The sequence below is a fragment of the Streptomyces sp. DG2A-72 genome (assembly GCF_030499575.1).
Classification (GTDB): Bacteria; Actinomycetota; Actinomycetes; order Streptomycetales; family Streptomycetaceae; genus Streptomyces.
Map to the genome: position 1 here is coordinate 6503288 of NZ_JASTLC010000001.1, position 55833 is coordinate 6559120.

The window sequence follows — 55833 nt, forward strand, 5'->3', positions numbered from 1 at the left end:
GTTCGCGCAGTTCCCCGCGCGCCTTAGGCCAATCCCCGCAACGTCAGTTTCAGCAATCGGTCGGCCAAGTCCGGGTCCGTCGGTGTCTCTTCCGCTGCCAGCGCGATCGCGTGAGTCAGCTGGAGGAGGTCGCCGATGGCCACGTCGTCACGCACCGCGCCCGCCTCCTGGGCCCGAGTCAGCAAGGCCTGCCCTGCCTTCCGCATCGGGTCGCTGCACCGGGCCAGAGCCGAGGTGTGGTCGTGGGAGACGGACATCAACGCCTTTGCCAGGCCTCGGTACTCGCTGGCGTGGGTGACGATCTCGCGTAGCCAGGTGACCAGAGCCGTACACGGATCCGGGGCGCCCAGCAGCTCGCGGGCCTGCGCGAGCAGGTCGCTCACGCCGTCCTCGAAGACCGCGCTCAGCAGGGCGTGGCGGTTGGGGAAGTGGCGGTAGAGGGTGCCGATGCCTACGCCGGCGCGGCGGGCGACGTCTTCCAGGGAGGTGTCGGTGCCGTGGGCGGCGAAGGCGGAGCGGGCCTCGGTGAGCAGGCGGTCGTAGTTGCGGCGGGCGTCGGCGCGCATGGGGCGCTGCGGGGTCGTCTCCTGTGAGGTCGCGGCCGCCATGGCTTACACCTGTCCTCTCGTCCGCCCGGGTGTCTCTCCAGAATGCCATCGGGACATGAGCGCGCCCGGCGGGGCGACCGCTGTGGTCTCCGCCGGGCGCTTCAGGATGTCGTACGACTCAGTCCTTGATCTCGCAGATCACGGCGCCGGAGGTGATGGAGGCGCCGACCTCCGCGGACAGGCCCTTGATGGTGCCGGTCTTGTGGGCGTTGAGGGGCTGCTCCATCTTCATGGCCTCCAGGACGACGATCAGGTCGCCCTCCTTGACCTCCTGGCCCTCCTCGACGGCGATCTTGACGATGGTGCCCTGCATCGGGGAGGCGAGGGTGTCGCCGGAGGCGGCGGGGCCGGACTTCTTCGCCGCCCGGCGCTTGGGCTTGGCGCCCGCGGCGAGGCCGGTGCGGGCCAGCGACATGCCGAGCGAGACCGGGAGGGAGACCTCCAGGCGCTTGCCGCCGACCTCGACGACGACCGTCTCGCGGCCCGGCTCCTCGTCCGTGTCCACGTCGGCGGGGGCGGCGAAGGGCTTGATCTCGTTGACGAACTCGGTCTCGATCCAGCGGGTGTGGACCGTGAACGGGGCCTGGTCGCCGGTGAGTTCGGGGGCGAACGCCGGGTCCTGCACCACCGCGCGGTGGAACGGGATGGCGGTCGCCATGCCCTCGACCTGGAACTCCTCCAGCGCCCGGGAGGCCCGCTGCAGCGCCTGCCGGCGGGTGGCGCCGGTGACGATCAGCTTGGCGAGCAGCGAGTCCCAGGCCGGGCCGATGACCGAGCCGGACTCGACGCCCGCGTCCAGGCGGACGCCCGGACCGGCCGGCGGGTCGAACCTGGTGACCGTGCCCGGCGCCGGCAGGAAGCCCCGGCCCGGGTCCTCGCCGTTGATGCGGAACTCGAAGGAATGGCCGCGCAGCTGAGGGTCGTCGTAGCCGAGGGCTTCACCGTCGGCGATGCGGAACATCTCGCGCACCAGGTCGATGCCGGTGACCTCCTCGGTGACCGGGTGCTCGACCTGGAGCCGGGTGTTGACCTCCAGGAAGGAGATCGTGCCGTCCGTGCCGACGAGGAACTCCACGGTGCCCGCGCCGACGTAACCGGCCTCCTTCAGGATGGCCTTGGAGGCGCGGTACAGCTCGGCGTTCTGCGCCTCGGAGAGGAACGGCGCCGGGGCCTCCTCCACGAGCTTCTGGTGCCGGCGCTGCAGCGAGCAGTCACGGGTCGATACGACGACCACGTTGCCGTGGGTGTCGGCCAGGCACTGCGTCTCCACGTGCCGCGGCTTGTCCAGGTACCGCTCGACGAAGCACTCGCCGCGTCCGAACGCGGCGACGGCCTCACGGACCGCCGAGTCGTACAGCTCGGGCACCTCTTCGAGTGTCCGCGCGACCTTCAGACCGCGGCCGCCGCCACCGAAGGCGGCCTTGATCGCGATCGGCAGCCCGTGTTCCTGGGCGAAGGCGACGACCTCGTCGGCGCCGGAGACCGGGTCGGGCGTACCGGCGACCAGTGGGGCGCCGGCGCGCTGGGCGATGTGCCGGGCGGCGACCTTGTCGCCGAGGTCCCGGATGGCCTGCGGCGGCGGCCCGATCCAGATCAGGTCCGCGTCCAGGACCGCCTGTGCGAACTCGGCGTTCTCGGAAAGGAAGCCGTATCCGGGGTGGACCGCGTCCGCGCCGGACTCCCGGGCGGCGTTCAGGACCTTCTCGATGTCCAGGTAGCTGCTCGCCGGGGTGTCACCGCCCAGGGCGAACGCCTCATCCGCGGCGCGGACATGCAGAGCGTCCCGGTCCGGGTCGGCGTATACGGCCACGCTCGCGATACCGGCATCCCGGCAGGCCCGGGCCACGCGGACAGCGATTTCGCCACGGTTGGCGATGAGCACCTTGCGCACGATTGAGGCTCCCTCCTTGAAACAAGCCGAGTTTAGGGACTGCCGACACGGCACTTCGACCCGTCCTCAATGGTGAGCTTGCCCACACGGAGCGTGATTCGAGGCTCGCTCGACCTGTGAAATCCCTTGTCGCACCTCGGTACGCAGGACTCCTCCGGGAAACCCTAGCCCCCCGATGTGGCCAAGGTCTCTGTGAGAGCGTGCTGCGCCCCACTCTGTTTCTTTGTTGAGTCCCTACGAATGGCCCAATGATTCTTTGCCCTCCGTCGAACCCTTGTCCCGCGGTTTACCCGTTAGTAGCGTTCACGGTGTATCGAACGTACTTGAGGTAACAAGGGCTCGGCTTGAGAGTGGGTGGGGACCGGTGGTGCGCAGACCGGTGGCGTGGGTCGTGGCGGTCGTGCTCTTCGTTGAGGCGCTCTTCATCGCCGGGCTGAACTGGTTCCTGGGGATCGTGGTCGAACGTCAGGACATGTCGCTGGCGGGCCTCGACCCGGACATGATGTCGGTGTCCTCGAAGATCGGCGGCGTGGTCTTCGGCCTCTACTTCGCCTTCTGCGGCCTGGTCGCCCTGCTCGTGGCCCTGCGCGACCGCCGCCCCGCCGGCTTCGGCCGCGTCCTGCTCATCAGCGGCGCCGTGGTGCACGGCCTGCTGGGCGCCTTCGCCTGGGGCCTGGTGGGCTGGCCGGCGTTCCTGTTCATGGTGCTGGTGCTCGGCCTCATCGTGCTGCTGCTGATGACGTACGACGCGGAGGAGCGGCCCGCCGCCCAGGAGCCCGAGGACATTAGGCCCGGCAACGGCGGCTCCCCGGTCAGTCCTCCGCCGGCGCCCACAACTCCGTGATCTGCACGCCGAGTTCGGCCAGCAGGCGGCGTACGAGGGGCAGGCTGATGCCGATCACATTGCCGTGGTCGCCGTCGATGCCGTCGATGAACGGCGCGGACCGGCCGTCGAGCGTGAACGCCCCGGCGACGTAGAGGGGTTCGCCCGAGGCGACGTACGCGGCGATCTCCCTGTCGGTCGGCTCGCCGAAGCGGACGACGGTGGAGGCGACGCCGGAGACGTACCGGCCGGTGGCCGTGTCGTAGATGCAGTGCCCGGTCTGCAGGGTGCCCGCACGGCCGCGCATCGACTTCCAGCGGGCGGTGGCCTCCTCCGCGTCCGCGGGCTTGCCGAGCGCTTGTCCGTCCAGATCGAGGACCGAATCACAGCCGATCACCAGCGCGCCCTTGACCTCCGGTTTCGCGGCGACGACGGAGGCCTTGGCCTCGGCGAGGGCGAGGGCCAGCTCGGCGGGGGTGGGGGCGGTGACGGCGTCCTCGTCCACGCCGCTCACGATCACTTCGGGGTCCAGGCCTGCCTGCCGCAGGAGGTTCAGGCGGGCGGGGGACTGGGAGGCGAGTACGAGATGGCGGCGGCGCTGATCGGTCATACGGTCAGGGTATCGGCGGCGTTTCGCTCCGCTAGGACAGGCCGATCACGAGCATGGCCAGCAGCATGGCCAGGGCCATGAGAAAGCCGAGCCGCCGTAGCATTTGCTGCGTTTCGCGCAGTTCTTCGGGCGGCTCGTTCTCGGGGTCGGACCACAGCATGGCACCAGCGTGCGGCTGGGCGGTGGGGTGCGCCTGAGTACGGGTACTCAAGTTGTGGTCCGGCATCGGCGTACTGTGCGCCCACGCGGCGGAGCCGCAAATTGATACAGCCCCGCGCCCCTGGGTGGGTTGCCTCTAGCCCGGCCAGTAAGTGCGGGTCCATGCCGTGGGCCCGGGCTGCGGTACGTGTCGCGCCGCAAGCCTTGCCGGGTCCGACCAGGCGTCTCTGTTTCGCGTCGCGCCCGGCGGCTCTGTGGCTGCTGCCGCGGCGCGGGCCCGGACTACCGCCAGGGCGGCGGCGAGTTCTTCCGGGGTGGGGTTGCCCCGTACGACCTTGATCGTCATGGCGGCTCCTAGAGGGGGATGTTGCCGTGCTTCTTCGGGGGCAGGGATTCCCGCTTGGTGCGCAGCTGACGCAGGCCGCGTACGACGTGGCGGCGGGTCTCGGAGGGCATGATCACGGCGTCGACGTAGCCGCGCTCGGCCGCGATGTAGGGGTTGAGGAGGGCGTCCTCGTACTCCTGGATCACGCGGGCGCGGGTGGCCTCGCCATCTTCTGAGGCCTCCGCCTCGGCGATCGTGCGGCGGTGCAGGATGTTGACCGCGCCCTGGGCGCCCATGACGGCGATCTGGGCGGTCGGCCAGGCGAGGTTGAGGTCGGCACCCAGGTGCTTGGAGCCCATGACGTCGTAGGCGCCGCCGAAGGCCTTGCGGGTGATGACCGTGATGAGGGGGACGGTGGCCTCGGCGTAGGCATAGATCAGCTTGGCGCCGCGGCGGATGATGCCGTCGTGCTCCTGGTCGACGCCCGGGAGGAAGCCGGGGACGTCGACGAAGGTGATGACCGGGACGTTGAACGCGTCGCAGGTGCGGACGAAGCGGGCGGCCTTCTCGGAGGCCTTGATGTCCAGGCAACCCGCGAACTGCATCGGCTGGTTGGCCACGATGCCGACGGGGCGGCCCTCGACGCGGCCGTATCCGGTGAGGATGTTGGGGGCGTAGAGAGGCTGGGTCTCGAAGAACTCGGCGTCGTCCAGGATGTGCTCGATCACCGTGTGCATGTCGTACGGCTGGTTCGCGCTGTCGGGGACGAGCGTGTCCAGCTCGCGGTCCTCGTCGGTGAGGACGAGGTCCGCCTCCTCCGGGAAGGCCGGGGGTTCGCTGAGGTTGTTGGACGGCAGGTACGACAGCAGCTGCTTGATGTACTCGATCGCGTCCTTCTCGTCCCCGGCCATGTGGTGGGCCACGCCCGAGGTGGAGTTGTGGGTGCGGGCGCCGCCCAGCTCCTCGAAGCCGACGTCCTCGCCGGTGACCGTCTTGATGACGTCCGGGCCGGTGATGAACATGTGCGAGGTCTGGTCGACCATGATCGTGAAGTCGGTGATCGCGGGGGAGTAGACCGCGCCGCCCGCGCAGGGGCCCACGACCAGGCTGATCTGCGGGATCACGCCGGAGGCGTGCGTGTTCCGGCGGAAGATCTCGCCGTACGCCCCGAGGGAGGCCACGCCCTCCTGGATGCGGGCGCCGCCGGAGTCGTTGATGCCGATGACCGGGCAGCCGGTCTTCAGCGCGAAGTCCATGACCTTGACGATCTTCTGGCCGTAGACCTCGCCGAGGGCGCCGCCGAAGACGGTGAAGTCCTGCGAGAAGACGGCGACCGGGCGGCCGTCGACGGTGCCGTATCCGGTGACGACGCCGTCGCCGTACGGCCGGTTCTGGTCGAGGCCGAAGTTGGTGGAGCGGTGCCGGGCGAACTCGTCGAGTTCGACGAACGACCCCTCGTCGAGCAGGAGCTCGATCCGCTCACGGGCCGTCAACTTGCCCTTGGCGTGCTGCTTTTCGACGGCGCGTGCGGAGCCGGCGTGCGTCGCTTCCTCGATACGGCGCTGGAGATCCGCGAGCTTGCCCGCGGTGGTGTGGATGTCGATCCCTGAGGACTCTTGGATCTCGTGACGCTCTTCCGGCTCGGACATCGGGATGTGGCTCCCTGCCTGCTCAAAAGGGGGGACGGTTACTCATCCGTAGAGTAGTGGGGTGCCTACCAATCGGCAGTGCGGCGTTTACCACATCTAGGGTGGCTTGCATGACGCCGCGAGATGCAGCAGAGCCGAACGACAGCAGCAGGTGGTCCGACCTGGACCGGCCGCCCCTGAACGCCGCCGCGCTGCGGCGAGGACTTGTGCGGGACGGCGGACATGGTGGTTTGTACTGCGACGTGGAGGTGGTGCGCAGCACCGGCTCCACCAACTCCGACCTTGTGGCCCTGGCGAATGCTGGGAAGGCGGCCGAGGGCGCGGTCCTCGTGGCCGAGGAGCAGACAGCGGGGCGCGGGCGCCTCGACCGGCAGTGGACCGCTCCGGCCCGCTCCGGACTCTTCTTCTCCGTCCTGCTCACGCCCACAGAGGTGCCGGTGGGGCGGTGGGGGTGGGTGCCGCTGCTCACCGGCGTCGCGGTGGCGTCCGGGCTGTCGCGGGCCGCGGGCGTCGATACGGCACTCAAGTGGCCCAATGACCTGCTGCTGACTGTCGGCGGCGAGGAACGCAAGGCCGGCGGAATCCTGGCGGAGCGGGCGGGCGGTCACGGCGTGGTGGTCGGCGTCGGCATCAATGTCACCCTGCGCGAGGACGAGCTTCCCGTGCCGGGCGCGGGGTCGCTGGCGCTGGCGGGGGCCGTGACGACAGACCGGGATCCCTTGCTGCGGGCCGTGCTGCGGTCGCTGGAGGAGTGGTACGGGCGGTGGCGCTCGGCCGGGGGCGATCCGGGCGCGAGCGGGCTGCAGGAGACGTATGCGGCGGGCTGCGCAACGTTGGGGAGGAGGGTGCGGGCCGAGTTGCCGGGCGATCGGTCGATCATCGGAGAGGCGGTGGCGATCGACGGGGACGGGCGGCTGGTGCTGGCGACGGGGGAGGGTGTGCAGGAGCCGGTGGGGGCGGGGGACATCGTTCACTTGCGAACGGCGTGAACGCTTCAGTCTGTGCGGTGCTTCTCGATGCCGGTCTGGGCATTTCAGCCCGTCCGGCGTTTGAGGACGAGGCCGAAGGCCGAAGCGGGGTCTGGGGGCGGCGGCCCCCAGCGAGGCCGGCACCAGCGCCGGGTGCCTTCCGGCCGACGGTGCGAAAGCATCGGCGCCACGGAGTGACCTGCCGCACATCTGCCGTAAAGTTGACCGCGGTCGATACCTGACCGCGGCAGATCGGAAGGGCAGCAGGCGTGACCGTCGACGACACGGGCTCCGGCAGGGACCCGGACGGCCGGGTGGATGCTCTCTCGGCTTCGATCGAGCGGGGCGACCCCGACGACCGGCGGGACCCCGACGCCACCGACCCCGGCGAGGACCCCCTCGCCCTCCGCCTCGAACAGCTCATCCTCGGCGCGGAACGGCGTTACACCCCCTTCCAGGCGGCCCGCAGCGCGGGTGTCTCCATGGAGCTGGCCTCCCGTTTCTGGCGGGCGATGGGCTTCGCCGACATCGGCCAGGCCAAGGCGCTCACGGAGGCCGACGTACTGGCGCTGCGGCGGCTCGCCGGTCTCGTGGAGGCGGGGCTGCTGAGCGAGGCGATGGCCGTGCAGGTGGCGCGTTCCACCGGGCAGACCACCGCCCGGCTGGCCGAGTGGCAGATCGACTCCTTCCTGGAGGGTCTGACCGAGCCGCCCGAGCCCGGCATGACGCGCACCGAGGTGACGTACCCGATCATCGAGCTGCTCCTGCCGGAGCTGGAGGAGTTCCTCGTCTACGTCTGGCGGCGTCAGCTAGCCGCCTCGGCCGGCCGGGTCGTCCAGGCCGCCGACGACGAGGAGATGGTCGACCGGCGCCTTGCCGTGGGCTTCGCGGACCTCGTCGGGTTCACGCGGCTGACCCGCCGTATGGAGGAAGAGGAACTCGGCGAACTGGTCGAGGCCTTCGAGACCACCGCCGCCGACCTGGTGGCCGCGCACGGTGGACGGCTCGTCAAGACGCTCGGGGACGAGGTGCTGTACAGCGCCGACGATGCGGGTGTCGCCGCGGAGATCGCGCTGCGTCTGATCGAGACGATGGCGAACGACGAGACGATGCCGGAGCTCCGCGTGGGCATCGCGTTCGGCACGGTGACCACTCGTATGGGCGATGTCTTCGGTACGACCGTGAATCTGGCGTCCCGGCTGACGTCGATAGCTCCCCGTGATGCCGTGCTCGTCGACAGTGCCTTCGCGGAGGATCTGATCCGGACCGGGGACGCGCCCGCCTCCGAGGCGGAGGCTGCCGAGGCGGCTGCGGCTGCGGAGAAGGAGGGGGAGGAGCCGCCGACGTATCGCTTCGCGCTTCAGCCGATGTGGCAGCGGCCGGTGCGGGGGCTGGGTGTGGTGGAGCCGTGGTTGCTTACTCGGCGGGCGCCGTCGGGGTGACGGTTGTGTGTCGGCTGCGGGCTCGTTGTGGCTGGTCGCGCAGTTCCCCGCGCCCCTTCTCGGCGCTGCACTTCCGTCAGTCGTTGGTGATCAGTGGGTCTACGCACAGGCCGATGACCGGAACGCAGATGTCGGGCTGATCCGGAGTGGGGGCCGGGGAGTTGGTGGCCGTGGGCGTCGGCTGTGGGGCGGTGCTTGTCGGCGGTGAGCCGGGCGTCACGGGGATGGTGGTGGGCGCTTCTGTCGGCGCCGGGGTTGTCCTCGTGGACGGTGTGAAGGGCGTCTTCGTCGGGGTGGGTGGTGTGCTGGGGGCGCCCATCACGGAGGCGGCCGTGGGGAGCGCGGTGGGGGTGGAGGCGGTGGTGGCTGCCGTGTTCGTCGAGCGGTCGGTGCCCGGATCCGGGCGAGGCTCGGGCTCCACGGTTCCGAGATGGCTGACGTCGGAGTCGGGGGTCAGGCGTACGAGGCTCAGTACGCCGGCGGCCACGGCGAGGCCTCCGGCGGCGAGCAGCAGCTTGCGGGGGCGGGGTTTGCGGTGGCGGCCCCGCTGACGTGCTGGTGTGTTCTGGTTCGTCACCGCGGTCCCTCCCCGTTGCGCGTGGCGCAGCGCACGTTATGCGCTGGTGTGGGCGGTCGGGTGGGAGTCGGGCGGGATGTCACTCGAAGGGGGAGTTCGGGGGTGGGCCGGGAACCGGCGTCGGCCTTTTCCCGGCCCGGGATGGCTGCGATGATCGGGGCGCATGCTGTTGTTAACCCGCGTTAACCCGGAGGGTGTCATGAGCGAGGAACGGTTCGGGGAGTTCGTGCTGGTGCGGCGGCACGGGGAGGGGTATGTCACCGAGCTGGCCCTCGACCGGCCCAAGGCCATGAACGCCGTGTCGACGGAGATGGCTCGCTCCATCGCGGCGGCGTGTACGGCGCTGGGGGGCGACAAGGGCGTACGGGTGGTCGTGCTGACGTCGACCCATGAGCGGGCGTTCTGTGTGGGGGCGGACCTGAAGGAGCGGAACTCCTTCACCGATGCCGAGCTGGTGCGGCAGCGGCCGGTGGCGAGGGGGGCGTACACCGGGGTGCTGGAGCTGCCGGTGCCGGTGATCGCTGCGGTGCATGGGTTTGCGCTGGGGGGTGGGTTCGAGCTGGCGCTGTCGTGTGACGTGATCGTGGCCGACCGGACGGCGGTGGTGGGGCTGCCCGAGGTGTCGGTGGGGGTGATTCCGGGGGGCGGGGGGACGCAGTTGCTGCCGCGGCGGGTGGGGGCGGCGCGGGCGGCCGAGCTGATCTTCTCTGCGCGGCGGGTCGAGGCGGTTGAGGCGCGGGAGTTGGGGTTGGTCGATCAGCTGGTGGAGGCGGGGCGGGATCGGGAGGAGGCGCTGGCGTTGGCGTCCCGGATCGCGGCGAACTCTCCCGTGGGGCTGCGGGCGGCCAAGCGGGCGTTGCGAGTGGGGTTCGGGCTGGATCTGCGGGCCGGGCTGGAGGTCGAGGACTCGGCGTGGCGGGCGGTGGCGTTTTCGGGGGACCGGGCGGAGGGGGTGGCGGCGTTCAACGAGAAGCGGCGTGCTGAGTGGCCGGGCGAGTGACTCGCCCCCGCCGCCCCTACCCGTCCCATCCCAAAGGGGCTCCGCCCCTTCGACCCCGACCAGAGGCCTGCGCCCCCTGGACCCCGGCGGGGCTCCGCCCCTGCACCCCTGCGGGGCTGCGCCCTGGACCCCGGCGGGGCTTCGCCCCTGCACCCCTGCGGGGCTGCGCCCTGGCCCCCGGGCGGGGCTTCGCCCTGCACCCCTGCGGGGCTTCGCCCCTGCACCCCTGCGGGGCTGCGTCCCGGACCCCGGGCGGGGCTTCGCCCTGCACTCCATCGGGGCTGCGCCCTGGACCCCGGGCGGGGCTTCGCCCTGCACCCCTGCGGGGCTGCGCCGCGGACCCCGGCGGGGCTTCGCCCCTGCACCCCATCGGGCCTGCGCCCCGGACCCCGGCGGGGCTTCGCCCCTGCACCCCATCGAGCCTGCGCCCTGGACCCCACCGGGGCTGCACCCCCCACCCCCACCGGGGCTGCGTACCGGACCCCGGGCGGGCTTTTGCCCCTGCACCCCATCGAGCCTGCGCCCTGGACCCCACCGGGGTTGCACCCCCCCACCGCCACCGGGGCTGCGTCCCGGACCCCGGGCGGGCTTTTGCCCCTGCACCCCATCGGGGCTGCGTCCCGGACGCCGGCGGGGCTTCGCCCCTGCACCCCATCGAGCCTGCGCCCTGGACCCCACCGGGGCTGCACCCCCCACCGCCACCGGGGCTGCGCCCCGCCCCCCACCGGGCGTTCGCCCCCGCACCCCCACCAGGCCTTCGCCCCTGGACCCGATCGGACTGAACGGCCTCCTCCTCAAACGCCGGACGGGGTGAGTGTGGTGTGCCTTTCGAGATGCCGAGTCGGGTGGTGGGTGGGGATAGGCCCGGGGGGCTGGGGGCGGAGCCCCCAGGGGCCGTCACCCGCCACGACCCGCAGGGACCTCGTGCCCACCTGTTCGCCGCATCAATGTCCCGGTTCGCCTATTTCCTCCCTAGCCTGGAGTGATGGGTGAGGACATCCGGCTCGCGGCGGTCGTGGCGTTGGCGCAGGGTATGGCGGCTGCGCATGGGTCGCGGGATGCGTGGCGGGCGGCGGCTGTCGGGGCTTGTCGGGCCTTGGGGGGGAGTTTTGCGGCGCTGTCGGTGTGGGAGCGGGATCTGGGGCGGCTGCGGGTGCTGGTGAATGTGGGGGAGCGGGCGGCCGGGGAGGTGGAGTTCCCGGAAGATGAGGCTTACCCGGTGCATCAGTTCCCCGAGATCACCGAGTTTCTGCACGAGCGGTGGGCCGGGGGCGGTGAACCCGACGCCTGGGTCGAGACCGCTGATGGGCCTACGACAGGGCGGCCCGGTTATGTCCATCAGCGCGTTGCCGCCCTGCGCCGCCGTGGCCGCGGCTGCTGTGTCGTCGCCCCGATCGTGCTGCACGGGCGGGCCTGGGGGGAGCTGTATGTCGCCCGGGCTGTCGGAGAGCCCGTCTTCGACCGGGCCGACGCCGACTTCGCCACCGTCCTCGCTGCCGTCGTCGCCGCCGGGATCGCCCAGGCCGAGCGGCTGGAGGAGGCGAGGAGGCTGGCGTACACCGACGCGCTCACCGGACTCGCCAACCGCCGCGCCGTCGACGTACGTCTGGAGGAGGCCGTCGAGCGGCATCGCACTCAGGGGGTCGTCGTCAGTCTGGTCGTCTGTGATCTCAATGGGCTCAAGCGGGTCAACGACACGCGCGGGCATGCCGTCGGGGATCGGCTCCTCGAGCGGTTCGGGTCGGTGCTGTCCCTGTGCGGGGCCATGCTTCCGGGCGCGCTTGCCGCCCGGCTCGGCGGTGACGAGTTCTGTCTGCTCGCGGTCGGGCCGCCCGCCGACGAGGTCGTCCGGGCCGCCGGCGAACTGTGCCGCCGGGCCGCCGAGTTGGAGCTGGGGGAGGGCGTCGCCTGCGGGGTCGCGTCGACGGGCGATCAGATCGGGCCCGTTCGCTCTGCCCGGCGGCTGTTCCGGCTCGCGGACGCCGCCCAGTACCGCGCCAAGGCCGTACGGGCCACCAAACCCGTCGTCGCCGGACGCGAAGGGCCGGACGATCCCGTCGTACGGCTGGCCGACGAACCGTCCCGCGACACCGGTGCCGAGCGGCGCCGGTTCCGGGGGCGGCGCTGACGCCGGCGTGACGGTGTGACCAAATCGGTAAGGGGTGAAACCAGCACCCACTCGTGACATCTTCGAATTCACTCACTACTCTCCTGAATATGGATATGCACACTGTGGTGGTGGGGACGTCCGGGGCGACCGCGTCCGACGTTCTCGCCGTGGCGCGCGCCGGCGCCCGGGTCGAGCTCTCCCCGGAGGCCGTGGCCGCGCTTGCCGCGGCCCGCGAGATCGTGGAGGCGCTGGCGGCCAAGCCCGACCCCGTCTACGGCGTGAGCACCGGCTTCGGCGCCCTGGCGACCCGGCACATCAGCCAGGAGCTGCGGGCCCAGCTGCAGCGCAACATCGTCCGCTCGCACGCCGCCGGGATGGGGGCGAGGGTGGAGCGGGAGGTCGTACGAGGCCTGATGTTCCTGCGCCTGAAGACCCTCTGCTCGGGGCACACCGGTGTCCGGCCCGAGGTCGCGCAGACCATGGCCGACCTGCTCAACGCCGGAATCACCCCCGTCGTGCACGAGTACGGCTCCCTCGGCTGCTCCGGCGACCTGGCTCCGCTGTCCCACTGCGCCCTGACGCTGATGGGCGAGGGGGAGGCGGAGGGCCCGGACGGGACCCTGAGGCCCGCCGCCGAGCTTCTCGCCGAGCACGGGATCCGGCCCGTCGAACTCCGTGAGAAGGAAGGCCTCGCCCTCCTCAACGGCACCGACGGCATGCTCGGCATGCTGGTGATGGCCCTCGCCGACCTCGACACCCTCTACAAGTCCGCCGACGTCACCGCCGCCCTCAGCCTCGAAGCCCTCCTCGGGACGGACAAGGTGCTCGCGCCCGAGCTGCACGCCATCCGGCCGCACCCGGGCCAAGGCGCCTCCGCCGCCAACATGCTGGCCGTGCTGAAGGGCTCGGGCCTGACCGGGCATCACCAGGACGACGCGCCCCGCGTCCAGGACGCGTATTCCGTGCGGTGCGCTCCGCAGGTCGCCGGCGCCGGACGCGACACCATGGCCCACGCCCGGCTCGTCGCCGAGCGCGAACTCGCCTCCGCCGTCGACAATCCCGTCGTACTGCCCGCCGGACGCGTCGAGTCCAACGGCAACTTCCATGGCGCGCCCGTGGCTTATGTCCTCGACTTCCTCGCCATCGCCGCCGCCGACCTCGCGTCGATCGCCGAGCGCCGTACCGACCGGCTGCTCGACAAGAACCGCAGCCACGGGCTGCCCCCGTTCCTCGCGGACGACCCGGGGGTGGACAGCGGGCTGATGATCGCTCAGTACACGCAGGCCGCGCTGGTGAGCGAGATGAAGCGGCTGGCCGTACCGGCGTCGGCCGACTCGATTCCGTCCTCCGCGATGCAGGAGGACCATGTCTCCATGGGCTGGTCGGCGGCTCGTAAGCTGCGTACGGCCGTCGACAATCTGACCCGGGTCGTCGCCATCGAGCTGTACGCCGCCACGCGCGCCGTCGAGTTGCGCGAGGGGCTGACCCCGGCGCCCGCGTCGCGGGCCGTCATCGAGGCCGCACGTGCGGCGGGTGTGGCGGGTCCCGGTCCGGACCGGTTCCTGGCGCCCGATCTCGCGGCGGCGGACGCGTTCGTACGGGACGGGCGGCTGCTGGCGGCCGTGGAGTCAGTCACCGGGCCGCTCCAGTAGGACGGGTGAGGGGCCCTGCCGTACGACCGGAGCAGGGCCCCTCGGATCACTTGAGCTTGGCCGCCTGCGCGTCGACCACGGCCGAGGGGACCTCGGCCGCCTTGCCGGTGCCCATCTGCGCGAAGTCCACCGTGTAGTACGTCGAGACGGTGCCGCCGTGGCGTAGCACCCGCGTGTTGAAGGTGGCCGTGCCCTCGCCGTCCATGTCGGAGTCCACGGAGAACGCGACGGACTCGTCGCCGCCTGTGGGGGCCTGCTGGGAAGAGACCTTGGTGATCTTCTGGGTCTCGCCCTGGGCGGTGATGGTGAACCCGCCGGAGCAGGCCGCGATGCCGTCGGAGACGGCCTTGATCGCCTGCGCGGCGCCGTCGCCTTCGTATGAGGAGAGGCCCACGAAGGTCATGTTGACCGAGAAGGCGTTCTCGATGTCGGCCTCCGTGAGCTCCTCGGCGGACTTGGCGGCGGCGTCCGACGACGGGTCCGCGGTGACCGTGTTGCTCACGCTCGCGTCCGTGTCACCCGGCGCGAGACCGGCCATGGCCCAGGCGAGCGGCGCGCACGCGGCCTTGTCGGTCTTCACGACGCTCTTGGACTTCGGCAGGGTGTCGTCGCCGGTGGCGACCTTGTAGCCCTTGATCTCGCCCTCGGCGAGCAGCAGCTTCTCCAACTCGCCCGCGCTGCGCGCCTTGGCGGCCCGAGCCGGCGCGGCGGACTCGGAGCCGAGCGCCTTGGAGCCGCCCGACTCCTCGGTGGAACAACCGGTGACAAGGGCGAGCGCCAGCGTGCTCACGGCGACCGTGGCGGCTGTGCGCGCGCCCGATGATCTCTTCATGGGCGGACTATGCGGCCCAAGTCAAAGACACGTCAAGTGGGTTAAAAACCCAGTCGCTCACGCCGTACCGAATACACCACGAACCCGGCACCGAGGGCGAGGCAGAACGTCCCGCCGATGACATACGGGGTGGTGTCGAAGCTTCCGGTGTCGGCGAGTTGAGTGCCGTCGGCGGAAGCCTCAGTGGTGACCCGGGCCTGCGTGGTGACCTGCGACGTCGGGGGCGCCGAGGGCTCCGCTCTTGCCGGGCCGTCCATCGTCGCGTTGGCGGACGGAACGAACCACAGGGCACCCAGCAGGGTGCCCGCGGCGGCGGCGGTCAGCAACGGACGGCGAGCGGATGACACGGAATATCGATCCCCTTGTGGCGCTGGCGAATTGGCCGTGTGAGGCGATGTTAGTGAAAGGCGAGGGTCACGGGAAAGTCACGGGGGCTGTAGGCCGTACGCTCCGGGCATGAGCACTGCAGAGACATCACGATTTGTACGGCTTCGCGTGGAGCTCGTGATCGAGGTCGACGACGCCGACGACCTCACGAAAGCGGCACTTCAGCGCATCGCGGATCACGCTGATATGCCGCAGGACGAACGGGTACACGCACAGAGCGCTGTGACGGAAGACACGGCGGAGGCCCTCGCGTATCTCGTGGACCCGTTCGACCTGGTCAGCGAGGTGCCGGGAATCGAGCTCCAGCAGGCCTCCTGGAGCAGTGAGCAGATCGAATACGACCCGGAGTCGCCCGAGTGGGACCTCGACGAGGATGATGGCGACTACGGCGACGGTGACGAGGAAGACGCCGAGAAGGCGGTCGGCTGACGCTGCTTGGGAAATTCGTGACCCTGGGCGGCAACCGCCGTCCGGGGTTTCGTCGTCTCAGGGGGCGCACTGACCGACATGGACACCACCCGCCCCGCGAACGTGGTGTGCCCCACACATCCGACGGATGTGGAACGGGACGAACCGGTCTTGGCGTTTATGTTTCTTACGGATGTTGGTTAACGGGGACACTCGGGGTTTGGGGATTCGGCAGCGATGGAGAAGCGTGTGATGACGAACAGTAAGCGGCGCAGGGGCCTGATGGCCGCGTCCGCACTGCTCGGCGGTGTCCTGGTGCTCTCGGCCTGTTCCGGCGGCGACGGCGACGCCTCCGGCGGGGGCAACGACACCTCGCAGGCGAAGGTCGACGAGGCGGCGGCCAAGAAGACCTCCGAGGCCCAGATCAAGATCACGCCGAAGGACGGCTCGGACAACGCCTCCATCAACAAGGGCACCGCCGTCACCGTGAGCAAGGGCACGCTCACCGAGGTGAAGATGACCACGGACGACGGCACCGCCGTCGAGGGCGAGATATCCGCCGACAAGACCAGCTGGAAGCCCAGCGTCCAGCTGGAGCGGTCCACCACCTACAAGGTGACGGCGGAGGCCAAGGACTCCGAAGGCCGCGTCGCCCACGAGAACGCCTCGTTCTCCACGGTCTCCCCGGACAACAGCTTCCTCGGCTACTTCACGCCGGAGGACGGCTCCACGGTCGGTGTGGGCATGCCGGTGTCGCTCAACTTCGACAAGGCGATCACCAACAAGGCGGACGTCCAGAAGGGCGTCACCGTCACCTCCAGCAGCGGCCAGGAAGTCGTCTGCCACTGGTTCAACGACACCCGCATGGACTGCCGGCCGGACGAGTACTGGAAGGGCGGCTCCACCGTCACGCTGAAGCTCGCGCTCGACGGCGTCGAGGGCTCCGAGGGTGTCTACGGCGTCCAGCAGAAGACGGTCACCTTCAAGATCGGCCGCAACCAGGTCTCCTACGTCGACGCCAAGACCAAGCAGATGAAGGTCACGCAGGACGGCAAGACGATCAAGACCATTCCGATCTCCGCCGGTTCGCCCGAGAACAAGACGTACGAGGGCCAGATGGTGATCTCCGAGAAGTTCAAGGAGACCCGGATGAACGGCGCGACGGTCGGTTTCACCGACGATGACGGCAAGGGCGAGTACGACATCAAGGACGTCCCCCATGCCATGCGCCTGTCGACCTCCGGCACGTTCATCCACGGCAACTACTGGGGCGCCAACTCCATCTTCGGCAGCGTCAACACCAGCCACGGCTGCGTCGGCCTGAACGACACCAAGGGCGCCAACGACAAGGGCACGGCGGCCTACTGGTTCTACAACAACTCGATCGTCGGTGACGTCGTGGTCGTCCAGAACACCGGCGACAAGACCATCGCCCCGGACAACGGCCTGAACGGCTGGAACATGGACTGGGCGCAGTGGAAGGCGGGGTCGGAGGTCTGACGCCGACCTGTGCGCTGACGCGCTGACTTCAGTCGACTGAGGGCGGTCACCCGATCGGGTGGCCGCCCTCAAGTTTCGCTTCGAATAAGGGAGTTGCCGGTAATATCCGGCATGTGACGCGCCTCGGGTGCGCCTCCCTTGTTCGGTGGGACGTCACGCCAAGCCGAAACCGACTCTCATGTGTCGGCTCACCCGGTTGCTGCCGGAAGCGTGGGCCAAGCATGTGAGGAGGTGGTGGCTCACCAGGTAGCGGGAGATCCCCAGTAGTACTAGGGACCTCCCGCCGAGCTCCTGAGTGAGCTGGAGCCCCTGTCACGGTTTTTCTTCACCCGGCCGTGGCGGGGGCTTCGTGCTCCTAGGAAAGTACATCCCGGCCCTCCGCCGCAACCCCGACTCGGCCAGTCGGCGATCAGTTCGACTTGAGTGCCGCGATGATTCGGGCCCTTCGAGATTCACTCTCGAAGGGCCCGATCCTGTGGTCCGATCTCAGCTACTCACTTGCCGTAGTACGCGTTGTAGATCGAGATCGTCGACTTGTTGTTCTTCTTGTCGGTGATCTTGGCGTGGAAGGAGATCGCCTTCCCCTTCGCCGGGTTCTTCACGGTGATCTTGCCGCCCGAGACGGTGACCTTCTTCCAGGTCTGGCCGTAGTCGTACGACACGTACACCGTCAGCGACTTGAGGTTGCTGCCCTTGGCCGAGCCCTGGACGGTGACCGGGATCTTGACCGTCTTGTCGGCCTCGACGCGGCTGTCCGGGCCCGTGGCCGCGCTGAAGCGGACCGTGGACGCGGGGAGCTTGGCGAAGTCGGCGGACGGCTTCTTGGAGCGGAAGGTCCAGCTCGCGTCGATCCGCGTGGACGCGGCGGCGACCTTGACGCTCCGCTTGACCGACGTCGTCAGCTTGTACTCGGCGTCGCCGGACGGGACCTTGAACCTGTCCTCGCCGAGCAGCGGGTCGTCGTTGCTGCCGACCTTGGTGCCGTTGCGGTAGAGCGAGGTGTTCACCGAGGTGAACAGCGACGAGCCCGCGTGTCCCACGCTGTCCGCGAACAGCGGCAGGTACCCGTAGATGTCGTTGCCCTCGCGGAACAGCCCGAACTGGGAGTTCAGATGCGGGCCGAAGACCGCCCGGTTGAAGGTCTTCTTGTAGGTCTTGCCACCCTGGAACTTCTGGAAGTTGCCGAGCGTGTAGGACGCCTCCAGGATCGGGAAGCCGTCCGCGTCCGTGCCGCCGTACTGCTGGACGTCGTACGTCCACTCGATCTTGTCGGACGTCGACAGGTACAGCGTGCGTGTGCCGGGCAGCTTCTGCTCGACCGGGTTGCCGATGACGACGTCCTCGGGGAAGGCGCCGACCGTGAGGATGCCGCCGGTCTTTCCGGCGGTGGCGGCACCGATGTCGTTCTTCACCTTGGCGAGTTCGCCCGCCTTGAAGTGGCGGACCTTGTCGCCCTGGATCTTCTTGACCTTGGCGGTGGTGGCGACGTCGTACTCGGTGTCGTCGCCCTTGGTCCACTGGCCGTTCCAGGTCTGGGTGAGGCCGCTGACCTCCCCGCCGAGGTGGGCCATGCGCAGGTCGGCGAAGGAGTCGAGGCCAAAGCTGAAGCCGCCGCCCGCTGCCTCGTAGCCGTAGCCGATCATGCCGAACGTCTGCTTGGCCGCGGCGTCCGGCACCGTGATGTCGGCCGCCTTGGTCTTACGGGCGTCGATCGTCACCGAGGTGTCCTTGGTGACGGTCAGCCTCGGCTGCACCAGCCAGTCGAGGCCGCCCTCGAAGGTCACGAAGTCCTTCGCGATCCAGGCGTCCAGCAGATAGGTGCCCTTGGCCACGCGCATGGTGGTCGTGCCGGACTCGGAGGCCGGGACCGAGTAGTTGCGGTTCGCGCCCAGGCCCGCGTAGCCGAGCAGCACGGTGTTGTACTCGGACGGCTGCCCGTCCTTGCCGATGTGCTTGACCTTGAGGTCGTACGACTCGACCTCACGCTGCACCGCGGCCGCCGTACGGACGCTCTGGCCGCCGCCCGTCGCCGTCACATAAGCCGAGTACGCACCGTCGACGGTGCCGCCCAGCTTGGTGTTGACGGACATGTCGACGCTGGCCTTGCCGCCCGCCGGGACGGTCACCGTGGTGGCACCCAGCTTGAAGAAGCCGGCCGGAGCGGCCTGCCCCTTCGGGTTGGTCGCCGTGGAGGTCAGCTTGAGCGTGACGGCCGTCGTACCGAGGTTGCGGTACGTCAGCTTCTTGGTGACCGGTGTGTCGTCGGTGTGCGGCCACTGCTGCGTACCGAAGCTCACCGACACCGGGTCGGCGATCACGGTCTGCTTGATGGCCTTGTCGACCTGGATGCGGCCCGAACCCTGCTGGAACGGCGTGTACTTGCCGCCCTTGGTGGAACCGGTCAGCGCGCCCTTGATCTCGGCGTAGGTCCAGTCCGGGTGCTGCTGCTTCAGGATCGCCGCCGCGCCCGCGACATGCGGGGTCGCCATCGACGTACCGTCGATGGTCAGGTAGCCGGCCGGGTTCTCGCCGACTTCCTGCGCGATGACGCTGCCCTTGGCCGAGGCGGCCGTGATGGCCACGCCCGGCGCGGTGACGTCCGGCTTGATGGCGCCGTCACCGGTGCGCGGGCCGGTGCTGGAGAACGGGGCGAGGACGTCCTTGTCGTCGACGGCGCCGACGGTGAGCGCGGCGTCCGCGGAGCCGGGCGAACCGACCGACTCCGGGCCGGAGTTGCCCGCGGCGATGGCGAAGAGCGTGCCCGTCTCGGCGGAGATCTTGTTGACCGCCGCCTCCAGCGGGTCGATCTCCGGGGTGTCGCCGCCGCCCAGGCTCATGTTGATGACGTCGGCGCCCTGTGCGGCCGCCCACTCCATGCCGGCGAGGATGCCGGAGTCGTCACCGAAGCCGTTGTCGTCGAGGACCTTGCCGTTGAGGATCTTGGCGCCCGGAGCGACGCCCTTGTACTTGCCGCCCGACTTGGCGCCGGTGCCCGCCGCGATGGACGCGACGTGCGTGCCGTGGCCGTAGCGGTCGGTGGCGTCGGCGGCCGTGGTGAAGTTCTTGGACTCCACGACCTGGTTCTTCAGGTCGGCGTGGGTGGCGTCCACGCCGGTGTCCAGGACGGCGATCTTGACGCCCTTGCCGTCGTAACCGGCCGCCCATGCCTTGGGGGCGCCGATCTGCGGCACGGACTTGTCGAGGCTGGCCTTGCGGACCCCGTCGAGCCAGATGTGCGCGATGCCGGAGGCCGTCTTGTCGCCGTTGGTGACGGCGTCCCACAGCTCGGGCATGTCCTTCTGCGGCGTCTGTACGGCGTCCGCGTTGAGGGAGGTGAGGGTCCTGCGGAGCGTGCCCGCGTCCCGGACGTCGGACTTGGCGGCGGTGGCGGCGCCCTTGTAGCCGATGATGACCTTCAGGCCGTTCTTCTGGGACGAACGGGTCGCGGTCTTGTTCAGCTCGGTGATGTCGAACAGCCGCTGGTCGAGCTTGCCGGCGGCGACCAGTCGGGCCGCGTCGGCGGGTATGACGAGCGTGTGTCCGTCGGCTTCACGGACCTGCACGGGTATGTGCTTGCGCCCCTCCGCCCGCTCCAGGCCCACCACTTGGCCCTTCGCGTCCACGGCGATCCGGTCACCCGTGATGAGGGTGATGCGGTGGGGCGCGGCGAGCTTCGCGGAGCCGGTGGCACCGCTCTGCTCGGGTTCCGCCGACGCCGGGCTGGTCATGCCCGCTGCGAGGGCGACGGCGGCCGCTGTGGCGACAGTGGCCGCGCCTGCTCTTTTCACTTGTCTGCGCAAATTTCCCCCTACCTGAGGTACCGGGCGAATTCCCTGTTCACCCGGCGGGGGGTCGTCTCGTACGCATGTGCGTGCGCTCCCCCCGGATGACGCAGTATGCCGGGGGGTGATCAGGCCCTCAATAGAGATCTCAAGAGAGGTCTCAAGATGGATGTCGAATTCCGGCCACCGGTCTCGACGTACCCGGGAAAGACGTATCCGGGGAAAGGGGAGCGGACATGCTGCTGGAGAACAAGGTGGCCGTGCTGTACGGCGCCGGGGGGCCGATCGGAGGCGCGGTGGCGCACGCCTTCGCCCGCGAGGGCGCGCGGGTCCATCTCGCCGGACGCACCGCGAAGAAGCTCGACGAACTGGCCGACGAGATCCGTGCGGAGAACGGTGTGGCGGAGCCGGCCGTCGTCGACGCGCTCGACGAGCGGGCGGTGGACACGTACGTCGACGGCATCGCCGCGCGCGAGGGACGGATCGACATCTCGTTCAATGTCATCGGCTACGGCGACGTACAGCAGCCGCTGACCGAGATCACCGTCAGCGACTTCCTCCGGCCGATCACCAACGCGATGCGCAGCCAGTTCCTCACCACCAGGGCCGCGGCACGCCATATGACCCGGCGCGGGTCGGGCGTGATCCTCGCCTTCGGCGGCGGTGGTCCGCAGACCCTGCCCGGACTGGGCGGCTTCAAGATCGCCCTCGATGCGCTCGAAGGGCTGCGGAGGCAGTGGGCCGTCGAACTCGGTCCGCACGGCATTCGCGTCGTCACCCTCAAGACGGGCGGCGTGCCGGAAACGCTGCCCGCCGGGTTCGACGGCGCCCAGGAGATCATCGCCTCCATCGAGCGGGACACGCTGCTGGGGCGTGCGGCGACGCTGAGCGACGTCGGGGACGTGGCGGCGTTCGTGGCGTCGGACAAGGCACGGACGCTGACGTCGACGGACGTGAACATCTCGTGCGGGGCGATGGTGGATTGAGGGCGGTGACGCCGTGAGTGGACCGCCGGGTCCCGCCCTCCGGGAAACGGCGGTCACGCACAGTCGTCGGTGCCCTGGACCGCGTTCTCCTTGACCGTGATGCGGCCCTTCTCGATGGTGGCCAGGCGTGGGGCCTTCTTCGCGATCGCGGAGTCGTGGGTGACCATGATGAAGGTGAGCCCGAACTCCTTCCACATGGATTCGAGTACGTCCATGATCTCGTCGCGCATCGACTCGTCGAGGTTGCCGGTGGGTTCGTCGGCGAGCAGCACCTTCGGTTGCTTCACCAGCGCCCGGGCGATCGCCACGCGCTGCTGCTGGCCGCCGGACATCTCGCCGGGCAGATGCGTGCGGCGTTCGCCGAGGCCGACGGAGTTCAGTGCGTCCGCCGCTCGGTCGCGCCGCTCGGTCGCCTTCACGCCGAGGGGGACGAGGGCGGTCTCGACGTTCTCCTGTGCGGTGAGGGTGGAGATCAGGTTGAACGCCTGGAAGACGAAGCCGATGTTTTCGCTCCGGACCTTTGTGAGGCGGGTTTCGGGGAGTTTGGCCAAGTCGGTGCCGTCGAGCACGACTTCACCTGCGGTGGGCCGGTCGAGGGCGCCGAGCATCTGGAGGAGGGTGGACTTGCCGCCGCCGGTGGGGCCCTGGATGACGAGGCGGTCGCCGTCGGGGATGGTGAGGTCTACGGCGTCGAGGGCGTTGATGGATTCCTTGCCTCGGGTGTAGCGCTTGGTGACGTTTCTGAGTTCGTACATGTGGGTTGCTCCTGGGTTGGGTTCGGGGGTGGTTCGGGTTGTGTTCGGCTGCGGGTGAGTGAGGGCTGGTCGCGCAGTTCCCCGCGCCCCTAGGGGGTTGCAGTCCCGTTGGCCGCCGAAGCGGGCCTGCGCAGCTGCGGGCAGTCGTGCCGCCTGGGGCGGCACGGGTGGGCGCAGGCGGCACCCCGTCAGCGCCGGGCTGCGCGACCCACCCCCGGCCCAGCCACAGCCGGCGTCAGCTACTCGACGCGGCGCAGTGCGTCCGCCGGGCGGAGCCGTGACGCTCGCCAGCCGCCGAATGCTCCCGCGATCAGACCGCCCGTCACCGCAAGGGCAACCGCGAGGGCAACGGTCGTAAGACTGACGGGCGCGGTCAGCGCGACGTCGAGTGTCGTGGACGATGCCTGCCGCTCCGGACCGCCCCCCAATCCACCGCCGCCCAACTGCGCCTGCAACGTGGGGCTGATGGCCGTCACCACATACGCTCCCGCCAAGCCCAGCGCGATCCCCAGCGCACCGCCCAGCAGCCCGTTGACCATCGCCTCTCCGACGACCTGCCGGGTCACCCGCCCCGACTTCCACCCCAGCGCCTTGAGCGTGCCGAACTCCCGCACGCGCCGGGACACGGCCGACGACGTGAGCAGCCCGGCGACCAGGAACGCCGCCACCAGCACCGCGATCGACAGCCACTTGCCGACGCCGGCCGCGAGGTCGGACGCGGTGGAGAGGGAACCGGAGACGGTGTCCGCGAGATCGGCGGAGGTCGTCACCGTCGTACCGGAAATGTTCTTCTGGATCTCGGACTTGACGGAGTCGATCTGCTGGGAGTCGGTGGCCTGGACGTAGATCGTGGTGACCTTGTTCTTGGAGTCGCTGAGGGTCTGTGCCTGCTTCAGCGGGATGTAGAGGTTCGCCGCCGAGTCGCCGCTGTCGGCCGTGGCGATGCCGATGACCTCGAACTTGGTGCCCTTGATGGTGACCGTGGAGCCGGCCTTCAGCGACTTCTCCTTGGCGTAGGCGGAGTCGGCGATGACGACCTTGGCGTTGGTCTCCGACGACGTGAACGTACGACCGCTGGTGATCTTCGAGGAGGTCAGCGGACCGAGCGCCGGCTCGGTGACGTCCGTGCCGTAGACCGAGTAGCTGTCGACGTCGAAGTCGGCGCCGCCGCCCCGCACTTCGCCGCCCTGCGGCTGGCTGCCGCCGCCACTGCCACCACCGCCGCCACCACCGCCACCGTCCTGCTGGAACTGGCCGGGGGTGAAGTTGCCGTTCACCTTGATGACCTGGAGGCTGAGGCCGCCGACCGCGTCGGAGACGCCGTCCTGGTCGCCGACCTCGGCGATGGTGGAGTCGGCCAGGGTCTCGAAGCCCTGCACCATGACCCGGTCGCTGCTCTGCTCCTCCTCGCCGTTCTGCGCGTCGAACCGGAAGCGAGGACGCTGCCCTGAACCATCCGATGATGCCGGGGCCGCCTTGGTGACGGTCATGTCCGTGCCGAGCCCGTACAGCGACTCGAGGACCTTGTCCTGCGCCTTCCCCATGCCGGACGACACGGAGTTGACCACGATGACCAGCGCGATGCCCAGCGCAAGGCCGGAGGCGACGACGAGGGCCGCCTTTCTGCGGCTGCGCAGCTCGCGTCTCAGGTAGGTGAAGAACATGTGCCGCAAGCTAGGTACGCACCGTGATGAAGGAATAAGCCCGGCATAAGAGATGCATGAGAAGGCTGTATGTGACCCGGGAACCAACTTTCGCTGAGCGCTGAGCGGACGCCCCGCCGGAGGAGCAGCTTCCGGCGTACCGCCGTGCTTGTGTGGGTCCTATGACCGCGCACAGCGTCGAATACATCCGGTACCGCATCCCCGAGCAGCAGTCGGCGGAGTTCCTCGCCGCCTACACCCGAGCCGCGGCCCAGCTGGCGGCGGCCCCGCAGTGCGTCTACTACGAACTCGCGCGCTGTGAGGAGGATTTCGAGCACTTCATCCTGCGCATCACCTGGACCTCGACCGAGGACCACCTGGAAGGCTTCCGGAAGTCGGAGCTGTTCGCCGACTTCCTCGCCGAGATCCGCCCGTACATCGGCAGCATCGAGGAGATGCGCCACTACAAGCCGACGACGGTACGCGGCACGGGCGCGTCCGTCCCCACCCTGTACGCCTGGGCGGGCGGCACGGAGGCCTTCGCCCGGCTGACCGAGGTCTTCTACGACAAGGTCCTCAAGGACGACCTCCTCGCCCCGGTCTTCGCCGGTCTCGTGCCCGAGCACGCCGAGCACGTCGCCCGCTGGCTCGGCGAGGTCTTCGGCGGCCCGCCCGCCTACTCCGAGACCCAGGGCGGCCACGGCCACATGGTCGCCAAGCACTTCGGCCGGAACATCACCGAGCCGCAGCGCCGCCGCTGGGTGAACCTCATCCAGGACGCCGCGGACGAGGCGGGCCTGCCGACGGACGCCGAGTTCCGCTCGGCGTTCCTGGCGTATGTGGAGTGGGGGACGCGGCTGGCCGTGTACTTCTCCGGCCCGGACGCGAAGCCGCCCGCGGAACAGCCGGTGCCGAGGTGGACCTGGGGGGCGGCGCCGCCGTATCAGGGGTGAGCGGTCAGCCGGTCGCCGACCGGCCCGTACCCGCCTTCGTCGCGTCGGCTCCCCAGCTGGCCAGCAGCCGCAGCGCCTCCGCCGACGGTGACCCCGGCTCCGCGTGGTACGTGTTCAGGGTCTGTTCCGTGCCGTCGGAGAGGCGGAACGACTCGAAGTTCAAGGTCAGCTCGCCGACCAGGGGATGCCGCAGGCGCTTGACGCCGTAGCCCTTCTCCTTGACGTCATGGGTGGCCCACAGCCGCCGGAACTCCTCGCTCTTGACAGAGAGTTCGCCGACCAGCGCGGACAGCCGCGGGTCGTCCGGGTGACAGCCCGCGTCCATGCGCAGATAGGCGACCACGTCGGACGCCTTCTGGTCCCACTCCACGAACAGATCGCGGTACTCCGGCCGCAGGAACACCAGCCGTGCCCAGTTCCGCTCCTGCACCGGCAGCTCCGCCCAGTTGCCGAAGACCGCCGCCGCCATCCGGTTCCAGGCGAGGATGTCCGAACGCCGGCCCGAGGTGTACGCGGGCACCCCGTCGATCGAGTCCAGCAGCTGCGCCAGCGCGGGCCGTACCTGCTCCGTCCGCGTGGCCTGCTTCTTCTTGTGCTGCTTGGGCTTCGCCAGGTGGGTCAGATGCGCATGCTCGGCGTCGCTCAGCCGCAGCGCCCGCGCGATCGCGTCCAGCACCTCCGCCGACACGTTCCGCCCGTTGCCCTGCTCCAGGCGCGTGTAGTACGCCACGGACACCCCGGCCAGCTGTGCCAGCTCCTCGCGGCGCAGCCCCGGCACCCGGCGGTGCCGCCCGAAGTCCGGCAGCCCGACGTCCTCCGGCTTCAGCCGGGCACGCCGGGTGCGTAGGAACTCACTGAGCTCGGCACGCCGGTCCAGGGACCCGCCGGTCTCGTGCACGGGTTCGGGCTGTTCGTCCATGCCTCAAGTATTCACGGTCGTACGCACCGGAGCCTGACTCCAGCAGTAGTAGGAACAGTGAACGTACACAGAACTGTGGCCTGGGTGAATGTCGCCGCGTTCCGCACGCTGGACGTCGTGCCCGGTCAGAAGGCAGCCGGGCGCACATACCCCGCTAGGAGAACCCCGGCATGACCACTGTTGCTGCATACGCCGCACCCGCCGCCAAGGCTCCGCTCGAGCGCACGACGATCGAGCGGCGCGCGGTCCGCGAATTCGATGTGCTGATCGACATCAAGTTCGCCGGAATCTGCCACTCGGACATCCACCAGGCCCGCGAGGGCTGGGGCGAGGCCATCTTCCCGATGGTGCCCGGCCACGAGATCGCCGGCATCGTCTCCGAGGTCGGCCCCGGTGTCACCCAGTTCGCCGTCGGGGACCGTGTCGGCGTCGGCTGCATGGTCGACTCCTGCCGCGAGTGCGACAACTGCAAGGCCGGCCTGGAGCAGTACTGCACCGGTGGCCACGTCGGCACGTACAACGCCGTCGGCAAGGACGGCGAGCCCACCTACGGCGGCTACTCGGAGCAGGTCGTCGTCGACGAGAACTTCGTCGTCCGCATCCCCGACGGGCTGAAGCTCGACGAGGCCGCGCCGCTGCTGTGCGCCGGCATCACCACCTACTCCCCGCTCAAGCGCTGGAACGTCGGCCCCGGCAAGAAGGTCGCCGTCGTCGGCTTCGGCGGTCTCGGCCACATGGGCGTGAAGATCGCCCACGCGCTCGGCGCCGAGGTGACCGTACTGTCCCAGTCGCTGCGCAAGCAGGAGGACGGCCTGAAGCTGGGCGCCGACCACTACTACGCCACCAGTGACCCGAAGACATTCGAGGAGCTGAAGGGCACCTTCGACGTCATCCTGTCGACGGTCTCGGCCCCGCTGAACCTGGACGCGTACCTGTCCCTCCTGAAGTCCGAAGGCGCCTTCGTGAACGTCGGCGCGCCCGAGGAGCCCGTCTCGCTCAACCTCTTCTCGGTGATCGGCGGCGGCAAGACCCTCGCCGGCTCCATGATCGGTGGCATCGCCGAGACCCAGGAAATGCTGGACTTCTGCGCCGAGCACGGCTTCGGCGCCGAGATCGAGCTGATTGACGCGGACCAGATCAACGACGCGTACGAGCGGGTGCTGGCGAGCGACGTCCGGTACCGGTTCGTGATCGACACGGCGACGATCTGACGTCCGTCCGACGGATGAGGGCCCCGGAGCCGCACTGCTCCTGGGCCCTCGACGCACTCAGCCTCACCGCACGCGACCTCGGAGTAAGTTGATGGGTGAGGTTGCGTGAGGAGGCCCACACGATGACTGTCGAGCTGAACCACACCATCGTCGCCGCACACGACAAGAAGGCATCGGCCCGGTTCCTCGCCGACATCCTGGGACTGGAAGTCGGCCCGCCGTACGGCCCGTTCATCCCCGTCGAGATCCCCAACGGCGTGACGCTCGACTACATGGACACATCCGGCGAGATCACGCCGCAGCACTACGCGTTCCTGGTCTCCGAGGACGACTTCGACACGATCTTCGCCCGCATCCAGAACGCCGGCCTGACCCACTGGGCGGACCCGCACCACACCCGCCCCGGCGAGATCAACCACAACGACGGTGGCCGCGGCACCTACTTCGACGACCCGAACGGCCACAACCTGGAGATCATCACGCGGCCGTACGGGAGCGGGGGTTGAGGCGCACAGCGCACTCCCGGTGTCGCTATTCGGCGTCGCCGAAGGTCCACACGGCGCGGGCGCCCGGGCCGACGGCGAGCGTCGACCGCCCGATGCGTTCTTCGTGCCGGTGTCCCACGGGCCGGTTGAGCGACATCTCGACCTGCCGCAGTCCCACGTGGTCGCGCGGGGCGGCGTCGATCCGGATCGTGGTCCCGCCGCCCTTCGCCAGGACACCGCCGCCCGCCACCGGCCCGACCACGAACCCGCCGGCCCGCAGCAGCGGCACCGTGGCGGCGAGATCGCGTGCGGTGACCGCGAGCCGGACCGAGGTCACATCACGCATCAGACGGTCGCGGTAGCCGTCGGACAGATAGCGCTCACGGCCGACGTCACCGGGGTGGGCGGCCGGCTCGGTGTTGCTGCGCGGGTCGGCGAAGTACTCCGGCAGATACTCCATCCCCCAGGCGCCGAAGGCGTCGTACTCGGTCGTCGTGAAGAGGGCGTCGAACCACGGCACCGGTACGCCGTCCCCGAAGTCACGCGTCTGCCGGAACTCGACCGGCTCGGCGACGCCCTGCTCCCGCAGCCGCTCGGTCACCGTCGCCAGATCCCCGGCCCGCTCGGTCGACACACCCATCCCGGCGGAGCCGAAGTTGCCGTCCTGGCCGGGCAGATCGCCCACCCCGAACAGTTCAAGGTAGGTCTCGCGCCCCATCAGGTAGCGACCGGTCCAGGTCACTCCACCGGCACCGGTCGTCGTACGGACCTGGAAGTTGGCGAAGTCCCGAAGATAGGCCGAGTGCTCGACGGCGTCGGCGGTCTCCCGGTCGAGCACACCGTAGGCGTGGTTGTAGAACAGCAACTGCCGGTCGGACACCGGCCGGTCGGCTTCGGCCTGCGCCATCCCCGTACCCCCCTGGACCGCCGTCACAAGCGCCACGGCGAGCACCATCACCATCCGCACCATCCGGCGAAGCAGCATGCGAGCGATCGTAGGCCGGAGCCTCGGCGTCCGCTGCGGCTCGGACGGAATCGCCGGGGGGATGGGGTTTTTCATGAGCGCATCGATCCCCACGATGAGATCCGGGTGGGGTTCTGCCAGTGCGCTCGGTCACGTGCGCAGGTGCGCCGTGAGGTCCTCTCCCGTCGGATATGGCCCCGGCCGGTCGGACGGGTACGGAATCGCTGGGAACTCTCGCGCGTTGAGGCGGGTGGGCAGGGGATGCCGGTGGTGTGCGAGCCGAGCAGCCGCCCGAGTGACCGAGCTGACAGATATTGGAGGTCGCAATGGCTTCGCAGACGCAGAGGGCCGTGCTGGCGGGCGGATGCTTCTGGGGGATGCAGGACCTGATCCGCCGGCTCCCGGGCGTGACGGCGACCCGGGTCGGATACACCGGGGGTGACGTGCCGAACGCGACGTACCGCAACCATGGCACGCACGCGGAGGCCATTGAGATCCTTTTCGACCCCGAGAAGACCGACTTCCGCGCGATCCTGGAGTTCTTCTTCCAGATCCACGACCCGAGCACCAAGAACCGCCAGGGCAACGACATCGGCCTCAGCTACCGCTCGGCGATCTACTACGTGGACGACGAGCAGAAGCGGATCGCCGAGGGCACGATCGCGGACGTGGACGCCTCCGGACTGTGGCCGGGCAAGGTCGTCACCGAGGTGGAGCCGGTCGGCCCCTTCTGGGAGGCCGAGCCCGAGCACCAGGACTACCTGGAGCGCTACCCGGACGGCTACACCTGCCACTTCCCGCGCCCGGGATGGCGGCTGCCCGCCCGCGCGGAGGGCTGACCGCGCGAGACGGCCCGGCGGAGGGCGGCGGCTGAGACGGGCAAGACGGGCAAGGGCACCACAAGGGCCGGCGACCCCGATCCGGCAACGTCCCGGGAATTCCGTCAGTGCGGCAGCGTCGCCGGGCTGCCGCCGTTCGCCTCGTAGCCCGCCACCGCCAGCGCGCGGTACACCGCGAACTCGGCCGCCGGGTCGGTGGACAGCGTCCAGGGCAGGGCGCCCACATGGCCGTCGACGTGTATCAGCTGGTTCATGGCCTCGGCCCAGCGCTCGGAGCGGACCAGGAAGAAGACCAGAAGGTGGCGGACGTGGGCCAGCATCGGGTCGTCGGGGCGGGCCGCGTGGACGGCGAAGAGGGCGCCGTGGACCGCCTTCGTCACGACCTCGCTCTGGTAGAAGCCGCTGACCAGGTTCACCTCGGGCAGGTGCTCGAAGACCGCGAAGAGCGGCATCGCGGCGAGGAGAGATCCCCGCGGCGCCCGGGCCGCTGCCGCCTCCGCGAAGGACATCGCCAGCTCGCGCGAGCCGTGCCACTTCTCGCACCAGTAGTGCAGGGCGGCGATATGCGCCCCCATGTGGGCCGGCGCGCGGTCCAGGATCTTCAGCCAGAGCTGCTCGAACTCCGCCCGGGGGTAGGCCAGTCCACGGGCCACCGACAGCTCGACGATGTACGGGATCGGGTCACCGGGAGCCAGCAGCGCGGCATCGCCGCACGCCGCCTTCGCCTCCTCCATGATGATCCGGAACTCGTCCGTGCCGGGCGTCGACGTCCGCCACGCCTGCTGCACCAGGAACTCCGCGTGCACCGCCGCGCCGCCCGCGTCCTTGGGTGACTCGGTCCGCCACACCCGCAGCCACTGCCCGCCCGGCGTCTCGCCGACCCCGCCCGGCCGCTGGGTGAGCTCCAGCGACGCGGCGCCCGCGAAGGCCTGCACACGCTGCCAGCGCCGCTCACCCTCGGCCTCCGTGCCCGCGAGGAGTTGCGACGCCGCCCGGTAGTCCTGCGTGTGCTGCACCACGTCCAGGACGTCCACCAGGTCCTGGTCGGGGCCGGGCATGCGGATGTCCAGCTCCTCCTGCAGTACGAACCCGTAGTTCGCGGGGTCCGCGGCGTCCGGGTGGCCCGGCGCGACCTGCTCGATCACACCGCGCCTGCGCCGCAGGAAGGGCAGCAGTACGAAGCCGAGCAGCACCAGCGCCATCAGGACCCAGATAATCTCCATGCCTCCAGCGTTCCAGACGCCGCCGACAATTGGCCAACGCGGTCCTTCGCGCCCCGACAGGGGCGCGGGGAACTGCGCGACCAGCCACATCCGGCCCGCAGATTTCATACGGCCTTCCAGCGGAGCGCTTAGGCTCGGTTCCCATGAGCGACAGGCACATCAGTCAGCACTTCGAGACCCTCGCGATCCACGCGGGCAACACCGCCGATCCCCTCACCGGCGCGGTCGTCCCGCCGATCTACCAGGTCTCGACCTACAAGCAGGACGGCGTGGGCGGCCTGCGCGGTGGCTACGAGTACAGCCGCAGCGCAAACCCGACCAGGACCGCCCTGGAGGAGAACCTCGCCGCCCTGGAGGGCGGACGCCGAGGCCTCGCGTTCGCGTCCGGACTGGCGGCCGAGGACTGCCTGTTGCGTACGCTGCTCAGCCCCGGCGATCACGTGGTCATCCCCAACGACGCGTACGGCGGCACGTTCCGCCTCTTCGCCAAGGTCGTCTCCCGATGGGGCGTGGAGTGGTCGGTCGCCGACACCAGCGACCCGGCCGCCGTACGAGCCGCGATCACCCCGAAGACCAAGGCCGTGTGGGTGGAGACCCCCTCCAACCCGCTGCTCGGCATCACCGACATCGCCGCCGTCGCCCAGATCGCCCATGACGCGGGCGCTCGGCTCGTCGTGGACAACACCTTCGCCACGCCCTATCTGCAGCAGCCGCTGTCGCTCGGCGCCGACGTCGTCGTGCACTCGCTGACCAAGTACATGGGCGGTCACTCGGACGTCGTCGGGGGTGCGCTGATCGTCGGCGACACCGACCTGGGCGACGAGCTGGCGTTCCACCAGAACGCGATGGGCGCGGTCGCCGGGCCCTTCGACTCGTGGCTGGTGCTGCGCGGCGCGAAGACGCTGCCGGTGCGCATGGACCGGCACAGCGAGAACGCCACCAAGGTCGCCGAGATGCTGACCCGGCACGCGCGCGTGACGCGCGTCCTCTACCCGGGCCTGGAGGACCACCCCGGTCACGAGGTCGCCGCCAAGCAGATGCGGGCGTTCGGCGGCATGGTCTCCTTCCAGGTCGAGGGCGGCGAGGAGGCGGCCGTAGAGGTCTGCAACCGCGCGAAGGTGTTCACGCTTGGCGAGTCGCTGGGCGGCGTCGAGTCGCTGATCGAGCACCCGGGCCGGATGACGCACGCGTCCGCCGCCGGCTCGGCCCTGGAGGTGCCCGCCGATCTCGTACGCCTCTCCGTGGGCATCGAGAACGTCGACGACCTCCTGGAGGACCTCCAGCAGGCGCTGGGCCGATAGGTCAGGTCACCAGCCCGTGAGCGGTGGAGTCGTCTCCGACGGCGGCTCCACCCACGGGCGGGCGGTCAGGGCCCACACCAGGAAGGCCACCGACGCCGCGAACAGCAGCAGCCACAGCATCCGGCGGGCCGCTGTCCTGCGGCGCAGCATGCGGCCGCCGCGGCGCACCGCGTCCGCATGGAGGTCGGGCGGCACGGGTGGCGGGGTCTGCTCCAGGAGCTGCCGTACGAGGGCTTCACGATCGGGCCGGTTCATGACGGAGCCACCCCCGCTTCCACCACGGCCGGTGCCGGTCCCCGCGGCGGGTGCAGCAGCGTCGTCGTCGCGCGGTTGCAGATCGCGCGGACCCGCTCGACGGACAGGCCGAGCAGGGCCGCCGTCTGCTCCTCGGCGACCCCCTCGTACAGCCTCAGCACCAGGATCAACCGCTCCTGCGGCGAGAGCCGGGCCAGCGGGCTGCCGGGGTGCGGGCGGGCGCGGCCGAGTCCGCCGTACTGGTGCCAGGCCGCGCGGGCGAAACGGGTGGCGAGGTACTGGCGGGTGCGGTCGTACGGGTCCTCGCCGCGCAGCCGGTCCCAGGAGGCGTAGGTGTGGGCGAGGGCCAGGGTGAGCAGGCGTCGCGCGCGTGGGTTGTCGCCCGGGGTCTCCGCCGTGAGGAGTGTGGCGGCATGCAGCAGCCGCCCTGCCGCGCCCGCCACGAACGCCTCGAACTCCCGGGCCCGGCGGGCGCCCTGGAACGCCTGCCGACTGCGCACCACGCCTCCCGCCCCTGAGGAATGACGGGGTCCGGGCCGCGTACGGCGGACGAAGCCGGGTACGACGACTGGCCCCGGTCTCATATGAGGCCAGGGGTGGCCCCACGGTCAAGACTCAGGCGGCACGCGCGTGGACGTGGTGCGGCGGGAGCCGCGTACGCGGCTCAGGATTCCGTCGGGGGCTCCGCGCCCGGCAGGCCGTGGGCGGCCATCCGCTCGGAGAGCGCGGTGTTGAAGCGGGTGAGGAGCGTGCAGAACGCCTCCCGCTCCTCCGGCGCCCAGTCGTGTGTCAGTTCGGCCATCAACTGACGCCGTGACGAGCGCACTTCCTCCAGCCGCGACAGCCCGCGCGGGGAGAGCTGGAGCACCACGGCTCGCCCGTCCTCGGGATGCGAGGTGCGCTTGACCAGCCCGGTGTCGACGAGCGGGGCCACCTGCCGGGTGACCGTGGACGAGTCGATCCCCATGCTCGCGGCGAGTGCCTTGACGCCCATCGGGCCTTCCTTGTCGAGGCGGTTGAGCAGCAGGTATGCGGCGCGGTCCATCGAGTTGCGCACCTGCCCGACGCCGCCGAGCCGGGTCTGTTCGGCACGGCGGGCGAACACCGCCACCTCGTGCTGCAGCGCGTCCAGGAGACCGCGGTCACCGACGGTCGTCATGTCCATCGACATTTCAGGTGTTGTGGGCATGGCCGGGGGCTCACTTCATGAAGGGGGTGCTGGGTTGGGGGACAGGGTACGCGGCCCAGAGGCAGGTCGTACCGGCGCTGCGCAAACCGGTCTCGGAGGTTGGTCACAGCGGTGTCCGACGGCTGTGAACTGCGATGCTGGAGTCATGAGCTACAGCACGGCTGACTCCTTGCGGCCCGTCACCCTCGACGACGTACGCGGCGCCCAGAAGATGCTCACGGGTGTGGCGCGGGTGACCGCGATGGAGGGCAGCAGGCATCTGACCCAGCTGGTCGGCGCTCCGGTGCACTTCAAGTGCGAGAACCTCCAGCGCACCGGGTCGTTCAAGCTGCGCGGCGCGTACGTCCGTATCGCCGGGCTGCTGCCGGAGGAGCGCGCCGCAGGGGTCGTCGCCGCGAGCGCGGGCAATCACGCACAGGGGGTCGCGCTGGCGTCCTCGCTGCTCGGGGTGAGATCGACGGTGTTCATGCCGAAGGGCGCCCCGCTGCCGAAGATCAGCGCCACCCGGGAGTACGGCGCCGAGGTGCGGCTGCACGGTGAGGTGGTCGACGAGACGCTGGCCGCCGCGCAGCGGCACGCGGCCGAGACGGGCGCGGTGTTCATCCACCCCTTCGACCACCCGGACATCATCGCGGGCCAGGGCACGGTCGGGCTGGAGATCCTGGAGCAGTGCCCCGAGGTGCGCACGATCGTCGTCGGTATCGGCGGCGGCGGGCTCGCGGCCGGTATCGCGGTCGCGGTGAAGGCGCTGCGTCCCGACGTGCGGATCGTGGGCGTGCAGGCGGCGGGCGCGGCGGCGTACCCGCCCTCGCTGGCGGCGGGGCGGCCGGTGGCGTTGGAGAACCCGGCGACGATGGCCGACGGCATCAAGGTCGGGCGGCCCGGCGACGTGCCGTTCGGGATCATCGGAAATCTGGTGGACGAAGTCCGCACGGTCACCGAGGATGAACTCGCCACCGCGCTGCTGCTGTGCCTGGAGCGGGCCAAGCTGGTCGTCGAGCCGGCCGGGGCCAGCCCGGTCGCGGCGCTGCTGAGCGATCCCGGGACCTTCGAGGGCCCGGTCGTGGCGGTGCTGTCCGGGGGCAATGTGGACCCGCTGCTGCTGCAGCGCGTGCTGCGGCACGGCATGGCGGCGCAGGGCCGCTACCTGGCCGTACGGCTGCGGTTGACGGACCGGCCTGGGGCGCTGGCAACGCTTCTGGGGGTGTTGTCAGTGGTGGACGCTAACGTCCTCGATGTGAGCCACGCACGGACCGATCCACGGCTCGGGCTCACGGAGGCGGAGGTCGAACTGCATCTGGAGACGAAGGGCACGGCGCACTGCGCCGAGGTCGGCCAGGCCCTCCGCGAGGCGGGCTACACGGTCATCGACTGAGGTCGGAGCGTTCGCTCACTCGTCCGAGCCAATCCTCTTGAGAGACGCGATACATCGCGTTATGGTGTGTCTCGGGTCACTCGCCGGGCGTCTGTCAGTCATCCAACAGGCGCAACAGAAGGCGCAGACCCCGTCCTCCCGAAGAACGTGAACTGACGATTTCCTGACCTGTCCCCAACGACGTGGAGAACTCACATGCCAGGCGCCATCTATGCCGAAGGCCTGGTGAAGACCTTCGGTGATGTAAGGGCACTGGACGGCGTCGACCTCGATGTCCCCGAGGGCACGGTGCTGGGCCTGCTCGGGCCGAACGGCGCGGGCAAGACGACGACCGTCCGCTGTCTGACGACCCTGCTGCGCCCCGACAGCGGTTCGGCGGTCGTCGCGGGCATCGACGTGCTCAAGCACCCCGACGCCGTGCGCCGCTCGATCGGCCTGTCCGGCCAGTTCGCGGCGGTCGACGAATACCTGACCGGCCGCGAGAACCTGCAGATGGTCGGCCAGCTCTACCAGATGAAGGCCAAGGCCGCGAAGGTCCGGGCCGCCGAGCTGCTCGAGCAGTTCAATCTCGCGGACGCCGCCGACCGGACCGCGAAGACCTACTCCGGAGGCATGCGCCGCCGGCTCGACCTCGCGGCCGCCCTGGTCGTCTCGCCGCCCGTGATGTTCATGGACGAGCCGACGACCGGCCTCGACCCGCGCAACCGCCAGCAGCTGTGGGAGGTCATCAAACAGCTCGTCTCCGGCGGTACGACGCTGCTGCTGACCACCCAGTATCTGGAGGAGGCCGACCACCTCGCGCACGAGATCGCGGTGGTCGACCACGGCCATGTCATCGCCCGCGGCACCTCCGACCAGCTCAAGGCCCGCACCGGCGGCGAGCGCGTCGAGGTCGTGGTGCACGAGCGCGACGACATCGCGACCGCCGTCGAGGTGCTCACCGGCTTCGGCAAGGGCGAGACCACCGTCGAGGAGCACACCCGCCAGCTCACCGTGCCCGTCACCGGCGGCGCCAAGCTCCTTGCCGAGATCATCCGCGAACTGGACGTCCGCGGTATCGAGATCGACGACATCGGCCTGCGCCGGCCCACCCTCGACGACGTGTTCCTGTCCCTCACCGGCCATGTGGCAGAGGTCAAGGACGAAGAAGACGGCACGGCGGCCGACCCCAAGGACCGCCGGCACAAGAAGGAGACAGCCAAGTGAGCGCCGTCACCGACGCCGCGCCCGTCGCGGCGCCCATCCACCCCATCGGCCAGTCCATCCGGGACTCGCTGGTCGTCGGCAAACGCAATCTGATCCGGATGTCCCGGATCCCCGAGATGGTGATCTTCGGGCTCATCCAGCCGATCATGTTCGTGGTCATGTTCAGCTATGTGTTCGGCGGCTCCATGAACATCGGCGGCACCACGGACCCCGGTGTCTACCGCGAGTTCCTGATGGCCGGCATCTTCGCCCAGACCGTCACGTTCGCCACCGCGGGCGCGGGGGCGGGCATCGCCGACGACATGCACAAGGGGCTCATCGACCGCTTCCGCTCCCTGCCCATGGCGCGGGGCGCGGTGCTGACCGGGCGGACCTTCGCCGACCTGGTGCAGACGGCGCTCACGCTGCTCGTGCTCGCGATCGTCGCCCTGCTGGTCGGCTGGCGCACGCACACCAACATCGGCGAGGTGCTCGGGGCCTTCGGGCTGCTGCTCCTGCTCGGCTACGCGTTCACCTGGATCGGCGCCCTGATCGGCCTCTCCGTGAGCACGCCCGAGGCGGCCACCTCCGGCGGACTGATCTGGCTCTTCCCGGTCACGTTCATCTCGAACGCGTTCGTGGACTCCAGCAGGCTGACGCCCTGGCTGCAGCACGTGGCCGACTGGAACCCCTTCAGCGCCACGGTCCAGGCCTGCCGAGAACTCTTCGGCAACCCCGGGGTCTCCACCTCGGACGCCTGGCCCATGCAGCACCCGGTGTGGGCGTCGCTGATCTACTCGGTCCTGATCATCGTCGTCTTCCGGACGCTGGCGGTGCGCAAGTACCGCTCGGCCACGGCCTGACGACAAGGCCCCCGGCGCCGCAGGGCAGCCGGGGGCTCGTCGAAAATCCGGTCCTGAAGGGGGCGATCCGGCCGGGTCAGCCGCTGTACGGCTCGGCCTTGAGGATCGTCACGGAGGCCTTCTTGCCGTTCGGCAGCTCGTACTCCGCATCTTCGCCGACCTTGTGGCCGATCACGCCGGAACCCAGCGGGGACTGCGGGGAGTACGTCTCGATGTCGGAACTGGCGTACTCGCGCGAGGCAAGCAGGAAGGTCGTCGTGTCGTCTTCGTCGCCGTCGAAGGCGATCGTGACGACCATGCCGGGCGCCACCGCACCGTCCGCCGAGGTCGGTGCCTCGCCGACCTTGGCGTTCTCCAGGAGCTGGGTCAGCTGGCGCACACGGAGCTCCTGCTTGCCCTGCTCCTCCTTGGCCGCGTGGTACCCGCCGTTCTCACGCAGGTCGCCCTCCTCGCGCGCGGCGGCGATCTTGGCGGCGATCTCCGTGCGCGCAGGACCAGACAGGTACTCCAGCTCTGCCTTGAGCTGGTTGTACGCCTCCTGGGTCAGCCAGGTGACGTTCTCGCTGGTCTGGGTCACAGGTGCTCCTCGTCGGTACTGGGATACAAAGCATCGCCCTACCCAGAAGAATGTTCCTTCACGGATGGGCGAAACCACGAGCCTAACAATTCAGCGGCGGAAGGGGGAGGACATAAGCCATCAGAATCACGTCAACGCAGGTCAGCCGCTACGTATTCCGGCTGACCTCAGTCGGCGTGGCAGCCCAGCAGCTCAGCCGTGGTGCCCGGCGAGGTGGTACGGAGCGTGACGACCTTGTCGATGCGTGTGGCGTCCCCGTCGAAGTGGAAGTCCGCCCGGCCGACCTCGGCGCCGTTCTCCGCCTGGGAGCGCACCGTGCAGTAGCCGTTGGCATCGGCGTCCTTACGGACCTCCAGATGAACCTGCACCGAGTTCTTCGACTGCTCGAACTCGATCACTTCAGCACTGATCTTGTTCTGGCCGATGTAGTAATAGGCGAAATACCCGATCAGGGCGACCAGCACCACCCCGAGCACGATGGCGGCGACCCTGAGCCTGCCGTCGGCACGCTCGTCCGAGGAGCGGCCGTAACGGCCCTCGGGCAGCCGCGTGCTCGCCGTACTCATGATCGTCCTCTCGGCAGGGGACGGGACAAAAGTCCCGCGAGGGGCTCCGGGACCGGAGCGCCGGAATTTTTCGCCCCCCGCGTCGGTCACTATAGAAGCCGCCGATCGCGCCCTCCCACACCGGGCGCCGACTTGACGAGGATTGAGTCTTGACTGACCAGCTGCGACTGATGGCCGTCCACGCCCACCCCGACGACGAGTCGAGCAAGGGTGCGGCCACGATGGCGAAGTACGTGTCCGAGGGGGTGGACGTGCTGGTGGTGACCTGCACGGGCGGGGAGCGCGGCTCCATCCTCAATCCGAAGCTCCAGGGGGACAAGTACATCGAGGAGCACATCCACGAGGTACGCAAGAAGGAGATGGACGAGGCCCGGGAGATCCTCGGCGTGAAGCAGGAATGGCTCGGCTTCGTCGACTCCGGCCTGCCCGAGGGCGACCCGCTGCCGCCCCTTCCCGAGGGCTGTTTCGCCCTGGAGGACGTCGACAAGGCAGCCGGTGAGCTGGTGAAGCAGATCCGCTCGTTCCGTCCGCAGGTCATCACGACGTACGACGAGAACGGCGGCTATCCGCACCCCGACCACATCATGACCCACAAGATCTCGATGGTGGCGTTCGAGGGCGCGGGGGACGCCGAGAAGTACCCGGAGCAGGAGTTCGGCCCGGCGTACCAGCCGCAGAAGCTCTACTACAACCAGGGCTTCAACCGCCCCCGCACCGAGGCGCTGCACCAGGCCATGCTCGACCGCGGCATGGAGTCGCCCTACGGCGACTGGCTCAAGCGCTGGGACGAGTTCGGCATGAAGCAGCGCACGCTCACCACGCATGTCCCGTGCGGTGACTTCTACGAGATCCGCGACAAGGCCCTGATCGCCCACGCCACGCAGATCGACCCCGACGGCGGCTGGTTCAAGGTGCCGCTGGAGCTCCAGAAGGAGGTCTGGCCGACGGAGGAGTACGAGCTCGCGAAGTCCCTCGTCGATACCTCCCTCCCCGAGGACGACCTCTTCGCGGGCATCCGCGACAATGCCTGACATGAGCGCAAGCGCAAGCCTGGCAATGACACAGCTCGCCACCCTCGCGAAGGAGGTGGACGAGGACAAGGTGACCCCCGGCGTCCTCGGGTTCATCGTCTTCGCGGTGATGGCTCTGGCCGTGTGGGGTCTGATGAAGTCGATGAACCGCCACATGGGCAGGGTCGACTTCAAGGAGTCCGAGGAGGCGGGGACGCCGGAGACCTCCTCGGCCGACCCCAAGGCCAGGCAGCAAGGCTGACGTGGCGCTCCGCGGAGTGCCGAGATGGGCCGTCGATCGTCTGCCGGTCCGTCGTGGCTGGTCGCGCAGTTCCCCGCGCCCCTTTGGGGCGCGGAGAGCTCCTCACCCCCGTCCCGCCGCTGCCACAGCCACCCCCATCACCTCCCGCGCATGCCTCCCCGGCACCATCCCCAGCCGCCAGGCCTGCCACCCGGCTTCGAGGTTCACGCCCCGCTCCAGCAACAGCCCGTACGCCTCCACATAGTCGTCCAGTTTCTCGTCCCGGGCCGGGTGGCCCGAGTGGGACAGTTGTGCCAGCTCCTGCTGAGCCACAGCCGTCCCGACCTCCACCCCGCCCGGGGCGGCGTACGGCAGGAGCGTGCAGCGCAGGAAGCGGGCCCAGTCCTCGCCGCGGCGGTCGCCGTACGACGTGAACAGCCCGACCGCCTCGTCGCACAACGCCAGCGCCTGCTGGGCACGGGTGTTGCCCGCGTCCACCACCGCCAGCTCCAGGCAGGTCCACGCCTCCCCGTGTGCCACCCCGATGCGCTGGAAGTCGGCGCGGGCGTCCACCAGCAGCTGACGGGCGAACCCCGAGTTCCTGAGCGACCCCGTCTGCGCGGCCCGCTGATCCCGGGTGGCCCGCGCCGAGTGGTGCCGGGCGCAGGCGAGCCCGTACACGTCCCGCATCCGGGAGAACATCGTCCGGGAGCGCTCCAGTTCGCGGACCGCGATGTCCAGGTTGCCGGTCTCCTCCAGGGCCTGGCCGAGGTAGTACACCGACCAGGCCTCGCCCCGGGCGTCCTCGTTGTCGCGGTGCCGGGCCGCCGCCTGGCGGAGCCGGTCCACCGCCTGCGACGGGTCGCCGGCGACGAGACGGGCGCGGGCCAGCTGGGTCAGGGCCCAGGCCTCGCCGCGGGCGTCGCGGGTGCGGCCGTAGAGATCGAGGGCCGTGGAGAGTTCCGACTCCGCGCGCGGTACGTCGCCCATGCGCAGCGCCAGCTGGCCGAGCTGGAAGTGGGCCCACGCCTCGCCGTGCACGGACTCGCCCGCGCGGTGCAGGACGAGGGACTCGTTCAGCAGCTCCAGGGCCTGGGACAGATGTGCCCGGTCCCGTTCCACCGCCGCCAGCGCGTGCATCGTCCAGGCCCGGTCCGTCGCCAGCTCGACAGACGCCTGGAGATCCAGGGCCTCCTGGAGTTTCGCCGCGGCCTCGATCAGGTTGCCCTGATGGTGGAGCGTGATGCCGAGCGAGCAGAGCGCGCGGGCCGCGCCCGCGTCGTGATGCGCCTCCATGTACAGGTCGACCACCGAGGCGAGGGTGGTGCGCGCCTTGTCCAGCTCGCCCAGCTGACGGGCCGCGATGCCCGTACGCCACTGCACCGAGCGGACCAGCAGGCCCTGGTCGACGGCCTGCGCCAGCTCGCTGATCTCGCCCAGGCGGTAGAGGTCACCGCGCAGCAGGCAGTAGTCGCACAGCGCGCCCAGCAGATTGAGCACCGCCGCCTGGTTGACGCCTTCCGCGTGCCGCAGCGCCGCCGTGATGAAGCTCGACTCGTCGTCCAGCCAGCGCAGCGCGTCGTCGAGGGAGGTGAAACCGTGCGGGCTGAAGCGGTCCGAGCGGGTCGACATGTTGCCGTCGACCAGGCGCAGTACCGAGTCGGCGAGGTCGGCGTAGTTGACGATCAGCCGTTCCTGCGCCGCCGTACGCTCGGCGGGTTCCTCCTCGTCGAGGAGCCGGGCCTGGGCGAAGGCGCGGACCAGGTCGTGCAGGCGGTAGCGGTTGCCGCGTACATGGTCGATGAGGCCCGCGTCGGAGAGGGTGACCAGGTGCCGGGTCGCCTCCGCCTCGTCCGTGGCCAGCAGTGCCGCTGCCGCCGCCGCGCCCAGCGAGGCACGGCCCGCCAGCGCCAGCCGGCGCAGAAGCCTGCGCGCCATCTCGGGCTGGTCGGTGTAGCGCAGCCACAGCACGCGCTCGACCGGTTCCACCGGGCCGTACGCCCCCAGGTCCGCCGCCAGCCGGCGCGGTGAGCGCGGGCCGAGCGAGGAGCCCGCGATCCGCAGCGCGAGCGGCAGCCCGCCGCACAACTCCCGGACCTGGTCGGCGGATTCGGCGTCGTACGGACCCGAGGCGTCCTGCGCCGTCGCGCCCAGCAACTCCTCCGCGCCCGCCGCGTCCAGCGCCTGGACCGGCAGCTGATGCACCCAGGCCGGCAGGTCCGCGGGCAGGTCGAGGGACGTGCGGGCGGTGACCAGGACCAGGCTGTCGGAGCGCTCCGGGACCAGCGTGCGGACCTGCTCGGGGTCGGAGGCGTCATCGAGTACGACGGTGACGGGCAGGCCCGTCAGATGCTGGTGGTACAGCTCGGTCAGCCGCTTCAGGTGCTGGTCGGGGGAGGAGCGCTCGCGGAACAGCAGCTGCTCGCGCGGCGCGCCGAGACGATTCAGCAGATGCAGCAGGGCGTCCCGCGTGGACAGCGGCGACTCCTCCGGGCTGTCGCCCCGCAGATCCACCACGCACGCCCCGCGGAACTGGTCCTTCAGGTCGTGCGCCGCACGGATCGCGAGTGCGCTACGGCCGCTGCCGGGCGCCCCGTGCAGCACGACCACCGTCGGCCGGGTCTGGGTACTCGCGCGGGCCGCCTGCACCCACTGCCGGATCCGCGCCATCTCCGCCCGCCGGCCCGCGAACGGACCGTCCGGCTCCGGCAGTTGCCCGAAGGACTGCTCCAGCACACTGCGCCCGCGTGCCGCCGCGCTCTTGTCCGTGCCGCGCAGCTGCGGCCCCTTCTTCTTCGGTCCCGTGGACGCGGTGATCACCCGCTGCTGATCGAGCCACGGACGGATACCGCGCACCTCCAGCGCCGTCAGCCACTGCAGCCGCAGCTGCTCGGGCCCGCCCGGCTGGCCGACCTCACCCGCGCGACGATGCGCGGCAGGCAGATGCGACCCGGCGACCTTCACGACGGTGGCCGCCGCGCCGACGACACCCACGGCCACACCCGCGCCCACCGCCGTCCCCGCGTCCGTGCCGAGCGCCAGGTCGGCCACCGCGGCGGCGACCGCGGCGACCCCGGCCACCATCAGCGGCGTACCGCCGCCCTCACGCGCATACCGCTTCCCGAACCCGATCTGCCCGGCCTCGGCCTCGTCCAGCGCACGCGTGTAGGCCTCGTACTCCTCCGCGGCCTTCTGCGCCATGGCGTCCAGTTCCGCGCGCGCCCGCGACAACAGCACCTGACCGTCGGTACGGCCGCCCGAACGCCGTACCTCTTCCTCCACGGCCCGGGCCAACAGCCGCTCGGCATCCGCCCGGTGGCTGTCCCGCATGTCATGTCCCCCTCCGGCGGCAATGGTTCTTGGTCAAGTGTGCTGCGGACCGGGCTCCAAGGGGAGGGGGCCGGGAGATCAAGCTCAGGTTGTGTGCTGTCCGGCGTTCCCCGGGTACTGCGGCAGGATGGACCACATGCCGAACCGACTGGCCCAAGAGACGTCCCCCTATCTCCTCCAGCACGCCGAGAACCCCGTCGACTGGTGGCCCTGGTCGACCGAGGCCTTCGACGAGGCCAGGAAGAGCGGCAAACCGGTCCTGTTGAGCGTCGGCTACAGCAGCTGCCACTGGTGCCACGTCATGGCGCACGAGTCCTTCGAGGACCAGACCACCGCCGACTACCTCAACGCCCACTTCGTCAACATCAAGGTCGACCGCGAGGAACGCCCCGATGTCGACGCCGTCTACATGGAGGCCGTCCAGGCGGCCACCGGTCAGGGCGGCTGGCCCATGACCGTGTTTCTCACGCCGGATGCCGAGCCGTTCTACTTCGGGACCTACTTCCCGCCGGCGCCGCGGCACGGGATGCCGTCGTTCCGGCAGGTGCTGGAGGGTGTGCGCAGCGCGTGGACGGACCGGCGGGAGGAGGTGGCCGAGGTCGCGGGGAAGATCGTGCGGGATCTCGCCGGGCGGGAGATCTCCTACGGTGGTCCTGAGGCGCCGGGTGAGGAAGAGCTCGCGCGGGCTCTCCTCGGCCTCACCCGTGAGTACGACGCCCAGCGCGGCGGGTTCGGCGGTGCGCCGAAGTTTCCGCCGTCCATGGTCATCGAGTTCCTGCTGCGGCATGCGGCGCGCACCGGGTCGGAGGGCGCGCTGCAGATGGCCGCAGACACCTGTGAGCGGATGGCGCGAGGCGGCATCTACGACCAGCTCGGCGGCGGCTTCGCCCGGTACTCCGTCGACCGCGAGTGGGTCGTGCCCCACTTCGAAAAGATGCTGTACGACAACGCCCTGCTCTGCCGCGTCTACGCCCACCTCTGGCGTGCCACCGGCTCCGACCTGGCCCGGCGCGTCGCCCTGGAGACCGCCGACTTCATGGTGCGCGAACTCCGCACCACCGAAGGCGGGTTCGCCTCCGCGCTCGACGCCGACAGCGACGACGGGAGCGGCAAGCATGTCGAGGGGGCCTACTACGTCTGGACGCCGGAGCAGCTTCGTGACGTCCTCGGTGACGACGCCGAACTCGCCGCCGAATACTTCGGCGTGACCGAGGAGGGCACCTTCGAGGAGGGCTCCTCGGTGCTTCAACTCCCGCAGCGCGAGGGCGTGTTCGACGCGGAGAAGGTGGAGTCCGTCAAGCGGCGGCTCCTGGACGCCCGCGCCGCCCGCCCCGCCCCCGGCCGCGACGACAAGGTGGTCGCCGCCTGGAACGGGCTCGCGATCGCCGCGCTCGCCGAGACCGGCGCCTACTTCGACCGCCCCGATCTGGTCGAGGCCGCGGTCGGCGCCGCCGATCTCCTCGTACGACTGCATCTGGACGACCATGCGCAGATCGCCCGTACCAGCAAGGACGGGCAGGTCGGGGCGAACGCGGGGGTGCTGGAGGACTATGCGGACGTTGCCGAGGGGTTCCTCGCGCTCGCGTCCGTCACGGGGGAGGGGGTCTGGCTGGAGTTCGCCGGGTTCCTGCTCGATCATGTCCTCGCCCGGTTCGTCGACGCGGAGTCCGGCGCGCTCTTCGACACCGCCTCCGACGCCGAGCAGTTGATCCGCCGTCCGCAGGATCCGACCGACAACGCCGCTCCCTCCGGCTGGACCGCTGCCGCCGGGGCCCTGCTGAGCTACGCCGCGCAGACGGGTGCCGAGCCCCATCGCACGGCCGCCGAGCGGGCGTTGGGGGTCGTCAAGGCGCTGGGGCCGCGGGTGCCGCGGTTCGTCGGGTGGGGGCTCGCCGTCGCCGAGGCGCTGCTCGACGGGCCGAAGGAGGTCGCGATCGTGGGGCCGTCCCTCGATGACAAGGCGACAAAAGCCTTGCACCGTACGGCGCTTCTCGGCACCGCCCCGGGCGCGGTCGTCGCCGTGGGGACTCCGGAGAGTGATGAGCTTCCGCTGCTGGCCGACCGGCCGCTCGTCCAGGGTGAACCAACGGCGTACGTCTGCCGTAACTTCACGTGTGACGCCCCGACGACCGACCCGGAGCGGTTGCGCACCACGCTGAACGGCTGAAACGGGAGCAGAGGAGCATATTTCCTGTTTCTTGCGAGGACGCCCCGGCGTTCACGCCGGGGAGGAATGGCATCCGGGTGTTGCGATGCGGAGTGCGGGCGGCGGAGCGTTCCGGGCGTCCGTGTGGTCGTGGGCACGCACGAGAAGAAGAAGCCGACGTCAGGAAGCGCTGGGGAACTCCGCGAGGGCGCGCTCCACGATGGCTTCCAGCTGTTCGTGGTGCGCGCCCTTCCAGTAGGCACGCCCGCACTCCTCGCACTGGGCGAAGACGTCGTACGTCCGGTGCGTCCCGTGCTGCAGCTGGTCCGCGACCTCGGCCTTGGTGGCCTCCTTCAGCAGGCCGTTGCAGGCGGTGCAGCGGGTCCAGGGGCGCAGCTCGGGGCGGAACCGGTCGAGGACGTCGTGGAGTTGTTCGTCGGGGCGGGTGCTGTAGACGTAGCCGCCGGCCCAGAGTTCGCGGCGCCGCAGCAGACCCCGGTCACGGCTCAGCATGACCCGCTTCTCGGCGGCCGAGCGCGCCGCCAGCGCCGCGTCGCCGATGTCCGTCGACTCGTACGCCGTGTCCACGCCGAGCAGGCGGAGCCGGCGGGCGAGGGTGCCGAGATGGACGTCGAGGAGGAAGCGCAGGGGAGCGCCGGGAACCTGCTGGGGGCGCTCGACGGGCAGGACCCGCACCGAGTCGCCGGCCTTCGGGACGTACGACACCGGGACCTCGCGGCCGTCCACGACGAGTGCGCCGACCTCGGTCAGCGGGACGCCGAGGGACTCGACGACATGGCCGAGGGTGGAGACGCTGTCGGTGGCCACCGGGGTGGCGCCGCGGCGTCGGGCCTGCGGGACGAACAGGGCCAGTCCGGGGGTGAATTCGACGTGGATCTCGGGACCGTTCACCTGGCCAGGATGGCACGCGGGAGGCGGGTGGCCTCAGGCGTTTTTCGGGGGGAGGCCGTGCTCGATGACGTCCATCGCGCGGTCGACCAGGTTTTCGAGTTCGTCCTCGAAGTCGTTCTCCGCCCAGTACAGCGAGACCTCCGTCAGCCCGCCGATCAGGGACATCGCGTAGACGCGCACCTCCAGATCGTCGGCGGCGCGGCCGGTGCGCTCCGCGATGACCCGGCGCAGCAGCTCGGCGGTGATGGACGTGCTCTCGATCATCCGGGAGCGCACGGCCGGCACCTGGACCATCAGATGCGACCGCAGCCGGGTCACCTCGGGCTCCTCGGCCATGGCGAGGACGATGCCCGTCTTCAGCGCATACCGCAGCGAGTCCGGCCAGGGCTCGTCCGCGGGCCGCCGCCGCAGCTCCTCCTCGATCAGTGGGTCGTACTCGTCCGTGAGGACGATGTCCTCCTTGGTCGGGAAGTAGCGGAAGACGGTCGACGGCGAGACCTCGGCTCGGTCGGCGATCTGCTCGATCGTGGTGGCGTCGTACCCCTGCTCCTTGATCAGCTCGTACGTCGCCGTGCGGATCGCCATCCGGGTCTTGGTCTTCTTCCGCTCGCGGAGCCCCGGCTGGGGGCGGTCGGCGGAGGTGGAGGTACGTGCGGCCGTCATGGAGGTCATTGTCGGCCATTTTCCCGGGGAACGGCCATGGGCGGGGTGGCTCCCGTAGCCGGAGTCCAGCGACGCGGGCCTGGAACCGGGGTGACAGTAGCCATGAATTGAGAGTAACCCTCAAAAGGAGATAGCTGTCAATGTGTCGCTTTCCATGTACCCGATGTGTGGGCATGAAAAATGGCCGCGGCTTGAAGCCGCGGCCACTGCGATGAGCTCCCCGAAGGGCTACGCGTGCTGGTACGCCACCATCGAGATCCCCACGTAGTGCACGACGAACGCCGCCAGCGTGAAGGAGTGGAAGACCTCGTGGAAGCCGAACCACCGCGGTGACGGGTTGGGGCGCTTGATGCCGTAGATCACGCCGCCCGCGCTGTAGAGGAGGCCGCCCACGATCACCAGGACCAGTACGGCGATACCGCCGGCGCGCATGAAGTCCGGGAGGAAGAAGACGGCCGCCCAGCCCATCGCGATGTAACAGGGCGTGTAGAGCCAGCGCGGGGCGCCGACCCAGAACACCCGGAAGAGGATGCCCGCGAGTGCGGCTCCCCAGATGCCCCACAGCAGCACCTGCCCCTTGGCTCCGGGCAGCAGGAGCATCGTCAGCGGCGTGTAGGTGCCGGCGATGATCAGGAAGATGTTGGCGTGATCCAGCCGTCGCAGGATGCCGTCCATTCGGGGGCTCCAGTTGCCCCGGTGGTACAGCGCGCTGACTCCGAACAGCAGGCAGGCCGTCAGGACGTAGATGCCGCAGGCGATGCGGCCTCTCGGTGAGTCGGCGAGGGCGGTGAGCACCAGGCCCGCGATGAGTACGGCCGGAAACATGCCGAGATGCAACCAGCCACGTAGCTTGGGCTTAATTGGATGCGGCAGTGCGAGCGCGTGAGGACGGCGGCCGTCGGCCGGCGTGTCCAGGGGCGCGTCGGAGGCGGACGCAGTCATGCAGGCATCGTACCTACGTAACCGTAAGTTACGTATCAGTCTGCCTGGACGACCGGCACAGAGTGGCCATCGTCTCAGGGGAGTTGGCGCCTCCCGTGTGCATGGTCACGCAAAGAGACGGTTTGTTGAACCCAACGTGCACGCAAAGCGACGGGTTCAAGCGTGGCGATGCTCACTCCGCTCACCTGTGACGCCCTCTGGACAGATGGGCGCTCCCGTCGGATGATCAAATGAGTGCGGTCGGCACCGGATGAGCGCCAGCCAATCCGCTGGGATGCATCCGGGTCGCAGCCCCCACGGGGCCTCCAACCAAAAATCCCTCATCTAGGAGCAATCGTGGCGCGCGACATCGCGGCTCCCCCCGTCGTTCCCACCCACCACAAAGAACTGGTCTCGTGGGTGAACGAGATCGCTGAACTGACGCAGCCGGACAGCGTGGTCTGGTGTGACGGATCCGAAGCCGAGTACGAGCGACTGTGCGAGGAGCTCGTGGCCAAGGGCACCTTCAAGAGGCTCGACCCGATCAAGCGCCCCAACTCGTACTACGCGGCCTCCGACCCGACCGATGTCGCCCGGGTCGAGGACCGCACCTTCATCTGCTCCGAGAAGGAAGAGGACGCGGGCCCGACCAACCACTGGAAGGCCCCCGCCGAGATGCGGGACATCTTCGCCGGCGCGAAGGGCCTGTTCCGCGGCTCCATGCGCGGCCGGACCATGTACGTCGTGCCCTTCTGCATGGGCCCGCTGGGCTCGCCGCTGTCCGCGATCGGCGTCGAGATCACCGATTCGGCGTACGTCGCCGTCTCCATGCGCACGATGACCCGGATGGGGCAGCCGGTCCTCGACGAGCTGGGCTCCGAGGGCTTCTTCGTGAAGGCAGTCCACTCGCTGGGCGCCCCGCTGGCCGAGGGGGAGGCGGACGTGGCCTGGCCGTGCAACCAGACCAAGTACATCTCCCACTTCCCGGAGTCCCGCGAGATCTGGTCCTACGGCTCCGGCTACGGCGGCAACGCCCTGCTCGGCAAGAAGTGCTACGCCCTGCGCATCGCCTCCGTCATGGCCCGCGACGAGGGCTGGCTCGCCGAGCACATGCTGATCCTCAAGCTCACGCCGCCGCAGGGTGAGTCCAAGTACGTCGCGGCGGCCTTCCCGAGCGCCTGTGGCAAGACCAACCTCGCCATGCTGGAGCCGACGATCTCCGGCTGGACGGTCGAGACGATCGGCGACGACATCGCGTGGATGCGGTTCGGCGAGGACGGACGGCTGTACGCCATCAACCCCGAGGCCGGTTTCTTCGGCGTCGCGCCCGGCACCGGTGAGCACACCAACGCCAACGCGATGAAGACGCTGTGGGGCAACTCCGTCTTCACCAACGTCGCCCTGACCGACGACAACGACATCTGGTGGGAGGGCATGACGGAGGAGACCCCGGCCCACCTCACGGACTGGAAGGGCCGGGACTGGACGCCGGAGTCCTCGGAGCCCGCCGCTCACCCCAACGCCCGCTTCACCGTCCCCGCCTCGCAGTGCCCGATCATCGCGCCCGAGTGGGAGGACCCCAAGGGCGTGCCGATCTCCGCGATCCTCTTCGGCGGGCGGCGCGCCACGGCCGTACCGCTGGTGACGGAGTCCTTCGACTGGAACCACGGAGTCTTCCTCGGCGCGAATGTCGCCAGCGAGAAGACCGCCGCCGCCGAGGGCAAGGTCGGTGAGCTGCGGCGGGATCCCTTCGCCATGCTGCCGTTCTGCGGCTACAACATGGGCGACTACATGGGGCACTGGGTCGAGGTCGCCAAGGACAAGGACCCGGCCAAGCTGCCGAAGATCTACTACGTCAACTGGTTCCGCAAGAACGACGAGGGCAAGTTCGTCTGGCCCGGCTTCGGTGAGAACAGCCGCGTGCTGAAGTGGATCGTGGAGCGGCTGGAGGGCAAGGCGGAGGGTGTGGAGACGCCGATCGGTGTGCTTCCGACGTCTGCGGCGCTCGACACGGATGGGCTGGAACTGGGCGACGACGAGCTGGAGTTCCTGCTCACCGTGGACAAGGAGGTCTGGCGTGAGGAGGCTGCGCTGGTCCCGGAGCACCTGAATACCTTCGGTGAGCACACGCCGAAGGAGCTGTGGGACGAGTACCGGGCGTTGGTGGAGCGGCTGGGCTGAGGCTCCCCTTCGCCGTTGGCGGGTGCGGGTGCGTGGGGGCTGGTCGCGCAGTTCCCCGCGCCCCTAAGGGGGTTGTTCTGAACGACCCTCCAAGTAGCGGGTGTGGGTTTCCTGGCGCCTTGCCTCCGCTTCTCGCAACGTTGCCGCCAAGCCCTGGGCCTCCTTCTTCAGGAAGCCCAGTTGGCGTTCCAGGTGGAGTTCGGGGGATTCGGTGCCGGGGGACATCCGGGTCCACCAGCGGGTTCGGGCGAAGGTGTCCGCGGCCTCGGGGAGGTCGCGGCGGACTATCCGGGAGAGGGCGTGGACGGCCTCCGGGTCGTGGGCGAGCAGCTCCTTGCTCCAGCCGTGGTCCAGCAGGGCGGTGAGCAGCTCGGTCAGTTCGCGGAGGCGGGCCGCGGCTGTGACCGACAGGTCGATGTCCGTGAGGTAGCCGCGGAGTTTGTCGAAGTCCTGGCGTAGTTCGTCCAGCTGGGCCGACGGGTCCGGGAAGTCCGGCAGGGGCGGACGCTCCGGTGGGGCGATCAGCGCGCCCGCGCCGTACAGGCCGGCGACGACCACCGGCCAGTACGGGCCTGCCACCCCGGTGAAGGTCAGCACCACGCCGACCAGTCCGCATGCGCTGCCCGCGATGTTCTTGCGGGACTCCAGGTATCCGAGGAATCTACTGGTAGCCACGGATCTCCTCGAAGGCGCCGTCCAGTGAGCCCTGCTGGGCGTCGAAGAGGCGGCCGCCGGTCAGTTCGGCGATGTGTTCCAGTTCTGAGCGGTCGGAGTCGCCGAAGAGGATGGGGAAGACGGGGATCTCCTTGCTGTCCCGGTCGAGCCCGGCGTAGAAGGCGTCGAACTCGGAGGCTTTCGCGCCGGTCGTGTTCTCGCCGTCCGTCATCAGCACGATCGACGTGAACGTGTCGCGGTCGGTGCCGAGGTGGTCGTATGCCTTCTCCAGCGAGGTGAAGATCGCGGTGTCGCCCTCGGCGGTGAGTGCCGCGGTGTCCTGGCGGATCCCGTCGAGGCCGGTCTGCGGGTCGGCCGGGTCGACGACGTGGGTGCGCACGCTCTTCACGGCGGAGCCGAAGGGCATGAGGGTGACTTCTTCGCGGTCCCGGAAGTTGCCGGTGAGGGCTGTGAGGGCCTGATTGAGGTCGGCGAGCCGGTCGCCCTCCATGGAGCCGGAGGTGTCGAGGACGTAGACGGTCCGGGACGGGCGGCGCAGTTCGTTCTCGTACGAGTCGAGGAGGCCGTCGGCGACGGACTGGCTGCCGGGGAAGGGCAGTTCGCGGCGCCGGTCGGTGTCGAGTCCGGCCGCGGGCCGCACGTCGGCGACGACGGGACGGCGGTGGGTGCGCTCGGTGATCGCGCGCTGGGTCTCCGGCGTGCGCAGGGCCTCGGTGAGGCGGCGGACGTCGTCGCGGGTCTCGGCGTTCGTGGCGGCGAGGGAGGAGAGGGGGTAGTCGGCCGTGACCACGCCGTCGCGCGGGCGGATCACGGTCAGGCCCGGGATGCCCTTGAGGACGGACTCGTAGTTCAGGAGCGCGTCGACGTTCCCGCGCCGTTCGTAGGCCGCCGCCAGCCAGCCCGACGAACCCAATGTCAGCTTCTGCCCCTTGAAGAACTCCTTCAGCCGCGGGGTCGCCTTGGTGACATCCGCGTCGGTGAGGGCGGACTGGGCGCCGGAGAGCGCGGAGGCGACGGAGACGAGCGTCGAGAAGCCGGAGTTGGAGCGGGCCGGGTCGGTCATGCCGTACGTCAGTTTCCCGTCCTGCACGGCCTGCTCGACCTGGGACCAGGTGACGTCCTCGGGCTTCCAGCCGAGCTCCTTGACGGTCGCGGGCTGCACGCCGATGGCCACCGGGCTGGACATGACCGGCGTCTCCAACACGACCTTCTTCGCCGCGTCGGGCCGTAGCCGCAGATAGTCGTTGGAGGACAGCCACAGCGCGTCGTACGCCTTGTCGGCCTTGCCCTTCGCCACCAGGTCCACCGCGTCCAGGGTGCCCATGTACGTCGGCCGGACCTTGATGCCGGTGTCTTTCTCGACCTGTTCGAGGACCGGTGTCATGTCACTCAGCTCGCTGGAGGCGAGGACGCGGAGGGTGCCGGGCTGGGGGGCGTCGCTCTGCTCCGGCGGGGTGTCCTGCTGCGGGGTGCACGCGGCCAGCAGGGCGGCCGCGACGGCGAGTACGGCTGCTGTGCGGCGTCTCATGTGAGCCCTCCTTCGAGCGCGCCCTGTGCGCGGCTGCGCTCCAAGTAGGCGCTGGCGTGCTGCAGTTCGGAGGTCAGGGACTCCACGGTCGACGCCATCGCCTCGGTGGCCTGCACCTTGTAGCTGTCGATGGCGTCCAGGGTGCGGTAGATCTGCTGGAAGGCGCTGCGCAGCGTCTCGGCGCCGACGGCCGGGTCGGCGGCGATGCGCTGGATCTCGCCGCTCTGTGTGGCGAGCATCTCCGCGTTGCCCCGGATGAGGTCCTCGGTGGTGCCGCGCAACGCGTTGACCTGGTCGACGACCTTCTTCTGGTTGTCGAGCGCGGAAGCGAGCATCACCGAGATGCGCAGGGCCGAGACGGTGGTCGTGGCGGCCCGGTCGACGCCCTTGATCAGCTCCTCGTTGTTGCGCCGTACGACATCCATGGCGAGGTAGCCCTGCGCGCACACCGCGAGCTGGGTGAGCAGGTCCTGGTGCTTCTGCCGGACGGGGAAGAGCACATCGGCACGGAGGCTGTCGGCCTGCTGCGGATCGGTGGCTTCCACCCCGCCGATGTGCTGCTCGACGGCCGTGTCCAGCGCCTCGGTGAGGACGACGTACTCCTGGAGCTTGCCCATCGTCTCCCACAGCCGGACCCGCTCGGTCTGCAGCGCGGCGTTGTCGCGGCGCAGTTCGTCCTGGCCGCCGCGCAGCGAGCCCACGATCTTGTTGAGCGTGTTCTGCGAGGAGGCGTACTTGGCGACGTGGTCGCGCAGCTTGTTGCCGCCCGGCAGCTTGGACAGGAACTTGCGGCCCTTGCTCGCGGGCAGGTCACGCGGGTCCAGGTCCTCCACCACCCGCCGCAGCTCGACGAGCGAGCCCGCCACCTTCGACTGGGCGTCACCGCCCTTGTCGGGAAGGCTGCGCACCGTGCGCTCCAGCATCCGGTTGGACTGGGCGGCGGCGCTGCGCATCTCGCCCGCGCCGAGGCTGGTGATCTCCCCGACCTTGCCGGCGAACTCGGGCGAGCGCGCGTCGAGGGAGGCGAGCCCTTCGATGTAGGCGGACGCCTTGTTCGCCATGTCGCTGCGGACGCTGTCGTCGACGGGTACGAGCCCGCCGGCCTTCTCCCGCGGCACGGCGGCGACGGGCTCGGGCGGAGTGAGGACGAACGTTTCGTCGTTGCTGGTCATGTACTGCTTCCCCCCTTATCCGCGCGCCCGTCGCGCCAGCTCGTGCAGCACCTTGGAGGTGGGCACGGGCGCTTGGCGGACGCCGGTCAGTTCCTGCTTGAGGTAGGTGGTGTCCGCGGCGAACTCGGTGGCCTCGCCCTGCGGACGGAACCCGTGCCGGACCTCCAGCTTGCGCAACTGCGGGTCCGTGGACAGGAGTTGGGCGAGGACCTTGCCGTCGTCGGTGAGCGGTACGACGGTGTGGTCGCTGTTGACCGTGGTGTCCGGGTAGAGGACGACCAGGTCGTCGGGGTGCTGTCCCTCCGTCAGCAGGGACGCGACCTGGGACTCGTAGACCACGACGAGCGGGTTGCCGGCGCCGCTGACGAAGTCCCGGAAGACGGCGTCACTGCTGGACTGCTGGGCGCCCTGCACACTGACCAGCTTGTGCAGCAGCGGGGCGGTGCGGTCGATCTCGGTGCCGGTGGCGACGACCTTTCCGCCGTTCTCGACGTAGGAGGCGGCGGCGAGGTAGAGGGCGCCGGAGTTGGAGGTCTCGGGGTCGGTGCTGGACAGATACAGCGTGCCCGTCAGCTCTCCGTACTTGTCGGCGCCCTTGAGCTGCTGCCAGGTGCGGTCCGCGCGGGCGGCGTCCAGGTAGGCGCTCATCTTCAGCGTGCCTCGGTGCGACTCGTCCAGCGTGGCGAGCCCGTTCGCCTTGAGCACCTCGGCGGCGTTCTTGTGCGCCACGACGACGAGGGGGGAGTAGAAGGGGCGCGGAAGGGTTCCCGGCACCTTGTACTTCGCGGCCAGTTCGACGGCCGGTGCCTGGCTCGACGGCAGCGCGAGGTCGTACCCCTTGAGGTTGAGCCCTTCCATGGCCCAGGACCCGGAGGTCTCGGCCTGCACGGTGTAGCCCTTGGCGGCAAGGGCGTCCACCACCTCGGGATCGGCGAAGAACTCTGCTTTCTCCGACCCGATCACCGCGCGCACGGTCTTCGTTGCCGTGCCCTTGTCCTCGCCTTGTCGGCCTGCCACGACGGCTGCCACCACTCCGCCGATCAGCAGGACCGCGAGGAAGATCCCTGCGATACGTCTCACGCCCGGAGCGTGCTCGCGGAATCCAACGTTCCCCGTCGGGGAGGGTGAACGGGGGGTGTCGTGCCGGTCCCGGTACGGAACGGGAGGGGCTTGCCGTCAGCCCGTACCGTTCCCGGCCTTGCCGTAGCGGCGGAAGGCCGAAGTCTCCACCGTCCAGGGACCGAACGGCACCGAGTCTCCGTAGATGTACGGCTCCTTGCGGCTGTAGCGGTCCTTGCAAGGGTCCGAGTGCACCTCGATGGTGCCGGTGCGCGGGTCGACGATCATGTAGTGGGCGATGCCCATGGCGGAGTACTCGGTGAGCTTCTCGACGTAGTCGTTGTCCGGGTTGGACGGCGAGACGATCTCGATGGCCGCCAGTACGTGAGTGGCGTCGACTGCGAGGCCCTCCTCGTCGAGGACGTCCTCGGGGATGACGACGGCGTCGGGGCGGCGCAAGCGAGCGAGCGCGGGGTGCTCGATCTCGGGGCCGGGCACGCAGCCGTAACCAGGGTGCGTGGTGAGAAGCTGTGCGTCCAACTGCTTGCAGATGCGGCGAATGGTGCCCTCGTGGCGCTTCGACGGGCACATCATGGCCAGTATCGGGCCGGACGGGCCGATCTCGACGGACCAGGCCCCTTCGAGCTGCTCGGCGTAGGCTCCGAGTTCTTCGGCGATCGCGCGCATCTTCGCGTACTCCATACCAGCAGAGTACTGAAAATGTGGCACCCGGTCCGCGCGTCGCTGCGGGTGCACGCGGACCGGGGCCGTCCGGGGGGATCAGCCGACGCCGGTCAGTTCCTGCGGCTCGGCCTGCGCGGCAGCGTGCGCGTCCATACGCTCGGCGGCCAGAATCGCCGCCGCCGTGTCGGCACGGGACGCCGCGACGACCAGCGCCCGCCCGGCAAGGGCATGCGCCCTGCTGTGCAGCGCCGCAAGCTTCGGCTCGCCGCGGGAGGCCACCGCGCGGGCCGGCGTACGTCCGCCCCGCAGCCGGGTCACCTGCGCGGCGAGCCGTTCGGCAGCCGTGTCCAGATCGCCGGACGGCGCTTGCGTGCGCAGCTCGTCCGTGATCGCGAGGAGCGCGGCGAGATGGCCCGCGAGCTGGATGTCCAGCTCCTCCTCACGGGACCGGTGGGGGAAGTCCGAGGACGTGCCGGCCATCGAGCTGTGGACCGACTTGGTGCGGATCGGTTCGTACATGGATGGCCTCCTGTGCTCTGACAGAAGTCATCCTAGCTTAGATTTCGTCTAAAGTTGAGCGCTTCACAAAACCGGATCACGCATCCACACAGCGTGAGCGTCAGGTCTGGCTGTAGCCGTCCAGGAAGTTCCCGATCCGCCCCATCGCATCCCGCAGATCCCCGACCGTCGGCAGCGTCACCACCCGGAAGTGGTCCTGCTCGGGCCAGTTGAAGCCGGTGCCCTGAACAACCATGATCTTCTCGCGCCGGAGCAGGTCCAGGACCATCCGCCGGTCGTCCCTGATCTTGAACACCTTGGGGTCGAGCCGCGGGAACAGATACAGCGCCCCCTTCGGCTTCACGCACGTCACGCCCGGAATCTGCGTCAGCAGCTCATACGCCACGTCCCGCTGCTCGCGCAGTCGCCCGCCCGGCAGCACCAGGTCGTTGATGGTCTGGCGTCCGCTCAGTGCGGCGACCACACCGTGCTGCCCCGGCATGTTCGCGCACAGCCGCATGTTCGCCAGGATAGTCAGACCCTCGATATAGGAGTCGGCGTGCGCGCGCGGACCCGAGATCGACATCCAGCCGACCCGGTAGCCGGCCACCCGGTACGCCTTCGACATGCCGTTGAAGGTGAGCGTCAGCAGATCCGGGGCCACGGCCGCGGTCGGCGTGTGCGTGGCACCGTCGTAGAGGATCTTGTCGTAGATCTCGTCGGAGCAGACCAGCAGATTGTGGCGGCGGGCGATGTCGGTCAGGCCCTTGAGCACGGCCTCGTCGTAGACCGCGCCGGTCG

At 69.8% G+C, this 55833-nt stretch carries 52 protein-coding genes (1 of these 52 running past the window's edge); 21 read left to right on the forward strand and 31 right to left on the reverse strand.

The features are described 5' to 3' along the window. Positions 1-23: 23 nt before the first annotated feature. Together QQY66_RS30985 and QQY66_RS30990 are read right to left on the reverse strand one after the other, a co-directional pair. Positions 24-608 (reverse strand): TetR/AcrR family transcriptional regulator, encoded by a 585-nt coding sequence (locus tag QQY66_RS30985; RefSeq protein WP_301983561.1) that lies wholly within the window; start codon positions 606-608, stop codon positions 24-26. Positions 609-726: 118 nt separating this feature from the next. Then, entirely contained in the window at positions 727-2499 is a 1773-nt protein-coding gene (locus tag QQY66_RS30990; protein WP_301983562.1) for a biotin carboxylase N-terminal domain-containing protein, read from the reverse strand. 364 nt (positions 2500-2863) lie between these two features. On the opposite strand from QQY66_RS30990, the gene QQY66_RS30995 reads away from it, so the two are divergent. Then, positions 2864-3343, forward strand: coding sequence for a hypothetical protein (locus tag QQY66_RS30995; RefSeq protein ID WP_301983563.1), 480 nt, complete (start codon positions 2864-2866; stop codon positions 3341-3343). Here QQY66_RS30995 and QQY66_RS31000 read toward each other — a convergent pair. From QQY66_RS31000 to QQY66_RS31015, 4 genes are all read right to left on the reverse strand, one after another. After that, complete coding sequence (locus tag QQY66_RS31000; protein WP_301983564.1) at positions 3312-3932, reverse strand: nucleoside triphosphate pyrophosphatase; 621 nt, start codon at positions 3930-3932, stop codon at positions 3312-3314. The two genes, QQY66_RS30995 and QQY66_RS31000, sit on opposite strands and share 32 nt — an antisense overlap. 31 nt (positions 3933-3963) lie before the next feature. Beyond that, a complete protein-coding gene (gene mmpB, locus QQY66_RS31005) occupies positions 3964-4092 on the reverse strand; it encodes a morphogenic membrane protein MmpB (protein ID WP_367667093.1) in 129 nt (42 codons plus the stop codon). 135 nt (positions 4093-4227) lie between these two features. Further along, the gene (locus QQY66_RS31010; RefSeq protein ID WP_301983565.1) at positions 4228-4437 is read right to left on the reverse strand and encodes an acyl-CoA carboxylase epsilon subunit; all 210 of its coding nucleotides are present in this window, start codon (positions 4435-4437) and stop codon (positions 4228-4230) included. An 8-nt stretch (positions 4438-4445) separates the two neighbouring features. Beyond that, on the reverse strand, positions 4446-6065 hold the full coding sequence (locus QQY66_RS31015) for an acyl-CoA carboxylase subunit beta (RefSeq protein ID WP_301983567.1): 1620 nt from the start codon (positions 6063-6065) through the stop codon (positions 4446-4448). 110 nt (positions 6066-6175) lie between these two features. Here QQY66_RS31015 and QQY66_RS31020 point away from each other — a divergent pair, with 110 nt between their 5' ends. After that, positions 6176-7054 carry a biotin--[acetyl-CoA-carboxylase] ligase gene (locus tag QQY66_RS31020; RefSeq protein WP_301983568.1) on the forward strand — a complete coding sequence of 293 codons (879 nt, stop codon included), beginning with the start codon at positions 6176-6178 and terminating at the stop codon, positions 7052-7054. 248 nt (positions 7055-7302) lie between these two features. After that, on the forward strand, positions 7303-8475 hold the full coding sequence (locus tag QQY66_RS31025; RefSeq protein ID WP_301983569.1) for an adenylate/guanylate cyclase domain-containing protein: 1173 nt from the start codon (positions 7303-7305) through the stop codon (positions 8473-8475). Positions 8476-8551: 76 nt separating this feature from the next. On the opposite strand, the gene QQY66_RS31030 is transcribed toward QQY66_RS31025, so the two are convergent. Then, entirely contained in the window at positions 8552-9052 is a 501-nt protein-coding gene (locus tag QQY66_RS31030) for a hypothetical protein (RefSeq protein WP_301983570.1), read from the reverse strand. Between the two features lie 199 nt (positions 9053-9251). Between QQY66_RS31030 and QQY66_RS31035 the strand changes: the two genes are divergently transcribed. The 3 genes from QQY66_RS31035 to hutH all read left to right on the forward strand — a co-directional run bounded on the left by QQY66_RS31035 (position 9252) and on the right by hutH (position 13814). Then, on the forward strand, positions 9252-10052 hold the full coding sequence (locus tag QQY66_RS31035) for an enoyl-CoA hydratase/isomerase family protein (protein ID WP_301983571.1): 801 nt from the start codon (positions 9252-9254) through the stop codon (positions 10050-10052). 985 nt (positions 10053-11037) lie between these two features. Next, positions 11038-12180 carry a GGDEF domain-containing protein gene (locus QQY66_RS31040; RefSeq protein ID WP_301983572.1) on the forward strand — a complete coding sequence of 381 codons (1143 nt, stop codon included), beginning with the start codon at positions 11038-11040 and terminating at the stop codon, positions 12178-12180. A gap of 95 nt (positions 12181-12275) precedes the next feature. Continuing rightward, entirely contained in the window at positions 12276-13814 is a 1539-nt protein-coding gene (hutH, locus tag QQY66_RS31045; protein WP_301987557.1) for a histidine ammonia-lyase, read from the forward strand. A gap of 46 nt (positions 13815-13860) precedes the next feature. Here hutH and QQY66_RS31050 read toward each other — a convergent pair whose 3' ends face one another. Next, the gene (locus QQY66_RS31050) at positions 13861-14646 is read right to left on the reverse strand and encodes a hypothetical protein (RefSeq protein WP_301983574.1); all 786 of its coding nucleotides are present in this window, start codon (positions 14644-14646) and stop codon (positions 13861-13863) included. 41 nt (positions 14647-14687) lie between these two features. Next, positions 14688-14993 carry an LPXTG cell wall anchor domain-containing protein gene (locus QQY66_RS31055; RefSeq protein ID WP_301983575.1) on the reverse strand — a complete coding sequence of 102 codons (306 nt, stop codon included), beginning with the start codon at positions 14991-14993 and terminating at the stop codon, positions 14688-14690. Between the two features lie 157 nt (positions 14994-15150). Here QQY66_RS31055 and QQY66_RS31060 point away from each other — a divergent pair, with 157 nt between their 5' ends. Continuing rightward, positions 15151-15462 carry a hypothetical protein gene (locus QQY66_RS31060; protein WP_301983577.1) on the forward strand — a complete coding sequence of 104 codons (312 nt, stop codon included), beginning with the start codon at positions 15151-15153 and terminating at the stop codon, positions 15460-15462. A gap of 216 nt (positions 15463-15678) precedes the next feature. After that, positions 15679-16941 (forward strand): Ig-like domain-containing protein, encoded by a 1263-nt coding sequence (locus QQY66_RS31065; RefSeq protein WP_301983578.1) that lies wholly within the window; start codon positions 15679-15681, stop codon positions 16939-16941. Between the two features lie 494 nt (positions 16942-17435). On the opposite strand, the gene QQY66_RS31070 is transcribed toward QQY66_RS31065, so the two are convergent. Continuing rightward, positions 17436-20729, reverse strand: coding sequence for a S8 family serine peptidase (locus tag QQY66_RS31070; RefSeq protein ID WP_301983579.1), 3294 nt, complete (start codon positions 20727-20729; stop codon positions 17436-17438). Positions 20730-20959: 230 nt separating this feature from the next. Between QQY66_RS31070 and QQY66_RS31075 the strand changes: the two genes are divergently transcribed. Further along, positions 20960-21709 carry an SDR family NAD(P)-dependent oxidoreductase gene (locus QQY66_RS31075; RefSeq protein WP_301983580.1) on the forward strand — a complete coding sequence of 250 codons (750 nt, stop codon included), beginning with the start codon at positions 20960-20962 and terminating at the stop codon, positions 21707-21709. 53 nt (positions 21710-21762) lie between these two features. On the opposite strand, the gene QQY66_RS31080 is transcribed toward QQY66_RS31075, so the two are convergent. After that, positions 21763-22464, reverse strand: a complete 702-nt coding sequence (locus QQY66_RS31080) for an ABC transporter ATP-binding protein (RefSeq protein ID WP_301983582.1) — start codon at positions 22462-22464, stop codon at positions 21763-21765. 239 nt (positions 22465-22703) lie between these two features. Then, positions 22704-24128 (reverse strand): ABC transporter permease, encoded by a 1425-nt coding sequence (locus QQY66_RS31085; RefSeq protein WP_301983583.1) that lies wholly within the window; start codon positions 24126-24128, stop codon positions 22704-22706. 161 nt (positions 24129-24289) lie between these two features. On the opposite strand from QQY66_RS31085, the gene QQY66_RS31090 reads away from it, so the two are divergent. Then, complete coding sequence (locus tag QQY66_RS31090; RefSeq protein ID WP_301983584.1) at positions 24290-25060, forward strand: group II truncated hemoglobin; 771 nt, start codon at positions 24290-24292, stop codon at positions 25058-25060. A 4-nt stretch (positions 25061-25064) separates the two neighbouring features. On the opposite strand, the gene QQY66_RS31095 is transcribed toward QQY66_RS31090, so the two are convergent. Beyond that, entirely contained in the window at positions 25065-25979 is a 915-nt protein-coding gene (locus QQY66_RS31095) for a helix-turn-helix domain-containing protein (RefSeq protein WP_301983585.1), read from the reverse strand. A 170-nt stretch (positions 25980-26149) separates the two neighbouring features. Between QQY66_RS31095 and QQY66_RS31100 the strand changes: the two genes are divergently transcribed. Continuing rightward, positions 26150-27190 carry an NAD(P)-dependent alcohol dehydrogenase gene (locus QQY66_RS31100; protein ID WP_301983586.1) on the forward strand — a complete coding sequence of 347 codons (1041 nt, stop codon included), beginning with the start codon at positions 26150-26152 and terminating at the stop codon, positions 27188-27190. A gap of 122 nt (positions 27191-27312) precedes the next feature. Beyond that, on the forward strand, positions 27313-27696 hold the full coding sequence (locus QQY66_RS31105) for a VOC family protein (protein WP_301983587.1): 384 nt from the start codon (positions 27313-27315) through the stop codon (positions 27694-27696). A gap of 25 nt (positions 27697-27721) precedes the next feature. Here QQY66_RS31105 and QQY66_RS31110 read toward each other — a convergent pair whose 3' ends face one another. After that, positions 27722-28636 (reverse strand): DUF5829 family protein, encoded by a 915-nt coding sequence (locus QQY66_RS31110; RefSeq protein ID WP_301987558.1) that lies wholly within the window; start codon positions 28634-28636, stop codon positions 27722-27724. Between the two features lie 329 nt (positions 28637-28965). Here QQY66_RS31110 and msrA point away from each other — a divergent pair, with 329 nt between their 5' ends. After that, positions 28966-29478 carry a peptide-methionine (S)-S-oxide reductase MsrA gene (gene msrA / locus QQY66_RS31115; protein WP_301983588.1) on the forward strand — a complete coding sequence of 171 codons (513 nt, stop codon included), beginning with the start codon at positions 28966-28968 and terminating at the stop codon, positions 29476-29478. Between the two features lie 104 nt (positions 29479-29582). On the opposite strand, the gene QQY66_RS31120 is transcribed toward msrA, so the two are convergent. Beyond that, on the reverse strand, positions 29583-30701 hold the full coding sequence (locus QQY66_RS31120; RefSeq protein ID WP_301983589.1) for a hypothetical protein: 1119 nt from the start codon (positions 30699-30701) through the stop codon (positions 29583-29585). A gap of 143 nt (positions 30702-30844) precedes the next feature. Here QQY66_RS31120 and QQY66_RS31125 point away from each other — a divergent pair, with 143 nt between their 5' ends. Then, positions 30845-32002, forward strand: a complete 1158-nt coding sequence (locus QQY66_RS31125) for a cystathionine gamma-synthase (protein WP_301983591.1) — start codon at positions 30845-30847, stop codon at positions 32000-32002. 6 nt (positions 32003-32008) lie between these two features. On the opposite strand, the gene QQY66_RS31130 is transcribed toward QQY66_RS31125, so the two are convergent. The 3 genes from QQY66_RS31130 to QQY66_RS31140 form a co-directional block, all read right to left on the reverse strand. Beyond that, positions 32009-32257 (reverse strand): hypothetical protein, encoded by a 249-nt coding sequence (locus tag QQY66_RS31130; protein ID WP_301983592.1) that lies wholly within the window; start codon positions 32255-32257, stop codon positions 32009-32011. Further along, entirely contained in the window at positions 32254-32757 is a 504-nt protein-coding gene (locus QQY66_RS31135) for a sigma factor-like helix-turn-helix DNA-binding protein (RefSeq protein WP_301983593.1), read from the reverse strand. Before QQY66_RS31135 ends, QQY66_RS31130 begins: the two co-directional genes overlap by 4 nt. A 164-nt stretch (positions 32758-32921) precedes the next feature. Beyond that, a complete protein-coding gene (locus QQY66_RS31140; protein WP_301983595.1) occupies positions 32922-33428 on the reverse strand; it encodes a MarR family winged helix-turn-helix transcriptional regulator in 507 nt (168 codons plus the stop codon). A gap of 163 nt (positions 33429-33591) precedes the next feature. On the opposite strand from QQY66_RS31140, the gene ilvA reads away from it, so the two are divergent. From ilvA to QQY66_RS31155, 3 genes are all read left to right on the forward strand, one after another. After that, the gene (gene ilvA, locus QQY66_RS31145; RefSeq protein ID WP_301983596.1) at positions 33592-34821 is read left to right on the forward strand and encodes a threonine ammonia-lyase; all 1230 of its coding nucleotides are present in this window, start codon (positions 33592-33594) and stop codon (positions 34819-34821) included. A 195-nt stretch (positions 34822-35016) separates the two neighbouring features. Next, positions 35017-36027, forward strand: coding sequence for an ATP-binding cassette domain-containing protein (locus tag QQY66_RS31150; RefSeq protein ID WP_301983597.1), 1011 nt, complete (start codon positions 35017-35019; stop codon positions 36025-36027). Continuing rightward, positions 36024-36869, forward strand: a complete 846-nt coding sequence (locus tag QQY66_RS31155) for an ABC transporter permease (RefSeq protein ID WP_301983599.1) — start codon at positions 36024-36026, stop codon at positions 36867-36869. Before QQY66_RS31150 ends, QQY66_RS31155 begins: the two co-directional genes overlap by 4 nt. A 76-nt stretch (positions 36870-36945) precedes the next feature. Here QQY66_RS31155 and greA read toward each other — a convergent pair whose 3' ends face one another. Both greA and QQY66_RS31165 read right to left on the reverse strand, forming a co-directional pair. Next, positions 36946-37446: a transcription elongation factor GreA gene (greA, locus tag QQY66_RS31160; RefSeq protein WP_210577039.1), complete on the reverse strand. Its 501-nt coding sequence runs from the start codon at positions 37444-37446 to the stop codon at positions 36946-36948. 167 nt (positions 37447-37613) lie between these two features. Further along, positions 37614-38012 (reverse strand): DUF4307 domain-containing protein, encoded by a 399-nt coding sequence (locus tag QQY66_RS31165; protein WP_301983600.1) that lies wholly within the window; start codon positions 38010-38012, stop codon positions 37614-37616. A gap of 170 nt (positions 38013-38182) precedes the next feature. Between QQY66_RS31165 and mca the strand changes: the two genes are divergently transcribed. Together mca and QQY66_RS31175 are read left to right on the forward strand one after the other, a co-directional pair. Then, positions 38183-39043 (forward strand): mycothiol conjugate amidase Mca, encoded by an 861-nt coding sequence (gene mca / locus QQY66_RS31170; RefSeq protein ID WP_301987559.1) that lies wholly within the window; start codon positions 38183-38185, stop codon positions 39041-39043. Continuing rightward, positions 39036-39284 (forward strand): hypothetical protein, encoded by a 249-nt coding sequence (locus QQY66_RS31175; RefSeq protein ID WP_301983602.1) that lies wholly within the window; start codon positions 39036-39038, stop codon positions 39282-39284. The genes mca and QQY66_RS31175 overlap by 8 nt, the downstream gene beginning before the upstream one ends. 102 nt (positions 39285-39386) lie before the next feature. On the opposite strand, the gene QQY66_RS31180 is transcribed toward QQY66_RS31175, so the two are convergent. Beyond that, the gene (locus tag QQY66_RS31180; RefSeq protein ID WP_301983604.1) at positions 39387-42593 is read right to left on the reverse strand and encodes a tetratricopeptide repeat protein; all 3207 of its coding nucleotides are present in this window, start codon (positions 42591-42593) and stop codon (positions 39387-39389) included. A gap of 136 nt (positions 42594-42729) precedes the next feature. On the opposite strand from QQY66_RS31180, the gene QQY66_RS31185 reads away from it, so the two are divergent. Then, entirely contained in the window at positions 42730-44760 is a 2031-nt protein-coding gene (locus QQY66_RS31185; protein WP_301983606.1) for a thioredoxin domain-containing protein, read from the forward strand. 159 nt (positions 44761-44919) lie between these two features. On the opposite strand, the gene QQY66_RS31190 is transcribed toward QQY66_RS31185, so the two are convergent. The 3 genes from QQY66_RS31190 to QQY66_RS31200 all read right to left on the reverse strand — a co-directional run bounded on the left by QQY66_RS31190 (position 44920) and on the right by QQY66_RS31200 (position 47256). Then, on the reverse strand, positions 44920-45651 hold the full coding sequence (locus QQY66_RS31190; protein WP_301983607.1) for a Mut7-C RNAse domain-containing protein: 732 nt from the start codon (positions 45649-45651) through the stop codon (positions 44920-44922). A gap of 33 nt (positions 45652-45684) precedes the next feature. Next, on the reverse strand, positions 45685-46314 hold the full coding sequence (locus tag QQY66_RS31195) for a TetR/AcrR family transcriptional regulator (protein ID WP_301983609.1): 630 nt from the start codon (positions 46312-46314) through the stop codon (positions 45685-45687). A 228-nt stretch (positions 46315-46542) separates the two neighbouring features. After that, on the reverse strand, positions 46543-47256 hold the full coding sequence (locus QQY66_RS31200) for a hemolysin III family protein (RefSeq protein ID WP_301983610.1): 714 nt from the start codon (positions 47254-47256) through the stop codon (positions 46543-46545). Between the two features lie 336 nt (positions 47257-47592). On the opposite strand from QQY66_RS31200, the gene QQY66_RS31205 reads away from it, so the two are divergent. Further along, positions 47593-49416: a phosphoenolpyruvate carboxykinase (GTP) gene (locus QQY66_RS31205; protein ID WP_301983612.1), complete on the forward strand. Its 1824-nt coding sequence runs from the start codon at positions 47593-47595 to the stop codon at positions 49414-49416. Between the two features lie 63 nt (positions 49417-49479). Here the strand turns inward: QQY66_RS31205 and QQY66_RS31210 are convergent, their stop codons facing one another. From QQY66_RS31210 to QQY66_RS31240, 7 genes are all read right to left on the reverse strand, one after another. Then, positions 49480-50091, reverse strand: coding sequence for a hypothetical protein (locus QQY66_RS31210; RefSeq protein ID WP_301983614.1), 612 nt, complete (start codon positions 50089-50091; stop codon positions 49480-49482). Next, positions 50078-51619 (reverse strand): VWA domain-containing protein, encoded by a 1542-nt coding sequence (locus QQY66_RS31215; RefSeq protein WP_301983615.1) that lies wholly within the window; start codon positions 51617-51619, stop codon positions 50078-50080. Before QQY66_RS31215 ends, QQY66_RS31210 begins: the two co-directional genes overlap by 14 nt. Beyond that, positions 51616-52791: a toxic anion resistance protein gene (locus QQY66_RS31220; RefSeq protein ID WP_301983617.1), complete on the reverse strand. Its 1176-nt coding sequence runs from the start codon at positions 52789-52791 to the stop codon at positions 51616-51618. Before QQY66_RS31220 ends, QQY66_RS31215 begins: the two co-directional genes overlap by 4 nt. Before the next feature lie 15 nt (positions 52792-52806). Further along, positions 52807-53871 (reverse strand): hypothetical protein, encoded by a 1065-nt coding sequence (locus tag QQY66_RS31225; RefSeq protein WP_301983619.1) that lies wholly within the window; start codon positions 53869-53871, stop codon positions 52807-52809. Between the two features lie 96 nt (positions 53872-53967). Next, positions 53968-54552 carry a Uma2 family endonuclease gene (locus tag QQY66_RS31230; RefSeq protein WP_301983621.1) on the reverse strand — a complete coding sequence of 195 codons (585 nt, stop codon included), beginning with the start codon at positions 54550-54552 and terminating at the stop codon, positions 53968-53970. 78 nt (positions 54553-54630) lie between these two features. After that, complete coding sequence (locus tag QQY66_RS31235; protein WP_301983623.1) at positions 54631-55053, reverse strand: hypothetical protein; 423 nt, start codon at positions 55051-55053, stop codon at positions 54631-54633. 100 nt (positions 55054-55153) lie between these two features. After that, on the reverse strand, positions 55154-55833 hold the 3' portion of the coding sequence (locus tag QQY66_RS31240; RefSeq protein WP_301983625.1) for a pyridoxal phosphate-dependent aminotransferase. Its footprint extends 532 nt past the window's final position; the window shows 680 of its 1212 coding nt (coding positions 533-1212); its start codon lies off the right edge, out of view; its stop codon occupies positions 55154-55156.

Coding starts and splice junctions, on each gene's coding strand:
- QQY66_RS30985 (WP_301983561.1), bottom strand. CDS start 608: ATGGCGGCCGCGACCTCACAGGAGACGACCCCGCAGCGCCCCATGCGC.
- QQY66_RS31000 (WP_301983564.1), bottom strand. CDS start 3,932: ATGACCGATCAGCGCCGCCGCCATCTCGTACTCGCCTCCCAGTCCCCC.
- mmpB (WP_367667093.1), bottom strand. CDS start 4,092: ATGCTGTGGTCCGACCCCGAGAACGAGCCGCCCGAAGAACTGCGCGAA.
- QQY66_RS31010 (WP_301983565.1), bottom strand. CDS start 4,437: ATGACGATCAAGGTCGTACGGGGCAACCCCACCCCGGAAGAACTCGCC.
- QQY66_RS31015 (WP_301983567.1), bottom strand. CDS start 6,065: ATGTCCGAGCCGGAAGAGCGTCACGAGATCCAAGAGTCCTCAGGGATC.
- QQY66_RS31020 (WP_301983568.1), top strand. CDS start 6,176: ATGACGCCGCGAGATGCAGCAGAGCCGAACGACAGCAGCAGGTGGTCC.
- QQY66_RS31035 (WP_301983571.1), top strand. CDS start 9,252: ATGAGCGAGGAACGGTTCGGGGAGTTCGTGCTGGTGCGGCGGCACGGG.
- QQY66_RS31040 (WP_301983572.1), top strand. CDS start 11,038: ATGGGTGAGGACATCCGGCTCGCGGCGGTCGTGGCGTTGGCGCAGGGT.
- hutH (WP_301987557.1), top strand. CDS start 12,276: ATGCACACTGTGGTGGTGGGGACGTCCGGGGCGACCGCGTCCGACGTT.
- QQY66_RS31050 (WP_301983574.1), bottom strand. CDS start 14,646: ATGAAGAGATCATCGGGCGCGCGCACAGCCGCCACGGTCGCCGTGAGC.
- QQY66_RS31065 (WP_301983578.1), top strand. CDS start 15,679: ATGGAGAAGCGTGTGATGACGAACAGTAAGCGGCGCAGGGGCCTGATG.
- QQY66_RS31075 (WP_301983580.1), top strand. CDS start 20,960: ATGCTGCTGGAGAACAAGGTGGCCGTGCTGTACGGCGCCGGGGGGCCG.
- QQY66_RS31080 (WP_301983582.1), bottom strand. CDS start 22,464: ATGTACGAACTCAGAAACGTCACCAAGCGCTACACCCGAGGCAAGGAA.
- QQY66_RS31085 (WP_301983583.1), bottom strand. CDS start 24,128: ATGTTCTTCACCTACCTGAGACGCGAGCTGCGCAGCCGCAGAAAGGCG.
- QQY66_RS31090 (WP_301983584.1), top strand. CDS start 24,290: ATGACCGCGCACAGCGTCGAATACATCCGGTACCGCATCCCCGAGCAG.
- QQY66_RS31095 (WP_301983585.1), bottom strand. CDS start 25,979: ATGGACGAACAGCCCGAACCCGTGCACGAGACCGGCGGGTCCCTGGAC.
- QQY66_RS31100 (WP_301983586.1), top strand. CDS start 26,150: ATGACCACTGTTGCTGCATACGCCGCACCCGCCGCCAAGGCTCCGCTC.
- QQY66_RS31105 (WP_301983587.1), top strand. CDS start 27,313: ATGACTGTCGAGCTGAACCACACCATCGTCGCCGCACACGACAAGAAG.
- QQY66_RS31110 (WP_301987558.1), bottom strand. CDS start 28,636: ATGGTGATGGTGCTCGCCGTGGCGCTTGTGACGGCGGTCCAGGGGGGT.
- msrA (WP_301983588.1), top strand. CDS start 28,966: ATGGCTTCGCAGACGCAGAGGGCCGTGCTGGCGGGCGGATGCTTCTGG.
- QQY66_RS31120 (WP_301983589.1), bottom strand. CDS start 30,701: ATGGAGATTATCTGGGTCCTGATGGCGCTGGTGCTGCTCGGCTTCGTA.
- QQY66_RS31125 (WP_301983591.1), top strand. CDS start 30,845: ATGAGCGACAGGCACATCAGTCAGCACTTCGAGACCCTCGCGATCCAC.
- QQY66_RS31130 (WP_301983592.1), bottom strand. CDS start 32,257: ATGAACCGGCCCGATCGTGAAGCCCTCGTACGGCAGCTCCTGGAGCAG.
- QQY66_RS31140 (WP_301983595.1), bottom strand. CDS start 33,428: ATGTCGATGGACATGACGACCGTCGGTGACCGCGGTCTCCTGGACGCG.
- ilvA (WP_301983596.1), top strand. CDS start 33,592: ATGAGCTACAGCACGGCTGACTCCTTGCGGCCCGTCACCCTCGACGAC.
- QQY66_RS31150 (WP_301983597.1), top strand. CDS start 35,017: ATGCCAGGCGCCATCTATGCCGAAGGCCTGGTGAAGACCTTCGGTGAT.
- QQY66_RS31165 (WP_301983600.1), bottom strand. CDS start 38,012: ATGAGTACGGCGAGCACGCGGCTGCCCGAGGGCCGTTACGGCCGCTCC.
- mca (WP_301987559.1), top strand. CDS start 38,183: ATGGCCGTCCACGCCCACCCCGACGACGAGTCGAGCAAGGGTGCGGCC.
- QQY66_RS31175 (WP_301983602.1), top strand. CDS start 39,036: ATGCCTGACATGAGCGCAAGCGCAAGCCTGGCAATGACACAGCTCGCC.
- QQY66_RS31180 (WP_301983604.1), bottom strand. CDS start 42,593: ATGCGGGACAGCCACCGGGCGGATGCCGAGCGGCTGTTGGCCCGGGCC.
- QQY66_RS31185 (WP_301983606.1), top strand. CDS start 42,730: ATGCCGAACCGACTGGCCCAAGAGACGTCCCCCTATCTCCTCCAGCAC.
- QQY66_RS31195 (WP_301983609.1), bottom strand. CDS start 46,314: ATGACGGCCGCACGTACCTCCACCTCCGCCGACCGCCCCCAGCCGGGG.
- QQY66_RS31200 (WP_301983610.1), bottom strand. CDS start 47,256: ATGACTGCGTCCGCCTCCGACGCGCCCCTGGACACGCCGGCCGACGGC.
- QQY66_RS31215 (WP_301983615.1), bottom strand. CDS start 51,619: ATGAGACGCCGCACAGCAGCCGTACTCGCCGTCGCGGCCGCCCTGCTG.
- QQY66_RS31220 (WP_301983617.1), bottom strand. CDS start 52,791: ATGACCAGCAACGACGAAACGTTCGTCCTCACTCCGCCCGAGCCCGTC.
- QQY66_RS31230 (WP_301983621.1), bottom strand. CDS start 54,552: ATGGAGTACGCGAAGATGCGCGCGATCGCCGAAGAACTCGGAGCCTAC.
- QQY66_RS31235 (WP_301983623.1), bottom strand. CDS start 55,053: ATGTACGAACCGATCCGCACCAAGTCGGTCCACAGCTCGATGGCCGGC.